Here is a 57,671-nt window from a genome sequence, read left to right as displayed (position 1 = left end):
TGTTGTGGATGGGAAGAAGGTTCTTAACATGTGTTCCAACAACTACCTTGGCCTTGCCGCACATCCAAAAATCAAAGAAGCCGCAATAAGAGCAATTCTCGACTATGGTATAGGTGCGGGAGCTGTTAGAACTATAGCTGGTACAATGGAACTCCACGTAGAGCTCGAGGAGAAACTGGCAAAATTCAAAAAGAGAGAGGCTGCGATTCTCTTCCAGAGTGGTTATAATGCAAACCTTGGAGCCATTAGTGCCCTCATAAAGAAAGGCGAAGATGGAGTTTTTGTAAGCGAAGAACTCAACCACGCGAGCATCATAGACGGTATGAGATTAAGCGGTGCTCCCAAAGTTATCTACAAGCACCTTGATATGGAAGACCTCAAAAAGAAGCTTGAAGAGGTTAAAAGCAAGAAGAAAAAACTCATAGTCACGGATGGAGTTTTCTCAATGGATGGTGACTTAGCTCCGCTACCAGAAATAGTAGAGTTAGCAGAGCAATATGATGCCATGGTTTATGTGGATGATGCCCATGGTGAGGGTGTTTTAGGAGAACACGGAAGAGGTATAGTGGATCACTTCAATCTCCATGATAGAGTCGACTTCGAGATGGGGACTCTAAGCAAAGCTTTTGGTGTCATCGGGGGTTACGTTGCCGGCCCAGAGGAAGCAATAGATTACCTAAGACAAAGAGGAAGACCCTTCCTATTCTCCAGTGCAGTAAATCCACCAGATGTCGCTGCAGCTATTGCTGCTGTTGAGATTCTTCAACACAGTGATGAGCTCGTCAAAAAGCTTTGGGACAACACATACTTCCTTCAAAAGGGTCTCCGTGATATTGGGTACAATCTTGGAAATACCAAACACCCAATTACCCCAGTGATGCTTTATGATGAAAAACTTGCTCAAGAATTCAGTAGAAGATTATACGAGGAATACAATATTTTTGCACAGGCTATCGTATATCCAACTGTTCCATTAGGAACCGCGAGAATAAGACTTGAACCCTCAGCAGCCCACAGCAAAGAAGACCTACAATATGTAATTGATGCATTTGAGGATCTTGGAAAGAAAACTGAGTTCCTCAAGTGATTTCCACTTTTCTTATTTTCAAAACTTTACTCTTTCAACTTGATAATAAACAACATCATTATCCTCATCAACAACTGCAAGAACCATCTTTTTCCTCACTCCATGGGCCACCCTAACCCTTGCAATCAAGTCATTTGGATGCATTTTTTGACTCTCACTTACAACCCAGATAAGCCAGTCGGCATGCTCTTCCATACCCTTCCTATATACTCTAAAATGAGAGCCATATTTAAGAGCAGTCTTGACAGTGTATCCCCTGTCTCTAAGATCCTTGTATACCAAGAATTTTAAGTCAAACTGTTCATCTTTCTTTCTACCTTTTTCAAAAAGTTCTTCAAGACCTAGTTCCTTTTCACCCTCAAAAACCCTAATCCACTCTTTTTCAAGGAGATAGGCAGCTTCAATAAATGAGAGAAATAACTTTCCACTGATAACCTCTCCGTAATGTCTCTTGTTATAAAGTTTATTTATCGCACTTTCCATGGTACTGAAAACCCTCTCTCCACTGATATAAAATTTGAACTCGCTCAACTCTTGCCCCCCCAACTCTCTGGAGTTAACATCATATAGTAGGCATCTTCTCCATCAGAGTAATACCTCCGGATAATTTTCATCTTCTTAAACCCTAGTCGTTCATAGAGTTTTATCGCTCCCTGATTGCTAACCCTAACTTCCAACCCTATATACCGAGCACCCCGCTTTATTAACCTATCTATAACCGCTTCCATTAATGCTCTGCCTATCCCATTCCCCCTGTAAAGGGGATCAACTGCGATGCTCATTATATGTCCTTCCATATCCGGCTTCAAATAACCCATGACATAACCAATGACTTGACCATTATACTCAGCAACTAGGAAAGTTTCTCGATTTGCTTCAAGGAACATTAGAAATAATCCTCTAGGGTATTGTTCTCTAAACGATTGTCTTTCAATACGCATGATCTCGTTTAAGTCAAAAAGGGTGGCCGGTCGAATTGTAATGAGACTTAGAGGTATCCTTCGGGGAAGGAAATCTCGGGAAGAGACACTCATGTTTTAATATTTGCTTTGTAAGTTTTTAATCTTATTGATTGAGAGCTTTAGAATTTGTTATTTAAAGATAGGAAGGACATATTAGCAGAAATAAGCAAGTTCTTAATTAAAAAAATGAGTTAGATTGAGAATCATTCCAATGGCTCTCTACCATATCTCAAAAATGCTAGATATCTTCGATCTTCTCCTATTAAAGCATTAAGTATGGCATCTACATAAGTATCAAACTCTTGCTTCTTTATAACAACAGTGTGATGAGCATACTCTAGAGGTATAATGTACTCATCTTCAGAAACAGAGAGTATTGCAGATAATAGCTCATCATCAAGCTCAATTGCTTCTAGGAGATATATGACACCATTCTCAATAAACCTCACATAAGCCGGTTGAATACTCTGAACTGGGTTTCCCTCCTCGGGGAACAAGAGCATGACCCTTTGAAGATACTTATCTCCTGCAGCTTTTTTGATAACCTCTGGAAGAGACCATTTTCTAGTTTCCCTATATCTAAACCGCATATAACCTCTCTTTTTCGAGATTGAGTCTATTATTGGAACATCAGGCATCAAGGCATGCTTGCTCTCCTTCTTACCTTCTGTAACTTGTTTTATTATGTCATCAGTGTAGAAAGTTTTTGCCACAAATGCCACTTTACCCTGGAGGAGCTTATCTATTGAGTGAAGGTACTCCAAGTATTCAAGAAATATTATGAAGTCCTCCCTGTAATTTGGATCACTTTCTATTTTTTCAACAAGTTCTTCCTCAACAACATACGGCTTTAACAATTCAAAAACTTCTTCTCTTCTGGCCATCACTGTAGAGTAGTTAATAACACCTTCCTTGTCAAGAGCCCTCTTCCATTTATCCCACTCCGAGTCAAGAAGTTCTAAAAAACCTTTAACCAGATTTATAGTACCAATTTTATCTTCCTCATAGAAATGCCTTGTGGCACTTTCTAAATAAGCAGGGGGACGTGCTATAGAACCACTTAGCGTACCATCCATTAAAATAAGATCTGCATTTTTCAACTCAAATGTTAAAGCGCCCATCCTGTTCTCAAGCATTTCCATATGGAGCCTTATTCTTTCATCAACGTGTTTATATGGAGATACCAAACCGATTTCATGCCATTGAAGAATGTCCTCTCCCACAGCAACAGATGAAACTGCATAGATTATAGCCCCGCTCAATCTCTTCACCATTCTGCTCCCATCAATGGCAAAAACGTTTGCTTTTCTCTCAGGAGGAAAATCTTCCCACTTATATCCTGCTTCTACAACCAACCTCTTTAATCCCTCAATCCTCTCCAGCTGAGAGTCTAAATATCTCTTCACATCATTAAGATGACTTTGACTAATACGCGCCAAGACTTTCCACCTCTACATTACTCCTTCCACCAACAAGAGTAACTCTGATAACATAATCCGCTGCGTCCTTTAATTCTTCATCATGTGAAACTATTATCACTTGTGGGATCTTTCTTAGATGCTGAGTTATTATCTCTACCAGCTTTTTCCTTCTTTCTTCATCCAAAAATGGAGTAGGTTCATCTAAAATTAAGAGCTCCATGTTTTTCACTTTGTAAAGCGATAATGCCAGCCTAAAGGATAATCCAAGAGCTATTTTTTCGCCTCCACTTAAAAAGTCAATTTCTTTCTCTTGTCCTTGATAAAGGACAACTATCCTAATTCTCTCTTTACCAAACTTTTTCTCCCTGATTATTTTTATTCCCTGATACTTTCTTTCCGTCATTTCAGAGAAAAGTTCACTTGCAACTCTTTCCACTTCACTTAAACCTTTCCTTTCTGCTTCTGCTTTTAGTTTAAGCAACTTTTCTCTCAAGGTTTTCATGTCTGCTATCATCCTACCAACAAGCTCAAGTTCTTTCTCGGCCTTTTTAACCTCCTCAAGTCTTATTTTGAGCTCTTCTAGATTTTTGAGGACCTCTTCTTTAAGAACCTCACTACCCTCAATCTCTTTGAGCAAAGCAGCATGAGTATTCGATAGATTTAAATGCTCTTTACGGATAGCCTCAAATTCTTCCTCGCTGAATTGTCTATTTAGCTCCTCTAACTCCCTATAAATAACTTTAAGATTCTCTTTAAGGATATTAAATTCTCGTTCTTTCTTCTCTAATGCGTTTTTTAAGAGATTTTGCTTCTTTTTCCGAGTTTCAATCTCCTTTGGAACTGCCCTAAGCTCTATGTACTCCTTGTATATGGGATCCAATTTTCTTATCCTCTTTTCCACTTCTTCAAAAGAAGTAAATCCTCTCTCTCTTATTTCTTGAAGAATCGCTCTTTTTCTTCCTTTAAGATTCTCTAAATCTTTTGATATAGTCTCCAGTTCCTTTTTTACTTTAACAAGCCTCTCTGTCTCCCTCTTCAATCGGATAATTTCTTTTTTTATCTCAATAGCCTTCTCCCTCACTTTCTCGAATTCTTCAGAACTTGTTTTCAATCTTTCAATATCATACCTTTTGAGCTTCTTTTCAACAGTTTCTAGGAACTCCAATGTCTTATAGAGCTTGATTAAAGTCTTTTCTCTATTTTTAATCCTTTCAAGTTTCTCTTTTTCTTCTTTGAGTTCTTTAAGCTGTTTACTAATTTCTTTCTTCTTTTCTTCTATCTTGGCGAATTCCAGCTTATATTCTCTCTCGATTTCCCCTTTATCATGCTCTTGTATAGGCCTCTTACAAAGAGGACATTCCTTTGCACCCTCTAGTTTCGATAAGTTATCCCTTAGTTTCCACTCAATTCTGTTCAATCCGTTAAGCTCACCTTTTAGGCTCACGAGCCTATCTTCAAGTTCCTTTAACTTCTCTTTTGCCTTTTCAACTTCTTCTAGCTCCTTAGTAAGCTTTTCTTTGGTATAACCTGCTTTTTCAAGCTCCTTCAAATATTTCTCCCTTTCAGCAAGTAACTGTCTAACTTTCTCATACTCTTCCGCAAATCCTTTCAATGTTCTATATCTCTCTAAAACTTCCTTTTCGAGTTTTTTAGCTTCCTGAAATTCCTTTTCTTTTGAGCTAAGCTCACTTATCTCTCTTTGTATTCCCCTAATTCGTTCTTCTAACCGACTTTCTTCAATTTCAATTTTTTGGATCTCAGCTCTCTTTGAGAGAATAGCATTAAGCATTCTATATTCTTCTTCCACCCATTGAATCTCTATTAGACGTTTTTCCTTATCTCCCAGTTCATTAAGTTCTTTCTCTAACTCCGAAATTCTCTCTTTAATATTCTTTATCTCCGTTTCAAGTTGTTTCAATGAGCCTTCGGTTGATAGTTTTTCCTTTTCTTTTTGACCCAATAATTCACTGAGTTTTTTGAGATACTCATATCTCCTTGAAACTCCAGACAACTTTTCTGAAATTTCAATCTCCTGCTTTCTAAGCTCATTTATTCTAACAAGTATCTCCTTAAGCTTTTTCTCTTGCTCTTCTATTCTTCCTTGAAGATCTCCAGAAGTTTGAATTAACTTTTCTAGATAGTCTTTTTTCCTTCTCAGCTCCCTAACAACCTCTTGGGCATTGTTAGCACTATTTTCAAAATCTTCAATCCCCAAGACTTTTCTAAGAACCTTTTCCCTGACATTCTCATCAATTAGAATGTTCTCTATCTCACCCTGCTTTATATAAAGAGCATTTCTAAAAACGTGGAGAGGATAGAGATGCTTCTCAGACCATTTAGCAATGTCACTATCCCTGTCATACAGGATTGCTCCATGTTCTTTAAGATAGCTTTCAGCATTAGACTTTCTTACAATTTCATACCGTTTATCGTTATGTTCAAACTTTAGAACTAGTTCAAACCCGGATTTTCCTATTCTCGTATTTACCCTTTTATATCCTCTAGGAAAACTCCCATGGCCAAGATAAAGGGCAGCGAAGATTGCTTCAAGAATTGAGCTCTTACCAGAACCGTTCTGACCAATTATTAAGTTAATCCCATCATTAAATTCAATGTAAGAACTCTCATGAGCTCTAAAATTCTTTATTTTAAGGGATCTTATCCTCATTTCTCTCACCTCATACCAAGCCAAGCATCAATAGTCTTAGCTTTGGGACCCTTTACCTTGGGTTTATCTTCCTTTTGTCTCTCTTTATTTTCCTCCTCAATAATTCGCGCCTCCCTTGAGGACTTAGGATGTTTATATACCCCCATCAACCAATCAATAAAGTTATCAAGTTCTTCTGAGAACTTTCTTGGATCATTCGCAAGTTGTAAGAATAAATCTCTTTCAAAATCAGACAATATCTCATTTAAAAGCTCGTCTACAGTTTTCGTTGGATCTATCCCCACTACCTCTGAAGACACTCTATTATTAAAATTGTAATATGAGAGATCCCAATCTTTTAACAGATCATAGAACTCGCTTACATGCACTCCTCCTTTAACAACCCCTTCAAGAGTTATGAGTACTATACTATCTTTTTCTACATGTTCCCTAATATCAGAAATCTTATTTCTGAGTTCTATTTTTGAATTTCCTTTTATTAGGACATTATAAAATGGTCGAGTTTCTATTTCTACGAAACGTGGCTCAAAGTCCTCAACAACATAGAAGCCCTTAATGTTCTCCTCAAGTTTTTTAACACTTATTCTCCTATCGTAAGTTATCTTGTGACTCGCTTCTCTAATTTCAGTTCGTTCTAATGATCCCGGATATATAATATCCCCCGAAAGACCACTTTCTTCTTTTCTAAGTTCCTTTTTCATGTGGATATGTCCCAATGCATAGTACCTAAATCCTTCTGGAATCTCACTGAGTTTCAAGTCAAAGGCATCTTTGTAGGGTGTGCCCTCAGCAAGATAATCAATTGCTTGGTGAAGCATTAGAACTGAATTAGAACCTCCTCTAAAAATACTCTTTAGGATACTTCGTCCATTCTTAATAAGTTGCCATCTGTTGTTATGTCTTAGACCATAAATTTCAATATCCCCAAAAACCCCATAGACAAGATAGAGATTTCCCTTCTTGACACTTTTCTGAAACTCGCTCTCTCTTGGAGTTTTCTTTATTCCAACAGTGTATATTAATCCCAAATGCTCAAGCAGATCGTATATTGAAGTTTCTCTTATTGTTTTATCGTGGTTTCCCTCTATTGCAAAAACGGGTATATTCTTTTTCTTCACTAAGCTCAAAATTTCTACTGCGTCTCTAATAGCTTTTGGAGATGGCTTGCTTACGTGAAAAAGATCACCTGCAAGTAGTATAAAGTCTACTCTCTCATCTATTGACTTTTCTATAGCCTGTCTAAAAGCGTTTAGATAATCTCTGTACCTAAAAGGTTGTTGGAACTGCTCCCTTCCCAGATGAGCATCTGCTATGTGAGCAAATTTCATTTCATTCACCTGCAAGATCTTCCAGTGTTATCTCACTCTCCTCCTCAATCTCACTCCATTCTTTTACGATATCAATATCCCCTCCACCGTAATATCCATTAAACTCTTCTTTAAAGTTGTATATTTTTACCATAGCAGGTAACGGTATCGCAAAGCCTACTACTACAGCTTCACCAATTCCAAGAGCGGCTATGTCTATAAGCAAATCCTCGCTTATTTGTTCGCTTGCCTGTTGTACGTATCTTTGGTCATGAGGCTCGACTAACCGAAGGATTATTTTCGTGTTTGTTTGACTCAGTATATCATCATCAAGTTTCTTAGGCCTTTGAGATACTATACCAAGCCCTATACCAAATTTTCTTCCTTCCCTAGCGATCTTACCCAGCCAGTAAGCGGCTTGAGTTTTGTGTTCCCGAGGAGCAAATATATGGGCTTCCTCAACTATCACGAGAATGGGCTTTGTTAATGCCGGGAACTTTTCTCTGGTTTCTCTTATTTTTGAAGAATCATTCATTCTAACTGCCTTCATGTACTGAACCCTGTGTTTTAATATTCCTCTTAAAAGATAAGATGCAAGGGCAATCATTTGATCCTCTTCCATACCACTTAAATCTATAACATTAACCATTCCAGGGACTATTTCCGATAATATGTTTCCTAGCTTTATGAACTCGCCAAAATTGGTTTTAAGTTCTTGAAGATAGTCCTTTAATCTTATTAGTGAGTCTAGATCTCGCGACTGTATTTTCCTTTCTAGTTGCTTTCCTTGAGAATCGTAATATTTAATAATAACATCTTCACCTTTCTCTTTACTTTCATACGCTCGAATCCATTCTTCAACTTTATTTTCTAGGGCATTTACAAAGGCCATGCCCCCCAAAATCTTTGAGTTCTTCTTTGCTTCCCATTCCACAGTATAATAGGCCAGACTCAAGAATCTCCTTTGAAGTGCTGCATTTTCTGCGACTCCTAAGAGTGTCGCAAGCTCACTTACTTTTATTTTCGCTGGATCAATAGTAGCCTTTATTGGATTTACCTTTGAACTTCTCCACGAAAGGGTTGAATATTCGCCATGAGGATCGAGAATAACTATGGTTCCATTTGTCTTATCAATAATTTCTTTTGAGAGAACTGCTATAGTATTAGATTTCCCTGCTCCCGTAACAGCTAAAACTGCAAAATGCCTTGAAACAAGCTTATTTACATCCAATCCAACTTCAACATTTTCTCTCGCCAAAAGACGGCCAATTTTTATGTGGCCATTAGAAAAAATCTTCTTCAGGTCTTCATCGTTTGCTAGCTTAACCACTTCCCCTGGTTTAATAGGCACTCTATTTGGTATTTGTCTGAATTCAAAATTTCCCCTTTCTATGTCCTCTTTAGTCTTAAGAACACCTAGAACCTTAGCACTAGCTATTATCGACTCACTTTTATCGATGACACCTTTAGAAAAAACATTGACTGTTTTTTCAATATAGTCATAACTTCCTTTCCCAGCTCCCATGAGCCAGTTTATATTTCTCACGCCTTTAACAACTGCAAGAACCTCATCTCCGTTTCTATTCTTAACTACCACAAATTCACCAAAATTGGGCATGTTTCTTGGATCAACAATAAAAGTAAAGTAATCAGTGCTTGATTCCCCATAAACAATACCGACTTTACTCATATCTTCACCTCTTCTTAATTACCTGCAGCAAAAATAAAAAGATTGCGTTGCTGGAGCAAAACGAAAAATTCACCGTTCAATTCCTCTCCTTACCTTTACAGCCAATCCCTGCTGGAAAATCTTTAGTTCTCTACCATTCAATAAGCTTTGCCCAGTTGCCAAAAGTTCATCATTCTTATTCACTACAAGCACTTCATCATAAGGCCTTATACTCTCATCGGCATCAATTACAAACTTTGCAAAGACATTTTTTCCTCTTTTTGCAAAAGGTTCTGCATCCTCATTGACAACAACCCTCATCCTCGGATACGGAAGAAATGAGTGAAGTCTCTTAGCTCCTTCAATTCCAAGAGTTAAAAGGCCATCCTCAGCCCTAAAAGTTGCTATATGCTTGCCTTTAACTTTTATTTGTCTTGGCATTCCTGTTTTCCTAGATAATTCGACAAAAACATCCTTAAACGCTTCACTTGCCCCTTCTCCGAACTGGTATTCAGCGACTGCTTGGACGTAAAACTTAACTTCATCTTTACTGGGCTTTTCTATAACAAAGTCCTCTTCACCTTCACTTTGAGCAAAAGGAAAACTCAAGCCAAGATATTTTGGGATCTCTCCAAAAATTGGATGTCTCATTGTTTTCGAGAATTTCTCTTTAACCTTCTTAGCCCTTGTTTTAGCCCTTAAAACTACTGGTGTTTTCATCATTTCTTCACTCACTTTGAAAAAGGCTGAAGCCTTTGTTATTGGTTCATTTTCCTCTAGATACTTTTTATACTCAAGGAGTCTTTTATAAGCGGCAAACATCTTGGGATGAGACCTCGAGCGTTCATCCACCAATTCCCAGAGAGTACCTTCTTTTATTGCTTGTTTTACTCTGTTAAGTTCCTCCCTAATGACCCAGAGGTTGTGAAGGGCCAATAATCTTGTTCTCTCCTCTTTCGGCATTTCTCTTAACTCTTGGGGAGTGTAACGAGAGCAGACTGGACAGGAACACGGGAAATATTCAAGCTCTTCGAGCCGTTTGGTTCCTTCAGGAGTCATATAACGATCATCCTTCGCATAAAGGGCGTAAGATGCAGAGTCAAAGAGATCAATCCCCATGGCCACGGCAAGAGCGAATATCATTGGGTGTCCAGCCCCAAATAAATGAACTGGTCTATCTGGCCTCAAACCGACCTTTGAAGCTATAACAATGTCAACTAAGTCCTTATATCGATAACTTTCCATAAGAGGAACAACTGCCCCTATAGGATGAATCTCAAAGTTCATTTCACTAAGTCTTTTGGCCGCATAAGTTCTCAAATCAAGATGTGTTGAGCCTTGAACTGTCGCATTCATTGCTATGTTTTTAAGTTCTTCAGCTTCTCTAGCCCTCTCAAGAGTTATTTTCAGGTCATCTTCAGCTTTTTCTTTGGGGGCATCGGGTATTGTGGGAATGTCAAGAAAAGTTCCTATGTCTACCCCGATTTTATGTTGAAACTCAACTATCTCCCTATTACTTATGTCAACTCCTCCATATCGCATAAGCTGAAAACTGCCAGAATCCACTTCTATTATTCCGTCATAATCCAGGAGATCATGGATACCCTTTTCAAGAGCCTCTTCTTTAAGCTTTTCGTCTTTGTAAATGATATAAGAGTTTGTGATAATGATGCCAAATCCTATCTTTTTCAGTTCTTTTGGAGTCACTATAAGCTGCTTTGGATTTACAACCGGCATTATTGCCGGAGTCTCCAGTTTCTTTCCATTGACTTCAATTCGCCCTATTCTACCCGCTGCGTCTCTCGCCTTTATCTCAAATCTGAACTCACTCATTTTCTCTCACCACAACAGTTTCAAAATTTTGGGTTTAAAAACCTACGGAAGCAAGTGCAAAAACAAGAATGTCAAACTTCCAGAAATCAGTGGAGTAAAAAGCCAACTTAATACTATACCACGAGCTAGCTCCCAATTAATAGGGTTACCTACGTAATGACCTAACCCTGTCACTCCTCCAATCACAGCCTGGCCAGAACTAACAGGAAGACCCAAAACGTTTGCAGTAGTCACGGCTATCGCAGAGCCAAATTGAGATGAAAAGGCCAATCGAGGATCAAGGGGAGTTAGCTTTTTACCAATACTCATAATTACCTCATAACTGAATGTTAATGCCCCAAAAGCCAGTGCTAGAGAAAGAATACCTTTAAAGAAACCATTAACACCTATAACCCCCATTAGCCCTACAACATTAGAGAGCTCATTTGCTCCTAAATTAAAAGCAGAAAATGCTGCACTCGTGAAAATAAGCCACTTATACATTACCTCAATAAGCTGGATTTGTTTTATTCCTTTGAACAGCCTTGTATAAATTTCATAAACAACAACTGCCACAAAAGCAGCTGCTAGGGGAGACAAGACCCAAGCAAAAACCACCCTGAGGAGAATTCCCCACTTCACTCTCAAATCAAATGCCAAAATTGCCCCTACTAACCCGCCAATAATTGATTGAGTAGTTGAGATGGGCAAACCTCTCATGCTCGAGACAGTAACAGCTGTGGCAGCACTAAAGAGAACTACTCCTATTGAATTAGTACTTAACTCCATACCCAACTCTCCAACAGTTGCAGAAACTCCTCTCCCCCCAAAAAACACGCCAAGAGTAGTGAATATTACAATAATTAGAATGGCTTTTTTAAATCCTAATAATCCAGAACCTACAGCAGTGCCAACTGCTTTTGCACTATCATTTACACCTATAGCCCATGCCATAAAAAGAGCTGGAAATATGACCCATTCCATTTTTCTCTCCCCTTGTTACATAACTATATAGAGTATATAGTCTATATAGAAACTTTCAATTATTTAAATTTTGTGGCAAAGCTCGGAAAAGTACCCATAAACGTGAAGTGACAAATAGAAAATGGCCCAATACCACAAAAAGAATGGAAAAATCACAGCATTTACTACTGCGCCTCCCTCCACCACCGTAGGAATAAGAGAAGTTAAAATTTCAAAGCCCATGAATAGAGTGAATAAGCTCCAGTTTTTAGTTAAAATAAGTACAACAGGAATCACTATATCCAAAAAAGCTATAAAATCTCCCAAAAGTAGGAAGCCCAGCTCTTTTTCAAACCCTCCCCCTAAGTGCTTCAAATCCCCAATAAACCATCTCTTTCGCTGTTTCCAGAGAACTTTAAGTGTTTTTGGCATTTTTGTATAGGCTTTTGCCTTTGGGGCATACACAACTTTTCCTAACTTTTTGATTTCCTTTGTAGTTGCATAATCTTCAACTTCACTATCAACAAAACCTCCAATTTTTTCTAAGGCATCCTTTCTAAAAGCCGATATTGGACCTGGAGCAACACTTAGATCCTCAAGTTCTTTGGCCCTTCTAAACATGGCTATCCTGAGATGTTCAACATCTTGAGCTCTATCAAGGAAAGAGCTTCCCAAAACTCGAACTTGACCACCAACTCCTACAATCTCCTTTGAATAGATACGTTCAATCAATCCTCTCAATGCATTTGGTGCCAATACAGTGTCTGCATCAGTGGTAACTATTATCTCTCCTCTGGCTTTTGAGAGACCAAAGTTCAGAGCTCTTGCTTTCCCCTCATGTTCCTTTTTGAAAACTCTAAGATTCGGATGAGAGACTAAGTTCGCCTTTTCAAAAGTACCATCTTCACTCCCATCATCAATGACAATTACCTCAAAATTCGGATAATCTTGAGAGAGAACTGACTTTATTGTCTCAACGATAGTCCTTTCCTCATTGTATGCTGGTATTAAAACACTAATAATGGGAAGATGCCCTCTAGTTTTATATGGGTTAAAAAGGCTGAGTAAATACTTTAAGAAGAAATAACCATCCCAAAGGAGTATTATTCCTAGGAGTATTTCAAGCAGCATGATTTAATTTCGAACTTTAATTTTTAACTTTTTCAATACTCATCACCGAAGAGTATCTAAAATACAAACCTTCAAAAGAAGTGAACTGCCCCGCCCTTATGGACGGGGCTTTGTGAGAGTTCATTCGGCGTCCCGTTGCCGGTAGCCTCACTCTCACGGGCCGGTTCACGCGGCCACTACCGACTATCCCTCCAACGAGGGAATCGCCGGCTACTTTCCGCAAAATGTTCAAAGCACCATTCACATCAGCATTAATTAAAACTCCAGTTGAAGACTGAAAGAGGCCTCTCTTCACCCTCTTCCCCCAATACTTTTCCTTCTTTTCCAAAGGCTCTAAAGCCAAGGCATCAACCTTACTCGTGTAAGCTTCATCAACTTCAATGAAGTTAATCCCGTAACGCTCGCACTTTGCCTTTAATTTTCGCTTGAAGAGGCCGTAAGGAATGAATTGGAAGTTCTGATTATTCACTTTCCCCAAGGAAATCCTCTGCTTCGCCTCTTCCAACTTTCCAATTACAATGCTTCCAATCTTATTCTCCAAGCAGTACTTGATGATGTAATTCACGGCTTGATTCATGAAATTATTCATCACGTTCTTTCTCTTCCTCAAAAGCCGAGCCATCCTTCTGCCGAATTTTACTCCTTGTTTGTCATATTGGCTTTGCAACTTGGCTTTTTTCTTATTCCACCACTGGTTAAAACTCTTCAACCACCGGCCTTCAACAACGAAGGCCGTCCCAGTGGTGGAGACACAAGTTGCAAAATTATCAACACCCAAATCAATAGCCAAGTACTTTGAGTAATCCAAACCCTTCTTTTCAGGCTCAACCTCGTAAACGTACTCAACCTCAAACCACAAGGCGTTATACTTTGGCAAAATGCGGATTTCCTTTATTCTATGCCCCTTGACATTCTTTGGGAGGGGGATTTCAAGGTGCATTACGCCAAACTTTTTGGCAAAGTTTCGCCCGAGGGTTAGGATGACTTTATCCTCTTTAACCTTGAAGGACTGGTAAGGGAAGATTAGGAGGAAATGCCCGTCTTTCGGTAAAAACTTTGGCGGGCGAATTGGCCTATTGTAGTTACCTTTCTTTCGCTCTTTTAATAGTCTGAAGAATGAGCGGTAGTTTCTCTCCACGATTTTCATGGTTTGCTGGGCCGCTTGACTTGGCAATAATTTGTACGGGATGCTGTTTTTGAGCAAGTGGTAGGCCCTAGCATAGGGTAGAAAAATTCCATTAAGTTCGTAGTGTTGTCTCGTCACGTACAAAGTGAGGTTGTACAAGTCTTTGGATAAGTGAGTTAGTATACGAAGAAGTTTGTAAGTCTTCTTGTCCACTCGGAGGTGATTCTTTTGCGTCAAGTACATTGGACTCACTCATTACTATGCAGCAGAGTAAAAAGTATTTAAGTCTTTCGGTGCCCACCTTTAGAGTGTCTACACTCTTCCCTCTCGGAAGGAGTCTTCCCAAAAAGATAAAAGCATGGCATCAAAAGTGAAGATGGTGGTGGTAGTGATAATCTCAAAACCATGTACAACAATGAAAGGAGTAATAGTACAACCCTACTCTTGGGAGAGAGAGGTTACAGTTGATCTGAAGAAAACTGCTGAATGTTTAAGAAATAATGGTTATGAGGTAAGGAGCGTTATTCCAAAAATGCTTGCCATAGCCGTCATTGATGGATATGAGACAAGCATATATCCAAGCGGTAAAATCATAGTAAAAGAGTTAACTGACATTGAAATGGGAAAAGAAATTGCAAAAAAGATAATTGAATGTGCTGGGCTTTCTGAACTTTTGGATGGATAAGATTAGGCATGAAGGGGTAGGGCCCCTTTAATTCTGCTTATGAGTTCTTCTTTCTTCTTTGAGTCCGCGAGAGCTATTTGAAGCACTTGGTCTATAGTCTCAACAGGAATTATTTCGATTCTTTCCGCTTTATCTGGACTTAGGAATACATCCTGCTCATTTGCCTTGGGTATTATAACCTGTTTTATGCCTGCTTCAATGGCCGCTTCTATTTTTGGAGTTACTCCTCCGACTGGGAGTACTTCACCTCTAACACTCAACGAACCCGTCATAGCAACATTTTGTTTTACTGGAATCTCTTCAAGGGTCGAGATGACAGCAGTTGCAACGCTTATACTCGCACTATCACCCTCAACTCCTTCATAAGTCTGCAGGAACTGGACGTGGATATCATACTTGCTTATATCTTCTCCCTTATAGCGCTTTATTATAGCCGAAACGTTTTGCACAGCTTCCTTTGCTATCTCACCCAGTTTCCCAGTAACAATTATCTTTCCTTCTTCTTTACTTGCTGCTGGTGCAACAGCAGCCTCAATCGGCAATACAATACCACTTTGCTCCCCTATAACTGCTAAACCGTTAACTCTACCTATTTCGCCACCTTCACTCTTAATTACCTGATATTCTTTCTTTCTCTCAATGTACCAATCAGCTAACTGTTTTTCGAGGGGTTTTGCAAGTTGAAGAGCCTTGAAAATGTGCTCTCTCGTTACGTATTTTGCACCTTCTCTAATAGCAATATCACCTGCAGCTCTTATAATTCCTCCGAGATCCCTAAGGCGAAGTGTAAGGTGCCCCTTTCTACCAGCTCTCTTTTGGGCCTCTCTAACTATCTCCTCAACAGCATCCTTTGTGAAGTGAGGGATCTTACCATCTTTTACGACTTCTTGAGCAACGAAGCGAACAAGCTTTCTTCTGTTCTCTATAGTGTCAGGCATTGTTGTTCTCATGTAAACTTCATAACCGTAACCTCTTATTCTTGAACGCAGGGCAGGATGCATCTTATCAACAGTGTCTAGGTTTCCAGCTGCTACAAGGATAAAATCGCATGGGACTGGTTCTGTCCTTACCATGGCCCCACTTGATAGCTCGCTTTGTCCTGTTATTGGCATCTTTTTTTCTTGCATCGCAGTGAGCAAGCTTTGTTGCATTTTTATACTTAAAGTTGCCACTTCATCTATAAAGAGAACTCCCTTGTTAGCCCTATGGATCATGCCTGGTTCAACACGTTCGTGGGCAGGGGTTCCAAGTCCACCTGATTGGAACGGGTCGTGTCTAACGTCTCCAAGCAAGGCACCCGCATGTGCTCCAGTCGCATCGACAAAGGGAGCCTTTCTTTTTCCACAGTTATCTATGAGGAGCTTAGGTACTAAAGCTTGATTTCTAAGCCTCATATTAGAAAGAGCCATTAATGAAACTATGAGTACAAATACTCCAAAGAGCAGAGTCTGGGCTGACCGATCCATAAGAACGGCTAGCATAACAACAAATAACACAAAAAGCAGGAGATACGACTTTATATTATCTTGTTCTTTTGCCTTCTGCCTATAACGTTCAACTATTTGTCTTCCTTGGCATGCAGGAACAGTCTTTATCTTTGGCATGTTCTCATCTTCAGGATTTGGAAAAACTAATACATCTTCTAAATTCTCTGTTGGCAAAAGTTCGGCCATTGCCTGACCAAGCATTGACTTTCCTGTTCCTGGCTCACCTATTAATAGAACATGTCTCTTTTGCTTTGCAGCAGTCTTAATAACCTCAACCGCATGCTCCTGACCAATTACCTGATCTATCAACTTTTCAGGGACAGTAATTTCTTCAGTAGTCTGGAATTCAAGGCCCAAATCCAGTTCCTCACCATATGAGCGTTCGTTTTTGATTTTATTAATTTCCTCGCTCAAAATACCTCACCTCTCTCAAATTACGGTTGCTTAAGTGAACTTATAAACTTTTTTTAAAGAAAACTACAAAGCGCAGAAAAGCTAAAATAATAGAAACCCAAAAAGCTACGGGGTGATGGAAATGAAAATAGAAGATCATATAGCTTTTACCGCGAACCATAAAAATTGGAAAGTTGGAGACAAATTACTAGCAATGGAAAGTCATGAGATAGCCCACTTTCTTGCAAGCATATCCAACACTGTAAACCTAAAAATTCCAGAGTATCTAACAGAGGTTATGAACGTTGCTGGAATAATGAGTCTGGCTGAGGAAATAGCAGAGAAAGAACTTTGGGAAATTCTAAAAACATTAAAATCTCCCGGAACCTCAAGAAAACTTAACCCTATGATATTTGAGGAAAATAAAAAACTTAAAAAACACCTACTTACCGTGGCAAAAGCTCTATTGACCAGGGAGACTCTTTTAAAGAAGCTTACCATCAATTATCCAGAGGATCCTATAACTGAGTTACGAACTACCCTTATCTACCATGATGAGCATGTGAACTTTACTGCCAAACATGGAAGCTGGATCGTTGTGAAAAGATTGATAATTGACAACAAAACACCTATGGCGGATATTGCGAGATTACTAAGCAGTATAAATGAAACCACTATCTCAAAGATCCCCATTTATGCAGAGATAAATATAAAGGGAATTAACGAGTGGTTTGCAGACATTAAAAAAGCCAAAAGCGAAACTGAGATAAAAACACTTGTTGATAAGTTCTTACACATACCTATAGAGAACTACGCTCCAAAAGAATTCCGAGAACATGCAAAAATCTATGCATTGAGAGTTGCCCTAGAAAAAGTTGGACTCACAATTGATATCCCACCGAAACCACTTGAAAAATACTTAGAAAAAAGTTAAAACGCATGATGAGGCCGAGGACACCCGAGCAATGCGATGAGGAGTCTTCGCTTCGCTGATTCCTTTCTTTTCTTCCCATTTCCAAAAAGCTTTTAATAATCCTCCGCTACAACCTCCGAGTGGTGATTAGAAATGATAAAGAGAGAAATAATATATACTGAGAAAGCTCCACAGCCAATCGGCCCATACAGCCAAGGAATTCTAGTGGAAAATCCAAGCAAGATACTCTTCGTATCAGGGCAAATTCCAATAAACCCCGAAACTGGAGAACTTATAAAAGGAGACATAAAGGAACAAGCAAAACAGGCAATAAAAAATCTCATAGCTGTTTTAGAGGCAGCAGGAGCTAAGGTAGAAGATGTTGCCAAGGTAAACGTTTATTTGGATGACATAAATGACTTTGGAGAGTTCAATAAAGTCTATGAAGAATACTTTGGGAAATCAAAACCAGCAAGAGCAGTAGTACAGGTAGCAAAGTTGCCTAAAAATGTTAAGATTGAGATAGAGGCAATAGCAATATTTGAATAAATTAGTTAGCTTTTTATCTTTTTACTACCTATTTTTTCTGATGTTCCATGTATAAGGGACTTGCAATCATATTCGGCTTTCTTTTCATCGGGGAAGGAATAACTGAAGTGCTTCATCTCCCTATACCAGGAAACGTTATTGGAATGATCCTACTAACATTTGCGCTCTTATTCAAGCTTGTTAAAATAGAAGACGTGGAAAAAGAAGCAGAGTTATTCATAAGAAACATGAGTGTGATGTTTATCCCGCCGGGAGTTGGGATAATCGCATATTGGGGCCTTATAAAAAGCCAAATACTTCCAATAACTACGACGCTTGTAATTAGCTTTCTTCTAACATTGATTTTAACAGCCAAGCTGGTAGAATACCTAAGTGGTGGTGAAAGATGAATACATTGGGTATCTTCATCACAATTGGGTCTTTCTACGCCTTTTCAAAAATATACGAAAGAAAAAAAGCATTCTATCTAAACCCCGTTTTACTCTCAATAATTACTATAGCACTCTTTTTACAATTTACCAGAATAAGCTATGAAAGTTATATGGAGAGTGCTCGCTTTTTAAGTTTCCTACTTGGACCAGCAGTTGTAAGCCTCGCAATTCCCCTCTATAAGCAGCGGAGTATAATTAAGACCTATTCAAGGCAAATATTTATTGGGGTTATTTTTGGTGGAACTCTAGCCATCCTCAGTGCTGTTTACCTTATAAAACTCCTTGGAGGGAGTGAAAACCTCCTCTTGAGTATAGCCCCCAAAAGTATCACAACTGCAATCGCAATAGGAGTTAGTGAGAAAATAGGAGGAATACCCCCATTAACAGCTGTTTTAGTAATATTAACTGGTATTCTTGGAAATGCAATAGGTGTTGAACTCCTGAACCTCTCTAAAGTGAGAGATAGAGTTGCACGAGGTCTCGCAATGGGAGTTTCATCTCATGGTCTCGGAACTGCCAGGATAATACTCGATGATGAACTTTCTGGGGCCGTTAGTGGGCTTGCTATGGCATTAAATGGAATTTTTACATCTCTAGTCCTTCCCTATCTCATCAAATTCATCAAGTAAGTACCCACTTATTCTGAGCTTATCATGATTATCCAAAAAGAGAACAAAATCTTCCTTTGCTATTCTATCCACAATTGGAGCATTTTCTACTAAAAATGCTATAATTTCAGCTGTTGTATAGGGTACTTTTATCCCAAGCTTATCTGCTTTTTTAAAAACTTCATCGGGAATTCTAAAAATGTCTTCTCCTTTTTTAACTTCAACCGTAACTTTAGAGTTTATCTGTTCCCATAGAAGCAGGGTATTTCTAGCCTTTTCAATTTTTTCCAAAGCACGTTTTTCGAGAATACTGATATTTGCCCTGCTTGTTCCTAAAACTTCAGCAATTTCGCTCTGTTTTAGTCCCTTAGCCCTCAAGCGTAATATCTTGATTTGCTGATCCGTGAGAAAGGTTCTCATTTTAAACACCATAGTTTAACACGACTTTGAAGGTTAAAAGATTTTTGATAATTTTTATACAAGATGACTAGACAAGAAAGAGTATTTCAAAACAAAACAATAATCGTATTGGTGGAAAATATCGATAGAAGATTTTGGTGGTCCCGCGGCCCGGATTTGAACCGGGGACCTGCGGATCTACAGTCCGCCGCCACTCCCAGGCTAGGCTACCGCGGGACCCTACAGCCCAGCCCTCAATCACTACTCATCTTGATGTAGTTTATAAATCTTTCTATGAATGCTCAGACAACCGAGTGATAATCATCCATCATCCAGTGCCGGTCTCATCATTGCATGATCTACCTCATCCTAAAAGGCGGGGAGGAGGTCAGCATACAGCATAGTAAAAACCATTTAAATTTTTTGGTACTCACTTTTAAAGCACTCGTATCCATACCTTAAATAAAGAGGTCTTCAAAGAAGGTATAACTTTATAAACAAACCATTGTGAAAACCTTTCGAGGCCTATGATAGCTGAAGTTCTAAGTTCAGCATTACTTATGATAATCATGATAGACCCCAGTGATAAGATACTCTTAGTTAGTTTACTTAGGGAAGATTTTCACATAGAGGACATAAAGCAACTCATATTAAGGGCAAACCTCATAGGATTTCTCCTCCTCATACTTTTCGCACTAGCTGGAAAAATAATACTGCAGGATGTGTTTCACATTGACCTAAACGCCCTTAGAGTGGCTGGAGGATTCGTGCTTTTCAAAATAGGTCTTGAGGCTTTAGAAGGTGGTGGAATGGTAACATTAAAGAAAGAGAAAAACATACTTGCCCTAGCAGCTGTTCCTGTAGCCACCCCATTAATAGCTGGTCCAGCTGCAATAACAACCGCAATAACACTAACGGCTGAATATGGAATAGGAGTTTCAGCGTTGGCCATTATGGTAGCAATCCTAAGCACTGTACTTTTAATGCTTGTGGCCCTGTACGCTATGGAAAATATCAGCAAAACAACCCTTGGGGTATTTATTAGAATAATAGGTCTTTTCACAATGGCAATTGGTGCCCAAATGATGGTTGAGGGTGTTGGAGGAATATTCCTCAAACTTATGAAATCAACAACTTTTTAACTTCCTTTTTGCTTCAATGGGTAGGTGGGACAAATGGTTGAAAGAATCCAGCGAGTTAAAGGAACGAGAGATTTACTCCCAGAAGATATGGTAAAACGTAGGTATGTATTCGAGAGAATAAGGGAAGTATTTGAGGCTTATGGATTTAAAGAAATACTTACGCCAACTTTTGAATACACAAAGCTCTTTGAGCTGAGAAGTGGAGAAGAAGTCGTCGAACAGCTTTATGCTTTTGAGGACAAAGGTGGAAGAAATCTTTCCCTTAGACCTGATTTAACATCCAGCGTTGCCAGATTATTTGTTAACTCCTTCCAAACTGCACCAAAGCCCATAAAGTGGTACTACATAGGAAACATGTTTCGATATGAAGAGCCTCAAAGTGGTCGCCTCAGAGAGTTCTGGCAAGCGGGAGTTGAACTTATAGGGTCACCAAACATAGAAGCAGATGCTGAAGTAATAGCGCTCCTTATAGAAAGCTACCTAAGTACCGGTTTGAAGGAATTTACTGTTAACATAGGAGACAGAATTCTCCTAGACGAGTTCGCTAAAATGCTTGGAGTAAAAGATGATATTGGGCTTATGCGACTGATTGACAAAAAAGATAAAATGGAAAAGGAAGAGTTTATAAAAGCACTCCAAGACTTTGGATTGAGTGAAGGTGGCATTAAAAAGGTTTTTGATTTAATAGAATTAAAGGGCAAACCTAATGATGTTCTACCAAAAGCATATGAACTTTTTACAAGTGAAATTGCGAAAGAAGAACTAAAAAAGATTGAGGAGCTTTTTGAGCTTTTAAAAGCCTATGGTGTCGAAAACTACGCCCTCATTGATTTTGGGATAGCTAGGGGATTCGACTACTACACCAGTATAGTTTTTGAAGCCATAGCCCCCAACGAGCTTGGAATAGGTTCAATTGGTGGGGGCGGAAGATACGACAATTTAATCGAGGTCTTTGGAGGCAAGCCAACACCAGCCACGGGTTTTGCCATAGGAATAGAACGCTTAATCCCAATACTCGAGAATAAAGGAATACTGCCCAAGTTTAAAGTTGGAAGTGATGTTTTCATTGCCTACGTGGGAAAAGACGTTGAAATAAAGAAAAAGGCCATAGAGATAACCCAGATGCTCAGAAGAGAAGGCATTAAAGCAGAGTATGACCTGCAAGGAAGAAAGCTTAGAAAGGCTCTTGATTACGCGAACAGTATAGGAGCAAAAGTTGCAATAATTCTAGGAAAAAGAGATTTAGCAGATGGGAAAGCTACAATAAGGAACATGGAAAGTGGAGAACAGAAACAAGTCCTCATAGAGAGAATTGTAGAAGAAGCAAAAGAGATTCTTGGATGATGAACAAACCCGTCGCTGAAATGTGATGAACGGATCGACTAACTGACTTTATTTCTTTTTTATTTCAAATTTATTCTTCTTTCTCTCAAAGCGCCATCTCTCTATTGCCTTTATGAACGGACAGCGTCTTCTCCATTCCTTTAAGAACCCTCTTACCATTTATACCACCGCAATAAAATTCAAAAAATAACTTAAAAAGAATTCTATGAAGAAGGATTCAAAGATGTGCTGTTTCAAGCAGTCTCTTAACAAGTTCAATTTCTTTTTTCAACTCTTGAAAAACATCTTCTCCTAAAGGGGTTATTTCATAATATTTTCTTGTCCTTCCCCCCACTTCCATCCATTCTCCTTTTATCAGATTATACTTCTCAAGAGTTTTCAGAATACCATAAAGAGTGCTCTCAGTGGGTACAAAGTTGCCATCGCTTAGTTCTTCCAGTGCTTTCCTTATTGCATAACCATGCATTTTGTCTTTTTTCAAAAGAGAGAGAATAAAATATGCATATATCCCAGTTCTTATTTCTTTCCTCAGCTTTGTGAGGGCCTTCTCTTTGGCATTACCAAACAATCCTGTCTTCCTCCCTTTCCTCTCTAACTTTTGGAAGCGCATAGTGAAGCAATAGGAGTGACACTAGTAGAAAGAGTACATAGGTTATCAAAAGAGTTATCCGAGATTGGGTGAGCTGATAATATGCAGCAAATGTATCCCCGATTCCATGAGCAATGCTCAGAACTAAAAGTGCCTTTCGCCCAAAGCCATTCTTATATGAATATGCTAGAACAATCGTTGTTCCCGCATGGAAAAGAGTAGCCAAGTAACGCTCTCCCAGTGAAAGCAAAGAAGTTGTGAGTTGAGGTGGTATTCCTCCAACAGTCATTAGCTGAACAACTTGTATAAGTGGGAGCAATATTGCCTCACCTAATCCAAACCCCACACCTATGAAAAGGGCATCACGTAAATATCTGTTCCTGCAGAAAATGTATTTCAATCCTTCTTGGAAGAACCCTGCAACAAATCCGAGCCATATAGCTACAATGATCACAAATGAGGTTCCCCTAGCCACAATGTCAGAATTTGATCTTATACTTGTCCCCAAGAAAGGAGCATTTTGAATCAAAGGTTGCACAAAGAGAGTTATTGCCACCAGTACAAAACCTAGCAATATCTCTGCCCCACCTATCTTTTTGAATCCAAGAAGGTAGAAGGTTAACAAGGCCAAGAATCCCCCAGCTATTGGAAAGAAAATTGCTATTCCCAAGGGGAGGCCGGACTTCTTAGCGTTTACAGCATCAATCCAAAGACCTGAAAGCTTGTATTCCCCATTAATTTCTCTAAACACTAACCTTAAAGTTACATTAGCCTTCTCAAATTCAAAGGCATAGTAACCCAGAATAAACCCCTTAACTTTTCCTTCCTTGACAAAGCTATATCGTTGAAGATTTCCATATTTTGAAATCAGGTCTTCTCTAAAGGCTTTGAAGTCATTTTCCTTAAAGGCACTTTTCATGGCATCATCAAGGTGAGGTTCTAAGAGTGAGTAATCTCCCGTTTTGAGGGCATTAAAAGTAGCTTCCGCAACATTATCGTACGGCCTTTCTGCTAAAGCAAGTGTGGCCAGGAGAATGATAAAAAACAATGTAAGTTTTTTCATGGGCACCACCATACCTCGAAGTTCGAGGTATTGTTAGAACTAAATATTTAAAAGAATTTCGTTTCGAAAAGAAGTGGTGAGCACATGCACGAAATTTACGAGAGAGAAGTTCTAGAAAAGTTAAGGGAAATTAAAGCTAAAAAAGTTCTTATCCAAACTCCAGAAGGTCTCAAAAGAGAGGCACAGATACTCGCGAGGTTTTTAGAAGAGAATGGAATAGAGACAATAATAAGTGGTGACATAAATTATGGATCATGTGACCCAGCCGATAGAGAAGCAAAACAATTAGGGTGTAACGCTCTAATCCACTTGGGTCACTCATATATGCAGCTGAATTTAGAGGTTCCAACTATTTTTATCCCAGCCTTTGCAAGAGTCGATATGGAAAAGGTTCTAAAAAAGAATCTCAGCGAGATTAAAAAGCTTGGGAGAAAAATAACTCTTGTAACAACAGTACAGCATATAAAAGATCTAAATTATGTCAAAGCCTTCCTAGAAAGAGAAGGTTTTAATGTCTTCTTGGGAAAAGGTGATGGGAGAGTGTCCTTTCTAGGACAGGTCATAGGATGTAATTTTTCTTCTGCTAAGGTAGATGAAGAGGTAGAAGGAATTCTATTTATAGGTGCTGGATATTTCCACCCAATAGGAGTAGCCTTAACGACTAAAAAACCCACCTTAGCCATAAATCCCTACAGCGGAGATGCAATATGGGTAAATGAAGAAGCAGAGAGAGTGATAAGGAAGAGATGGGCACAAATAACAAAAGCCTATGATGCCAAGAGATTCGGAGTGATTATAAGCACGAAAAAAGGCCAACTGAGAATTGGAGAAGCAAGAAGAATACTGGAACTCCTCAAAAAACATGGAAAAGAAGGGCAGCTTATAGCAATGAATCACATAAGTTATCCTGCCCTAGAAGGATTCGACTTCGATGCGTATGTTGTTGTAGCATGCCCAAGGGTTCCAATAGATGATGTAGAAAACTGGAGGAAACCAGTACTAACCCCAAAGGAACTAGAAATTTTGCTAGGGTTAAGAGAAGATTACGAATTTGATGAAATTTTGGGAGGAGAAAGAAGGAAAGATGAACCCTTGGGAATAAGCTTGAAGCTCCCAAAAGCTTTGTGACCTACCCCGCCACAAAGACAGGACTTCGTGAGAGTTCACTGCACCCTTACTCTCCCCGGCCGGACCATACAACCACTACCAGCTGTTTCCCTAACGGCAGAAATCGCTGACTGCCTCTTAAATGTATTGAATCACTCATTACTATTGGCAAGAGTGTTTAAATCTTTTGATGCTCACTTTGGAGTGATTACATCTCACTTTGAACGCCAAGGTTTTCGGAAAGAATATATAAATCAAAGCTCAAATTCTCTTCCATGAGTATCGTTGACACTGTGATTTATGCACTCCTTGTCATTGTTTATTATATGTTCTTAAAAACGGCCTTAGAAGTATTTACGTATAAAAAATTAAGGAATTATTCAATTTTGACTATCTCGATTCTCGGGGTTGTGGTTTCTCTCAAAATAGACTTGTTTTTGGGGATACTAGTGCTATTTATAATCCTCCTACGACCAATAAAATTAAACCTAAAAGAAGCCCTTGTTGTCGCGCTCACAGCAGAATTTGGATTTCTTCTTGGAGTGATTGTGATAATGTTTATATTAACAACCGCTGGCACTGTATTTGGGATAGAGGGGTTAGAGCTTAATATGACATGGGAAGAACTCTTCCACTACATAACAACTCATCCATAGGTGGTAGAATGAAAAAGAAACACCTTGCAATGATTCTCTCAAATCTTAAGGGTTTTAAGGACCCCAAGCCAGAACTGGAGCAATATAAAACCCCAGGGAATGTTGCAAGTGAACTTCTTTGGTTAGCTTCCACACTAGGGGAGGTTAAAGACAAAGTTATAGCTGATTTAGGAGCCGGAACAGGAGTTTTGAGTATAGGAGCAAGTTTAATGGGCGCAAAAAAGGTCTATGCAATAGATAAAGATGGAAATGCTTTAAAAATAGCTATAGAAAATGCTAAAACTCTTGGGATTACAAATATAAACTTCATTGAAAGTGATGTTAGTGACTTCAATGTTAAGGTGGATACCGTGATAATGAACCCCCCTTTTGGAAGCCAAAACCCAAAAGCAGACAGACCATTTCTTTTAAAGGCTTTTGAGATTAGTAATGTTGTGTATTCTATCCACTTAGCAAAATCTGAGGTAAGAAGATTTATAGAAGCCTTCATAAGAGACAACGAATTCAAAATAACTCATCGCATGACCTTGCCTTTTGAGATTCCGGCTCAATTTTTCTTCCATAAAAAGAAGCTTGAGAGAATTCTAGTTGACATATATCGTTTTGAGAGGGATGAAGATGGGAAAACTTAAACTGAGCGACAGGCAGCTATATGCACTCATTGAAGCAATTAAGCTTGGTGAAGAGGTAAAGCCAAGCCAACAAGCAAAGAGAAAGGCCTTTGCAAAGTATAAGATTAATGGGTGGGAAAACTCAAAGTTAACCGGAGTATTTTACTTTTTTCTCCTGAAAGCCTCGCCCTTTGGAGCGGGGATGCGGGAATTCTAAAGCAAGCCTTTGAGCAGGAAAGCGTTACTTTTTTAAAGCCTAAAAATTATACTATAATTTGATATGAAGAGGACAGTAACACTAAAACTCCAACCTTCAAAAGAGCAAGAAAAGATTTTGTTCGAGCTAGCTGACCTTGGAGCTAAAGTTTGGAATGAGGTGAACTACTTGAGAAGACAACAATTCTTTAACCACGAGCTAGTGGACTTTAACAAGACTGAGAAAATCGTTTACGAGAAGTACAAGCGTGAAATCGGCTCTGCAACAGTTCAACAAATAGCAAGAAAGAATGCTGAAGCTTGGCGGGACTTCTTCTCGCAAATTAGAATGAAGAAGAATAAAGAACTCCCCAAGTGGTTAAAACCAAAACCTCCAGGCTATAAAAGGGAGGGGAAGCCACTCATAATCCTCAGAAAAGACCAGTATAAAATTGAAGGGAACAAATTAATCCTCCAAGGCCTTGGAAAATTCAAAAGGCTTGAAGTTCAATTCAAGGGGAGAATTCACTTGAAGGGCAAGCAAGGGCGTTTAGAAATAATTTACAATGAGGTAAAGGGGAAATGGTACGCTCATGTTTCAATTTCAAAGGTTGAGGAAAAGTTAACTGAAAACGGTTGGGTCAAACTTCCAAGAAAACCGTTAAGCAATTTAACTGCTGGCATTGACTTGGGAGTGAACAACTTAATGGCCGTTTACCTTGAGAACGGTGAATCATTCTTAGTTAATGGGAGGCCGCTCAAGAGTATTGCTTTCTACTGGCAAAAGCGGATTGCTGAGTATCAATCTAAAATCAACAAGAGCGGAGCCAAAAGAAGCAGAAAACTTAGAAGAATGTATGAAAAAGCAAAACTTCAAGCAAAACACTACATCAACACTATAGTAAGGCAAACTGTTGAGAAACTCTATCAATTAGGCATTAGTAGAATAATCGTGGGTTATCCAAAGGGAATTGCAAGGAATTCTGAGAAGGGTAAAAAGCAGAATTTCATCCTTTCCCACGTTTGGCGGTTCAATAGCGTTATCAAACGCTTGAAGGAAGTCTCGGAAGAGTTTGGTATTCAAGTCTTGCTTGTTGATGAGGCTTTCACTTCAAAGCTTTGCCCCTTCTGCGGGAAGCCCCATGAAGGGGCCAGATTTATTCGTGGCTTGTTTAAGTGTCCCGTGGAAGGGCTTGTCCTAAACGCTGATTTGGTTGGGGCTTTTAATATTTTGAGGAGGGTTGTTGAAAAGATAACCCCGAGCCTGCCGGGTTTAACGGCGGGTAGGGGTAATTGGGGGAAGGCCCTCCCAGAGGGGTCGAAGACCCGCTTTATGTTGGGTTTGAATGAAACCCCTCAAACCTCCCCACCTTAAAAAACGGGGAGGAGGTCAGTCTATCCAGCGTAGACTTGGAGTTATAGATGAAATTATCGAAGAACTTGTAGGGACTTCTCCTCTTATCTTAGACCCATGGCTGAGGGCAACACTTAGAGTTGCTATAGAAGTCGCTATTTTTAGGGATCCTAATGAAAAAACACGAGGCCATTTAAAGGGCCTAGCACAGTTTCTTTCTAAGAGAACACATCCATATGTGGGTTATTATTACTATGATCTCCTTCCAAAAATTTTAAACTACATCCCCAAGCTCGATAGCAAAGAAAAAAAGCTCAAATGGGAATATCTATTCCCCGAATGGTTCATAAGGAGAATGAGAAGCCTTATTGGAGAGGAGACTGAAGACCTTCTTAAAGCACTCAATGACAGCCTCCCAATGAGCATAAGGATCAACCTTCTCAAAACAAACCTGAAAGAGGTAGAAGAATATCTTAAAAGCAAAAATATTCGTTTTGAGAGAAGCAAACTAGTTAAGACTGTGTTGAGACTCTCAGATGCTTTTAATCCAGAATGGCTCTTTAACAAAGGATTTGCCCTACCTCAAGAGGAGGCCTCTGCAATGGCTTCCCTAATTCTAGCCCCAAAACCCGGAGATGTTGTTGTAGATCTAGCAGCAGCCCCCGGTGGTAAAACTGCCCACATGGCAGAGATCATGATGAACAAGGGCATGATCTATGCCTTTGATATTGAAAAACAAAGAATAAAACGTATGAAGGAGGTATTAAAGAGAGCAGGTGTTGAAATTACAAAAATTATTAAAGCTGATGGAAGAAAAGCCCCCGAAATTCTAGGAAAAGAGATAGCTGATAAAGTCCTTCTCGATGCTCCCTGCACAAGTGACGGAACTATAGCAAAAAACCCTGAACTTAGATGGCGTTTAAGAGAGAAGAATATCCCAAAGGTAGTATCCACCCAAAAAGAACTCCTTGAAAGTGCATGGGAACTTTTAAAACCTGGAGGTAGACTTTTGTACTCAACATGTTCAATGCTGAGGGAGGAGAATGAGGAAGTCATAGCATGGTTCCTCAAACGCCATAGTGAGGCAAAGCTGGTTCCTTTAAACGGGCCCTACGATGAAGGTTTTCTTCCTAGCACTATGAGAGCATGGCCTCACAAACACAAAACCATCGGCTTTTTCTATGCTCTAATAGAAAAAGAATGAAATTAGATCTCCTTTCCCTCAATCCTTACCCTAAGCTCCTCAGCAAACCAATTCACCCTTTGTGGGAATGGTATCTCTATTCCCTCTCTTTCGAGAGTATCCTTTATCTTCTGGAGTATTTGAGTTCTTACATCAAACCACTTCTCACTAGGTGCCCATGCCCTAACAGCTATGTGGACACCATTATCCCCAAGATTATCTACAAAAACTGCCGGCTCGGGTTCTGCTAAGACGTATGGCATTTCATCAAGCATTCTTTTTATGAGATCAATGGTTTTCTGAATGTCTTCTTTATACGCTATAGTTACAATAATATCAACTCTCCTCGCAGGGTATTTCTGGAGATTTTTTATATCACTGTTAAAGAGCTTTTCATTTGGAATCCTTACTAAAAGGCCATCCCACGTTCTTATTCTAGTGGAGAGTATCCTTATATCGTGGACAATGCCCGAGTAACCACCAACTTCAACAGGATCCCCAATTTTGAGAGGCTTATCAAAATACATGAAAATTCCCGAAACGAAGTTTGCAACAACAGTCTGAGAAGCAAATCCCAAAACAATACCCGTTATACCTGCTGCCGCTAATAAGGTAGTTAATTTTCCTGTGAAGCCTGCTATATTAAGAGCTATAAAAAACGCTAAGATAACCAAGATATAATAAAAGAGCTTTGCTTTAAGTTGAACTTCTGGAAGCCTTTGTTGAGGAGTACGCATTATCCAATAGTCCTTTGACTTCTTAGCAAGGAGGTAAGAGAAGTAAAAGACTAAGAATGCTGTTAGCAGATTGCTTAAACTTGTCCCTAAAACTTCATAGGAAAGAATTCCAAGAGCATCAAATGAATACACAACTGCGATTATGATGATTAAGTTATGGAGGGTTGACGCTGTATCTTCGTTCACTATCCATACATACTTGGTGCTTCTTGAAAGGTTGATAAGGTATCTCTTGACGATCTTAGCAAACACAAGACCGATCAAAAGAATTAACACCGCTTTAATCACTGCACCTATAGTTAAAGTTAGAAAAAGATTCTCACCAAACACTCCCTGTTCAAAAATAGTGGATACATTAGTAACATTCATCTCTCACCACCTCATGAGAAAGTTTGGAAGAGCTAGTTCAATTCCCACAGAGTTTAATCCCTCCTTCGGAGGTCTCCCAGTATTGTTAACTTCTGGAATGTGATCTTTAATCGTGATAACAATCAATGGATAATAAGCTTTTTTATCCTTATAATACATTGGAGTCCCTTTTATTGGAATTACCACTCTATCAAGCGATTTCCACTCAGTGGAGGGATTCGAGACGATCAATTTTGCTACTCCCAAACTATCTGGTTCCTCCAGATAAAAGGGACTTATGTGATATCTACTTATAATTCCCGATTCCAGTGTCCCGTACAAAGCATATTTCTCTCTGCCCAAGATGAAATGGTCTATAGTTAGGTTTCCAACCTTTACATCGATCTCTATAGGAGCCTCAACAAACCCAATTAAAGAATCCTGTGGGGGAAGCACGACTGGTTCCTTAAATTTTATCATTAGAAGTTTTACTCCATAACCAGTTGCAGGAGAAGGCAATATTCTGAGCTTTTCTCCACTATTTTTAATGAGTCTCTCCACATTGTCCCGCCTATACCTAATCACTCCACCTTTATCCTCAAGGAGGTGGATTTTTCTCCCGGCAATTCGTATAAACTTAGTTTTTAGTTCATGTTCCTCAAACATGTTAAGAAATATGAAAGAAAAGATATAAGTTTTGCTCAAATCTTTTCAAACTCTATGTCCTCTATTTTTATGTGTGTAAAGATGTTCACGCCTTCACTGATAAAAACACCCTTGCTCTCTATGGGAACCGGAAGTGGTGCTGTTAATGTGGCTTCACCCTGTCCTTGGGCATTTCCAAAGGTATATGTCCATCTAACATTTGACACTCTAAATGATTTTCCTCCTAGGGTAATACTTCCGTCAGGGTTTATCTCATAGTTAAACATGTATCCCATGACTCCCCACGAATCTTTCTTAGCTTTGTAAAGATCCTCTCCTGCAATTGCCTCCCATATTCCGAAGGTATAAAAACCATACCAGCTTGTGTAGATATTGCCTACATCAGGAATATTAGAAATTATCCCAATATCTCCTTCCTGATATGGCATTGAACTCATATCTCCGACTGCTGCAGGATTATAGAAAAGGAATTTTTGATCTCCATAGGTTATGGAGATTCCAATAACATCTCCTCCTCCCATGTATACTGCTCCATATAATGTCATGAAGTCAAGAGAAGGTAGAAGGAAGAATGTATCACTATCTTCAGTCCTCTCCTTTACCCAAACTTTGAATTCTAGTGGATTTTCCATCTCCTCCCCTTTAATAGGGGTTATTTTTCCGTAATATTCATAGACTTCAAATTCACCTAGATCTACTTTCTGCTGTTCTCCTGTCTCCATATTAATCTGATTTCCATATACATGTATTTTCACTTTTCCACGTTTCTTTTCCACTTCATATTCGTAAATCTCCCCTCCTTCTTCCGTCCTGACCCGAAGATAGTATTTAATGTAAACTATCAGATACTGTTCCCCGTCTATTGTTACTGGATGATAAGCATCCCAAGGAGTTTCCCAAATTGCAGGAGCCTGAGTTTCAGTAGAGGTTTCTGGTGGAGACTCCGTTGTAGTATACTCCTCAGTTTCTGTGACAGACTCACTTTGACTTTCAGTATAGCTTTCTATGACGCTGCTTGCTTCTTCCTTAATGCTCTCAGTGATCTTTTCTCCGCCTATACAGCCGCTAATTATCACAAGCCCTACTAAAAGCAGGGCCAGAGTGTAGCCAATTTTCCTCATCATTCCCACCCCTAAGAGTCCGCAAAAAACAAAGCGGACAAGAACATAGTATAAAAATTATTAAGGCGCGTAAGTATAAATAGTTTTCTAAATCTTCAAATAAATTCCCAAGATCAAAAAAGAATCTAATGGTTAAGATTTTAGTAGATACGGATCCTCCAGAATTTCAAGAAAGTATATCCACCTCAACCCTCTATCTTCTGCTATCATCTTTGGTATGTCAACAGCTAAGGGCACTTTTTGGATCACTGCAATATCCGAACTTGCAACTACTTCAAACCTCTTCAAATCATGGTCTGGAGATTTAGATAGGCTAACTTTTCCAGGAACCTTAAATCTCACCATAATTTCCTCAGTCAACTTAGCTATTTCTCCGCTCCTGCTCACAGGAGAATCGTATAAAAACCATGCTTCTTTAACCCCCATATTACTCAAGAACCCTACTAGTAGCTCAAGAATTTTTGATGTATCCTCATGTAGCCTGTAACCTCCTTGATGTTTTAAATCTCTTAAAAAGCCATCTTCACATAGAATTGCCTCTCCCCCCAGTAGAGATTCAAGAGTTATCAGGACGTTAAATCCATCGATGCCAATAACTTTCCCCCTGAGCTCATCTTTTTTTAGCAGTTTCCTTTTCCTTTCTTCGATTTCCTTATCTGAGAAAACACATCTCATTAAAAAGTACCTCTCTTTGGAAGTGAGAAGATAGTGGTTAGCCACGAATTCAAGGGCATACTTTTTCCTATACCCTCGGTTCAGCAGATATTTTAAATCTTCGTAAGCCAAAAATAACATTATACCACCTTTTCCAAGATTTCGTCACCAGCGTGTATCCTAATCCTAACCCTCCCACTCAAAAGAGAGCTTTTAACTTTCTTTGTAAGGATCTCATCCACCTGGAATATTCCAGCTAAATGCTTCATCCAAGCTTCCACGAGGATAGGAGCCTCAGGGTCTCCTTCTTTTATCTCCACTTTATCTATAGCTAGTGCTGAAACTGCATGTATATCCACCTTATCCCTCTTGTAGGCCAATCTACTTCTCCCCTCCTCCATATCACACCCATCTGCTATGGTAACACAGCTCCCCTCAATTGTCGTACATGGAACGGCTTCGTCATGGGTGTAGATGGCATTTAAAGTAAGTGCCTTTAGAAGAAGCCAATCTTCCTTCTCGAATTTTTTAGCGAGGCCATCCACCATGGGTTCAGCTAAAAGAACACTAAACTCATAGTGATTATCCCTGTGGATCATATTCCCGATATCATGAAACAGGGCCCCAAAAGCCACTATAAACTTGCTCCATTCAAAAGACTTACCGAGTTGCTCAGCTGTAGTCTTGATTCCGAACCTTTTGAGAATATTCAAGACCTCAAGAGCTCTTCTCGTGGTTAAAAGCACATGTATAGCACCATGGTCATTAAACCGATAAATATTAAGGACTATGTAGTTTGTTGTATCAAAATAGTGCTTATATTCTCTGTAAGTCATCTCATAAAGAGAGTAAAGCTCATCATTCCCTAAAAGCCTCTTTATCTCACCCAAAAGCTGTTCTTCGGTGTACATTTTCTCACCTCCTTATCTAGAAGGAATTCATTGGATTTAAAAGTTTTTGAAGAGAAGAAATAAGAATCTGGAGCCCAGCGATTTGGTAGCCCCGCGGGGATTCGAACCCCGGTCGCGGGATCCAGAGTCCCGCATGCTTGGCCACTACACCACGGGGCTGCGCCCGATGTTAAGTTAAGGGGGAGATTTATAAACCTTACCAGTGTGACCTACCTTACCTTGAGGGGCGAGGCTTCGTAGAGCTCATGCACTCTTACTCTCACTGGTCGGGTCACGCGGCCACTACCGGCTATTTCCCTAACGGGAGAATCGCTGGCTGCCTATTAAATGTACAACCAGGCTAAAGCCTGTCCAAGACCTCACAGTCTTGTAGTGGCTCGAATATTGTCTAACGGTTGATATTTAACTTTTTCGATGCCTACCTTTGGGTGTTTACATCCCTGCCTTAAAGGAGGAGGCTTTCACTAGATAAGAAAATGAACCTCTTAACATTTTTTTGTTAATTTTTATCAGAAACATTTTTATTTTTGCTATTTAAGTGTTTATTGGTGATAGTGTGAAAACAGTCATATGCCCATATTGCGGTTTTGGTTGCAAACTTCTTGTTGATCCTCAAACACTAATTGTTAAACCTCACAAAGGCAAACCAAACAGAGGAAAGTTATGTCCGAAAGGACTTTACGCAATAGAGTTCGCTCTCTCAAAGGACAGAATCAAAAAACCATTAAAACGAGATAAAAAATTTTTAAGACCAATAACATGGGGAGAGGCTATTGAAGAAATTTCCCATAGACTTCTCGAAATAAAGGAGTTCTATGGACCAGATGCCGTGGCCTTCATAGCCTCCTCAAAGATTACCAATGAAGAAAATTACCTCCTCCAGAAAATTGCAAGACTCTTTGGAACTAATAACATTGACAACTGTGCAAGACTCTGCCACGAAGCAAGTGTTCATGCACTTAAAACAACTGTAGGGACTGGTACTCAAACAAATCCCTATGAAGATCTAGAGAACTTTGGAGCCATACTTATATGGGGCTATAATCCAGCTGAAACCCATCCTGTAATCATACGCTATATAAAGAGTGCTAAGAAGAAAGGGGCCAAAGTAATCGTTGTTGATGTTCGTGAGACTATTACAATGAATTTCGCTGATTATAAGTTTATCATAAAGCCTGGCACCGATATAGTACTTGCCAATGCCATGATACATACTATCATCAAAGAAGAACTCTACAACGACGACTTCATTAAAAGCAGGACTACTGGTTTTTCAGAGATTAGAATGGCCACCATGAAATATACTCCTCAATATGCAGAAAAAGTTACTGGAGTCCCTGCATCACTTATCCAAAAGGCTGCAAAAGACTTTGCTTTAGCTGGAAGCGGAGCCATTATGTGGGGCATGGGGTTAACCCAGCATGTTTCTGGAGTTGAAAACGTCCTTGCTATTATAGACCTTGCTCTTCTTCTGGGGTATATTGGAAATAAGGGTGGCCTTTATCCAATGCGAGGACAAAACAATGTCCAGGGAGCAGCTTATATGGGTGCCCTCAGTGAATTTTTACCTGGATACATACCTCTAGAAAATGAAAAGTTTAGGAAGAGAGTTGCCTCACTCTGGGGTGTTGAGGATCTTCCAACAGAAAGAGGGCTCTACTTAACCGAACTTTGGGACGCAATAGAAAGAGGAGACATAAAAGCGCTTTATATCGTGGGAGAGAATCCCGCTGTTAGTGAAGCCAACTTCACCAGGGTTAGAAAAGCCCTCAGAAAGCTAGATCTTCTAGTGGTACAAGATTTGTTTATTACACGTACAGCTAAGTATGCCCATTATATTCTTCCTGCTTCAGCTTTTTGTGAAAAAGAGGGCTCCTATATGAACAGTGAACGCAGGCTCCAATGGAGTGAGAAAGTTTACGAGCCTCTAGCAGACTCTAAACCTGATTGGGAAATACTAACACTAGTGGGAAAGGCCCTTGGATTGCCCGGCTTTGAGTACTCTAGTGTGGAGGAAATAACAGAAGAATACTTCCACCTATTTCCTGAACTAGAAGAAAAGAGCGTAAAAGATCTTAAAGAAGGAAAGGAAATGTTTCTACCCAAGAAAAGACTTCACACGTGGGAATTTGCAACTCCAGATGGGAAAGCACGACTTATAGCTGTGGAACAAATCCCTCCATGGGAGAGCACCAACGAAGAATATCCATTCGCCCTAACAACAGTAAGACTCATAAGTCACTATAATACGGGTGAAATGACATTGAGGAGCCCCTCTTTAACTAAACTCATGGGAGAACCAAAAATCCTGATAAATGTAGAGGACGCAAAAGATCTTCACATAGAAGATAACGATCTCGTGGAAATTGAAACAAGACGAGGAAAAATACGTATGAGGGTGAAAATCGGAAAAGTAGCCCGTGGGGTAGTAGCAGTTCCATTCCATTTTAAAGCTAACAAGATTACCAATAATGCCCTTAACAAGGCAGGAACACCAGAATTCAAGTTTTCAGCAGCGAAAATAAGAAAACTTAAAAGTGGAAAGCCCATTCCGGATAATTACCTGTAAGACAGGCCAGACATAGCTCTCCTTTTCCTACAGCTTTTTTTAGTCCATCTACACTAAGATATGCCAGGCTATCCGCGTTTATAGCTTTTTTGACTCTTTCAATGCCCCCAAATGCTGCTATTAACTCATGCCTAGTTGGAATGTCTATCCCCATATAACAAGGATGTCTTATCGGTGGAGATGCTATTCTTACATGAACCTCCTTCGCCCCAGCTTTCCTTAACATTGCCACAATTCTTCTCATTGTGGTCCCTCTAACTATAGAATCATCAATAAGAACTACACGTTTTCCACTGACAATCTCCCTGACAGGAGAAAGCTTGAGTTTTACTTTAAGTTCTCTATAAAACTGACCAGGCATTATGAAAGTTCTACCTATGTAACGGTTCTTTATTAATCCCTCCGCGTAGGGTATTCCACTTACCTGAGAAAACCCTAGTGCAGCAGCCCTCCCTGAATCAGGTACTGGTATAACGACATCCGCATTTGCTGGACTTTCTCGTGCAAGTTCACGGCCCATTTTAACACGAGCTGAATACACACTTACACCATCAAGAACACTATCTGGCCGAGCAAAATATATGTACTCAAAAACACAGTGATGGTGTTTCTCCTTAGCTAGGACCTTATTCTCAACCTCATCAGAGATTAAAAACACCTCTCCAGGTGTAACGTCCCTGATATCTTCAACAAAAAGTCTCAAAGCAGAGTCTTCCGAGGCAAAATAATGACCATCTCCCATACCATAGCTAAGGGGCCTGAACCCAACCGGATCTCGGGCAACCAAGATTTTACCATCAAAAAGAAAAGCAACAGAGTAAGCTCCTTTAACCTCATTAAAGACTTCTCTCATAGCTTCAAACTCATCACCGGTTTCTCTCAAATGCCAGAGAAAAGAAATCCCTAAAAGCTCTGAATCAACCGAGTGCTTAAATTTAACACCTTTTTTCTCATATTTTCTCCTCAAGGGGAGAAAATTAGTAAGTGTCCCATTGTGAGCTACTGCTATTTTCTTCCCATGGCAAGAAGTTTCGAGAGGTTGGGTTTCATTAAGAGAGCCTGAGGTAGAGTAACGGACATGGGCAATAACCATGTTTGATTTGAGTCTTGACAGTTCGTTGCCTCGAAAAACTTCAGAGACTAGGCCCCTACCAGCCAAAGTTCGTATTTTGTGTCTCCATACACTTATTCCTGCACTCTCTTGGCCACGATGTTGAAGAGCAATAAGGGCATAGTATCCCTTTTTAGGAGCATTTTCGGTTCTGGCTGCAAAGATTCCACATTTTTCCCTCATAACTTCCCCTCGCAAAATATTAACTTATAAATGTCAATCAAATCCTAGTACTGAGAGCATTTTAACATCATTAACTTAAAAAGTTTGCCCCACTGTTTAACATTAATCTGTCAAAATAAAGCTTAAATATAGTATGATTTTACACAAACATGGTGATAGTTATGGAAATTTATGAGGGCAAAGCTAAGAAGGTAATCCCCTTGGATGACGGGAAGGTCATAATGGAGTTTAAAGATGATGCAACAGCTTTTAACGGGAAGAAAAAAGCACAATTTAAAGGCAAAGGATGGCTTAACGCTCAAATAAGTGCCATTCTCTTCAAAGTACTTGAAGAAAAGGGTATCAAAACCCACTTCATAGGAGTCGCTGGTGACAACAAGCTCATTGTAGAGAAGCTCAAAATGTATCCAGTTGAAGTCGTCGTTAGAAACGTAATCGCTGGGAGCTTGAAAAAAAGACTACCTTTAGAAGAGGGTACGGAACTTCCAGAACCAATAATAGAGCTCTATTATAAAAATGACGATCTTGGAGATCCTATGATAAACCATTACCATGCAAAAGTCCTTGGAGTGAGTGAGAGAGAACTTAAAGAAATCGAAAACATAGCCCTAAAGGTAAATGACATCTTAAAAGAGTATTTTGCTCAAAGAGGAATAATCCTAGTTGACTTTAAACTCGAGTTCGGTAAAAATGAGAGAGGCGAGATAATCCTTGGAGACGAAATAAGTCCAGATACTTGCCGTTTCTGGGATGCTGAAACAAAAGAGAGTCTCGATAAAGACGTTTTCCGTTTTGACAAAGGAGAACTTATAAATGCTTACGAGGAGCTCTATAAGCGTCTCACCGCATAAAACAACCTTTTCTTGATCTGTTTTTTATATTTTAATTCCCAAGTGACCTATCTTGCTCTAAAAGGCGAGGTTTTTGAAAAGAACATATAAAGTTATAGAAGAGAACTAAAACTTTATGTCATAATTATCCACTATTATCCCCTTATCTCTTGTAACCTTTCCAATCTCAAAGCTCGGATAGTACTTATTAAGAATTTTAAGTGCATTTTCTTTATCTTTTTCATCCACAATAACAATAAAGCCAACTCCCATATTGAACACTTTAAACATCTCATCTAAAGGCACGCCGTTCTCATGAATTAGCTTGAAAATTCCACGTATTTGGGGCATTTCAAGAGAGAAACCATAGTTAGTAATGCGCTTTAAATTAAGCAAGCCCCCACCGGTAATGTGTGCCAAACCATGAACCTCAACGCTCTCAAGGAGTTCTAAAACTGGTTTGACATAAATCCTTGTGGGTTCAAGCAGATGCCTCCACAGAGGTTTTCCATCGTACTCATACTCAAGACCATACTTTGGAATAAGAAGCTTACGGGCCAAAGTCAATCCGTTTGAATGTATTCCCGAGCTTTCTATTCCTATCACGACATCCCCAGGCTTTACTTTTTCACCACTAATAACTTTGTTCTTTTCAACAACTCCTATAGCGGTCCCAGCTAAATCCAGTCCTTCAATTAAATCAGGCATTACAGCTGTTTCTCCACCCACAATTGCAATACCTGCCTGCTTTGCCCCTTCATAAAGCCCCTTGGCTATTTCTTCAAAAATTTGATCATTTGGCTCTTTAACTGCTAGGTAATCAACCAAAGCTACTGGTTCAGCTCCCACACATACCAAATCATTTACATTCATTGCTATCATGTCTATTCCAATAGTATCGAACTTCCCTATTGCTTCTGCCACAAGGATTTTTGTTCCAACCCCATCCGTCGTCATTGCAAGATAAAAACTTCCAAAATCCATAAGTGCAGCATAATGGCCAATATCTTCTTTTGGTTCGCCAATTTTTCCTCTTCTAAACTCAAAAGTGGCCTTTGCAAGGGAAATAATACTTTTCAAAGCTTTTTGAGTTTTTTCATCATCAACACCAGCTTGAGCATATGTCAGCATGAACATCACCGAACTCAAATTAGTGTTGGGGTTTAAAAGTTTTATCATTTTTATGTTCAAAAATCCTTAAATATCTCTACAGTTTTAACATACAAACGTCAATAAATTTAGGTGATATCCATGATAAGTATTAGAGACGAAATTGGAACCCCCTTAACTGATTCTGCTGTCAAAATTCTCCTTCTTGGAAGTGGTGAATTAGGAAAGGAGATAACCATAGAAGCCCAAAGATTAGGAGTTGAAGTTATCGCAGTTGATCGATATCCAAACGCCCCAGCCATGCAGGTTGCTCATAAAAACTACGTGGGCAATATGAAGGATAAAGACTTCCTCTGGAGCATTGTGGAAAGAGAAAAACCTGATGCAATAGTACCGGAAATAGAGGCCATAAACCTCGACGCTCTATTTGAGTTTGAAAGGGAAGGTTATTTTGTAGTACCAAATGCCAAAGCAACTTGGATTGCAATGCACCGTGAAAGGACGAGAGAAACACTTGCAAAGGAAGCAAAGGTTCCAACTTCTCGTTACGCATACGCAACAACCTTAGATGAGCTTTATGATGCATGTGAGAAGATAGGGTATCCATGCCACACCAAGGCCATAATGAGCTCCAGTGGGAAGGGATCTTACTTTGTAAAAGGGCCTGAGGATATTCCAAAGGCATGGGAAGTCGCAAAAAAGAAGGCGCGTGGCAGTGCTGATAAAATAATAGTTGAAGAACACATAGATTTTGATATTGAAATAACTGAACTGGCAGTGAGACACTTTGACGAGAATGGGAAGATAGTTACTACTTTCCCAAAGCCAGTTGGCCATTATCAAATTGAAGGAGACTACCACTCAAGCTGGCAACCTGCAGAGATAAGTGAAAAGGCCGAGCGTGAGGTATATAAAATAGCCAAAAAGATTACCGATGTTCTTGGAGGTCTTGGAATCTTTGGTGTGGAGATGTTTGTTAAAGGCGATAAAGTATGGGCCAACGAAGTTTCTCCAAGGCCCCACGACACAGGAATGGTGACTATGGCATCCCATCCCACTGGCTTCTCCGAATTTGGACTCCACGTTAGGGCAATTTTAGGACTTCCAATCCCAGCGCTAGAAGAAGGTGGCATTAGAAAGTTCCCAGTTCTAACCTCTGCAGCCACCCACGTAATTCTTGCAAACCAAGAGGGCTTTAGTCCAAGATTCAAGAACGTTTTTAGGGCATTAAATGTTCCAAACACAACTATTAGGTTCTTTGGAAAGCCTGAAGCTTATAAAGGAAGGCGTCTTGGTGTTGCCCTTGCGTGGGATAGTGATGTCCAGGTTGCGAAGAAAAAAGCAGAAAAAGTCGCCCACATGGTAGAACTCAAAACAAGAAGTGGAGAATGGCAAAGCCAAGAGTTCATTAAAAAGAAGCACTTACTTTAGTCTTTATTATATTTTTCAAAACCCCTCTTCAAGGTGAGGTGGGTCACTTTCATTAGATACTCTGTTAAGACAAAAGAACCTTGAAATCACAAAAAGAAATTTAGAGAGACAGACTAAACCTCATACTCAACCTTTCATTTTCTCCCTGTAGTCTTCAAGCTTTTGCCTAAGTTCTTCATCTTTTAGGGCTAAAATCTCAATAGCAAGCAACGCTGCATTTTTTCCATTATCTATCCCAACTGTAGCAACCGGGACTCCTGGAGGCATTTGAGCAATACTTAGGAGAGAATCCAAACCATCAAGCTTTGCTGAGACTGGTACTCCTATCACAGGCTTTATTGTATGAGCCGCTATCACCCCCGGTAAAGCAGCACTTAAACCTGCTATTGCAATAAAGACATCATAGTCTTTTTTTGCTAGTTTCTCAACTTTTTCCGGGTTTCTATGAGCAGATGCTACCTCTACATCGTAGCCAACTCCGAATTCATCAAGCACTTTTGTAACTTTCTCCGCAATATGAGAATCACTCTTACTTCCCATGACCACAAGCACTTTCATTATATCACCACATCCCTCTAGAGGTTTACCCTTATAAATTTTATCATTTATATGTTAAAACAAAGCTTAAAAACAATGTATTTTAACAAATTCATGGTGAAGATCATGCGCGTTTTGCTCGTAGGTGCAGGTGGAAGGGAGAGTGCAATTGCTGAGGCTCTTTCAAAAGATTCAGAGCTTTATGTAGTTGCAAAACACCTAAATCCCGGGATTAAAAGAATTGCAAAGGAATATGGGCTTGTTAAAGAGACTGATGTTCAAAAAGTCCTTGACTTCGCTTTAAAATGGAGAGTAGATTTAGCATTTATTGGGCCCGAAGCTCCTCTTGAAAAGGGTATTGTCAATGTTCTCGAGGAAAATGGAATTCCAACAGTTGGACCTTCAAAAGAAGCAGCCCGACTTGAAACAAACAAAGCCTTTGCAAGAGCATTAATGGAAAAGTACAAAATTCCAGGAAGAAAGCTATTCAAAGTTTTCAATAACGTTGCTGAGATGAAAGCATGGATAGATGAATTTGGAAAGCCTGTTGTTGTTAAACCTCTTGGACTCACTGGAGGCAAAGGAGTTAAAGTAGTCGGCTACCAGCTCAAAGACAATGAAGAGGCAAAGGAATATGCAAATGCCTTGATAGAGAAGGATGGGAAAGTTCTCGTTGAGGAAAGAACTGATGGCGTGGAGTTCACGTTCCAAGTTTTCACAGATGGAAAGAAAGTTATTCCAATGCCTCTCGCCCAGGACTACCCTCACGCATATGAGGGTGATGTGGGCCCAATAACAGGAGGTATGGGTTCTTATTCCTGCGAAGACCATTTGCTACCATTTGTGCCAAGAGAAGATTATCACAAAGCTCTTGAGACTCTGAAAAAAACTGTTGAAGCTATGTATAAAGAGGGAACTCCTTACAAAGGTATTCTATATGGCCAGTTTATGCTTGCAAACGATGAACCAAAGATTATAGAGTTCAATGCCCGTTTTGGGGATCCAGAGGCCATGAACGTTCTACCAATTTTAAGAACTTCTCTTGTAGAGATTGGAGAAGGAATTGTTGATGGTAATCTAAAGAAAGCAGAGTTTGAGAAAAAAGCCACCGTTGTAAAGTATATAGCACCCAAAGGTTATCCCACTGATCCAATCAAGGGAGTTAAGGTTCAAATCAGTGAGGATAAAATCAGAGAAGAAGGGGCTAAGGTCTACTATGCCTCGGTAGATGAAAACTTCACAATGCTTGGCTCAAGAGCACTAGCAATTGTTGGAATTGCTGATTCTCTCGAAGAAGCGGAAAAAATAGCTTCTGCAGGGATAAAGCATGTTAAGGGTGAAATTTTCTACCGCGCCGATGTAGGAACTAAAGAGAGCATCGCAAAAAGGATGGAACTCATGAAAGCAATTAGAGGTGAGTGAAATGATTGAAAGAGAGCAGATTCTAGAGGTTTTAAAAAATTACGATAAAGAGAACATAATTATAGGGGCGATTGGGAGCCACTCTGCTCTTGACATAGCAGATGGGGCCAAGGCTGAGGGCTTCAAAATCCTAATTGTTTCCCAAAAGGGAAGACACAAAACTTATGCAAGATATTTCAAAGAAAAGACAACAAAGGATGGTCTGACAAAGGGCTTTATCGATGAAGTAATTGTTTTGGAGAAGTTTGGCAAGATCATCGATATCCAGGAAGAACTGAGGAGGAAGAACGTTATCTTCGTCCCTAACCGCTCATTTGTGGTTTACACTGGGATAGACAGAGTGGAGAATGAGTTCCTAGTACCTCTCTTTGGAAGTAGAAACCTATTAAGGAGCGAAGAAAGGAGTGAGGAGAAGAGCTACTACTGGCTCTTAGAGAAAGCTGGCTTACCCTACCCTGAACCAGTTAAACCAGAGGAAATTGACGATGTCGGTCTCGTTATAGTCAAACTCCCTCACGCAAAGAAGAGACTTGAGCGTGGTTTCTTCACCGCTGCAAGCTATAAAGAGTTTAGAGAAAAAGCTGAGAAGCTTATAAAGCTCGGTGTAATCACTGAGGAAGATTTGACCAAAGCAAGGATTGAACGCTATATTATCGGCCCCGTATTCAACTTCGACTTCTTCTACTCACCAATAGATGAAGATATTGAGCTCCTTGGAATAGACTGGCGCTTTGAGACAAGTTTGGATGGGCATGTTAGATTGCCAGCTCCTCAGCAATTAACTTTGCCCGAGCACCAGTTTGAACCTGAGTACACCGTTTGTGGTCATGCATCATCAACACTTAGAGAATCTTTGCTTGAGAAGGTCTTTGATATGGCCGAACGCTATGTAGAGGCTGCGAAGAAGTACTACTCACCCGGCGTTATTGGGCCCTTTACACTCCAAACGGCCGTTGACAAGGACTTAAACTTCTACATATATGATGTCGCTCCAAGAACCGGTGGTGGAACAAACATTCACATGGCTATGGGACATCCCTATGGAAACGCTCTCTGGAGGAAAGAGATGAGTACTGGAAGGAGGATTGCGCTTGAGATAAAGCGTGCTATTGAGCTGGATGAGCTTGAGAAGGTTGTTACATGAGGTGATGATCATGAAATGGAAAGCTAGAGTTGTAGTTCGCTTAAAAGAAGGGTTAAACGACCCAGAAGGAAGAGTAATTGGAAAGGCTCTCAAGAATTTGGGCTATAAAATTGATGAGTTGAAGGTTCCAAAGTACTTTGAACTCACTTTTGAAAGCGAAAATCCTGAAGAAGACGTAGAAGAGATGTGCCGTCGTTTGCTCGCGAACCCTGTCATACACACATACGAGTACCAGATAGAACCTTTAGGTGAGTGAGATGCCTCGCTTTGCTGTAATAGTGTTCCCTGGAACAAACTGCGACTTTGAAACTGTTGAAGCGATTAAAAAGGCTGGTGGAGAAGTCGAGAGAGTTTGGTATAAATCCTCACTCAAAAACTTTGATGGCGTTGTTTTGCCTGGAGGCTTCAGCTATGCCGATTATTTGAGAGCTGGAGCAATAAGTGCTAGAGCAGAGATAATGCAAGAGGTTAAAGCTCTAGCTAGTGAAGGCAAGCCAATTTTAGGAATTTGCAACGGCTTTCAAGTTTTAACCGAAAGCGGGCTTTTACCTGGAGCATTGAGACCAAACAAGATCCCAAGATTTCTCTGCAAATGGGTTCATCTCAAAGTTAGCGATACCCAAACCGCGTTTACCCAATTCTACGAAGAGGGAGAAGTCATTAGAATGCCAATAGCCCATGCTGAAGGCAATTACTACGCTGATGATTTGAGTAGGGTAAAGATAACTTTTCAATACAGCGATGAAAAGGGCAACATAGTGGATGAGACGAATCCAAACGGTTCGCTCTTGAACATAGCGGGAATAAGCAATGAGAAGGGCAACGTCTTGGGAATGATGCCCCACCCAGAGAGGGCGAGCGATAAATGGCTTGGAAGCGAGGATGGGCTAAAGGTGTTCAAATCAATGGTGGAGTATGCTAAGAGGTGATTTTTCAGAGCTAAATAGTTAGAAACCTCTTATCAATTATTTATCTTTTAGAAAACTCACCTCACCTCCAAATCCTTAGGTGTGAGCATCTTAACTCCCTCTTTCTCGCACAATTCCTTAGCTTTTTCAGTGAATCCAAATTTTGAGAAGAAAAACATCACTGCAGACCCAAACTCATTCTTAACTTTCCTGATGAACTCTTCTACATCCCTATAGGTCGCAGGCTTGTTCCTCCACTTAATCTCAAGCACATAAATCCTATCATCAAAGGCAACGCCATCAAACTCAACCTCACCTCTCCGATAAGGCTTGAAATCAAGGTCAAAAGCCTCTCTCATTCTCTCCCTAATCACAGCCTCCTTTGCGATTCCAAGCTCTTTTTTCGCCCTGAGATACTTTTCCTCCAGCTCCTTGATCAATTCTTCCAAAAATCTCTCCCCCCTAAGGTCCAGCTCAGTGATGCCAAGGTAAGTCTTTGCAAGCCAAAAGCGCATAAGCTTATCGGCAAAGTAGTATCTATCCTCTTGCCTTAAGATTAAATCCGTCCTCAAAAGGAACTTCAAGTAATTCGACACCTCACCGCTGGGCTTATTCAAACGCTTAGCAATATCTGAGAGTCTTAATCCTTCTTCTTGAGCCAATACGAGCAAAATTTGTTTGTGTATTGGGCCTTTATAAGCTCTCGAGAGCGATTCGTTGAAGAGATACTCGAAATGCATGTAAATGTCCCCCTTTTCGCTCAAAAGTTCGGTGAGAAAAGCATAGTGAACGTCTTTACGCCTGATTTTTTCAAAACTCTCTTCAATTAGACGCCTACATAGGGCTAAAACATAAAATGGGTGGCCTTGAGTGAGATTGTAAATCAACTCAAGCGCTGAGTGAGTAGTATCAACCCCAGCCCTTTCCAAAGTTGTTTTTGCAAGTGCTATTGTGTCTTCTTTTGGTAGGCCCCTGAGATAAATCCGCCTGAATTGACCAAAGAAGGGGTTCTTTGGAGCCAAAATTTCCTCCATCATTCTTACAGCAGAACCTGAAACAAAGTACGCGATATTCCTTTGCTTTTCCGTAACAGCACGCATCGTCTCTAAGAAGCCTTTAAAGTTAAGAACCTCTTGAAATTCATCCAAAATGAAAACGGCTTTTTGTTCTGTTTTCTCTAAGATTAACTCCTGCATTTCAAAAAGAGTCCCAAGAGTTCCCTCTTTAATGGCTTTAACCTCTCTATCAAGGTTGAGTTTTGCTGACAAGATAAGCAGATCATCCCATGTTAGGAGCTCACTTCTTTCAGGTCTCATCCCTAATGCATTGGCAATTTCATAGAGGAGTTCTCTTGCGTATGCAAAGATGAAAGATTCCAAGCTTCCAATCCGCTGTAAGTTTAAATACGCTACTACACCATGAGCTTCCTTCTTAAATTTAAGAAGGAGCTCTGTTTTTCCGATTCTTCTCGGCCCAATAACAGCCACATTAACCTTCTCGTCTCTCCTTAATGAGTCATAAGCAGAATGCAATACTTTTAATTCAACCCTTCTGTCTACGAACATATTATCACCTTATAGTTTTATGCATAAAACTATAATGCATTAGAGTTTAATAGCTTTGTGGTTATCTGTTAAAGCGTCAGATAAGTATCAATCCACGGAGTTATTGTTGTGCCCGGTTATGGAATTAATTCAAACTAAAAGAAAAGCCCGTGATGATTATTCTTTACTCAAGCGAATGTATGGTGAATGAGAACAAAGGGAAAGAAGTGAATGTGATTAAAATAGTGGAGTAATCAGAGCTTTAATGTTTCACATGCCTCCATTTTCATTATTTTTACATTTTTCTGTCAAAATAAACCTTAAAAACTTTAAATTTTCACAGATTTATGACAATAAGAGAGGTGATTCTTATGTTTCCTCACGAGGAAAAGCTGATCAAGGAAAGGCTTGGCAGAGAGCCAAACGAAGTTGAAAAGGCCATGCTTGAGGTAATGTGGAGTGAGCATGCATCATACAAGTCAAGCAGAAAGTGGTTGAAGCTTTTACCTACTGAAAACGAGCATGTGATTTTGGGTCCGGGAGAAGATGCAGGGGTTGTAAAGTTTGATGAAAACACTGCCATAGTCGTTGGAATAGAGAGCCACAACCACCCTTCAGCTGTTGAGCCCTACGGCGGAGCGGCCACAGGTGTTGGCGGAATTGTGAGAGATATACTCTGTATGGGTGCAAGGCCAATAGCCCTTTTAGACCCAATTCGCTTTGGGCCCTTAGAGAAGGAGCGCAATAAGTATCTCTTTGAGTACGTTGTTAAGGGGATAGCTGACTACGGAAATAGAATCGGTGTCCCAACGGTTGGTGGAGAAACGGAATTTGATGAAAGCCTTGACAATTACACCCTTGTGAATGTGGCATGCATTGGTTTAATGAAACCTGAAGAGCTTGTACACAGTTATGTGGAAGAAAGTGGGCTTTTGCTTGTTTTAGTTGGCAATAAAACAGGAAGAGATGGAATCCACGGCGTAACTTTTGCGAGTGAAGAATTGAGCGAGAATGCAGAGGAGGAAGACCGTTCGGCTGTTCAAATTCCAGACCCATTTACGGAGAAACTTTTGATTGAGGCAACTCTTGAGGCGTTAAAGACCGGCAAAGTCAAGGCCCTCAAAGACCTTGGTGGTGGGGGCTTAACATGTGCTTCCTCAGAGATGGCCGGAAAGAAAGGTTTTGGAGCCATAATCTATGCAGACAGAGTCCCCCAAAGAGAGCCAAACATGAATCCAATGGAAATCATGATCTCCGAGAGCCAGGAGAGAATGCTCTTTGCCGTTAGAAAGGAAGATGTCAATGAGATAGGTAAGATCTTTGAAAAATACGAACTCGAATGGACTATTGTAGGTGAAACCATAGAAGAGCCTCGATACATTGTTTATTGGAATGACGAAAAAATAGCAGACCTTCCTATAGATCTATTAGCAGACGTTCCCATAATAGAGTGGGAAGCTAAACCATATGATATCGAAAAAGATGTACAAACGCCAGAAATCAGCGTTGAGGAGGCCCTCCTTGAAGTTCTGTCAAGCCCCAATATAGTTAGTAAAGCATGGATATGGCAACAATATGATCATGAAGTTCAGGGAAGGACTGTCTTAAAGCCTGGCCTTGATGCAGCAGTGCTTAAGATAAACAATGAATATGGTTTAGCCTTTGTGAGCGATGGAAATCCTTCTTATTCGTATTTAAATCCCTATCATGGAGCAATGAGTGCCGTTGCCGAAGTTGTAAGAAACCTCGCTAGCGTTGGGGCAAAACCCCTAGCACTCGTAGACAACCTTAACTTTGCCTCACCTGAAAGGCCCGAAGTTTACTGGAGCTTCATAGAGACAATTAAAGGATTAGCTGATGCAGCAAAGGCTTTTGGTCTGGCTTATGTCAGTGGGAATGTCAGTTTTTACAACGAGGTAGGAAACAAGCCCATAAAACCAACACCAGTTGTTGCTGGTCTCGGAAAAGTGAAACTTGAAAACATTACAACAATGGGGCTCAAAGATGAAGGAGATTTAATAGCAGTTGTGGGAATCACTAAAAAAGAGCTTGGAGGAAGTGAGCTCTATAAGAGTTTTGGCATTGAAGGGGGAATCACCCCAAGAGTCGATCTTGAAAGGGAGAAACAAAACGTTGAGAGCATTTTGAAGGCAATCGAGCTCAAGCTTGTCAAAGCTGTTCATGATGTTAGCAAAGGCGGACTGGCCATCGCACTTATAGAAATGGCAATTGCAGGAAATAAGGGATTTGAGATAGACATAGCAAAAATCCCGACAGATGGGGAGCTTTCACTAGTAGAAGTGCTCTTTTCAGAAACTCAAGGACGATTTATAGTGAGCTTCGAAGAAAAGAATCTCGAGAAAGCTAAAGACCTCTTCAATGAGTTCGCTATTATCGGGAAAGTAACAGGAAAAACACTACTATTCAAACATGAAAACAAAGAAACTGTAAGTTTAAACTTGGAAAGTGCCAAAGCACTTTATAACTCACTTCCCGCGCTTTTAGGGGAGTGAAACTTTCTTAATTTTGCAATACTATTTTTGTATTTCTTAGACTCTCTTTATCAGAAAACTTTAAAACAAAGTCCCGAACATTTGTTCGGGGAGAATTGTGAGAATAGGAATAGTAGGAAACGGGATAGCAGGGTTAACAGCTGCAATAGCTCTTGCAAAAAAAGGAACCGAGGTCTATGTTGTTGGAGAGACCATAAAAAAGACGAATTCTTATTTGGCTCAAGCGGGTATAGCATTTCCAATCTTAAGCGGGGACTCTATAAAGAATCATGTTCTCGATACAATAAAAGCAGGTAGGCATCTAAACAATGAAGAAGTCGTTTGGAGCGTTATTTCGAGATCAAGTGAAGCCTATGATTTTTTACTCTCACTTGGACTGGAATTTGAAGAAAATGAAGTTGAAGGGGGACATAGTTTTCCCAGGGTTTTCACAATCAAAAATGAAACCGGAAAGCATGTAACAAAGATCCTTTACACATGGGCAAAAGAGTTGAATGTCCACTTCATCAAAGGACTTGCAGAATCATTAGCTATTGAAAACGGCAAATGTTATGGTGTATTTCTCGATGGTGAACTCTTAAGATTTGATGCCACAGTTTTAGCAATTGGAGGTTATACTGCTTTATTCAAATACACAGCTGGGTCCCCACTCAATCTTGGCATACTGATTGGAGATGCTGTTATGAGAGGGGCTTTAGCAAGAGATTTAGAATTTGTTCAATTTCATCCCACTGGATTCATTGGGAAGAGCGGAGTAAAGCTCATAAGCGAAGCAGTAAGGGGAGCTGGAGCTAAGCTGATCAATTCAAACGGGGAGAGGTTTGTCAATGAACTTGAACCAAGAGACATTGTTGCAAGGGCTATTTATATGCAGATACAGGAGGGGAAAGAGGTTTATTTGGATGCCACTCACGTAAAAGACTTCAAATTAAGGTTTCCCCAAATATATGCATTTCTCAAACAGGAAGGTATAGATCCTGAGAAAACTCTGATACCAGTCTCTCCAATAGCTCATTACTCAATTGGCGGTTTAAACGTTGACGCTTATTATAGAACCAACATAAAGAGCTTGTATGCCATTGGAGAAGCTGCCAATAATGGATTTCATGGGGCAAATAGATTAGCAAGTAATTCACTCCTAGAATGTATCGTAAGCGGACTTGAAGTTTCAAGGACTATTTTTAGAGAGAGACCAAAACTTAGAGAAAATACAGAGCCAGCGAATACTAGCCAAGAAGCCGGGGATGTAGAGCAGATTAGGAAAGTGCTTTGGGAACATGCAGGGATTGTGAGACGTGGAGAAAAGCTCAAGGAAGGTATTAAAAAGCTTAAAAACATTGAAGCAGATGAGAGAATTAAATGCCTCGCAGAAGGTATTCTAAAGAGTGCCTTATGGAGAGAGGAAAGTAGAGGGGTGCACTATAGAGCAGACTTTCCATTCACAAGAGAGGAGTTTAAGAAACCCAGCTTTTGGAGGTGCTAATATGGACTTAATTGAGGAAATTATGCGACTTAAAGAAGAAAAGAATGCTGTAATATTAGCCCACAACTACCAGCTACCTGAGATACAAGATATAGCTGATTTTTTAGGGGATAGCCTCGAATTAGCAAGAAAAGCTGTAAATGTTGATGCTGACATCATAGTTTTTGCTGGCGTTGATTTTATGGCCGAAACTGCTAAAATTTTGAATCCCGACAAAAAAGTCCTCCTCCCAACAAAAAGAGCAACCTGTGCCATGGCCAACATGCTAAAGGTGGAACATATTCTTGAAGCTAAGGAAAAATATCCTGGTGCCCCGGTCGTTCTTTATGTTAATACCACCGCTGAAACTAAAGCCTACGCTGATGTAACAGTAACCTCGGCCAATGCTGCTAAGATAGTAGAGAAACTTAACGCAGATACGATAATTTTTGGGCCTGATAACAATTTAGCATACTACGTCGCTAAAAAGACTGGCAAAAGAATTATCCCGATCCCAGAAGGGGGCCATTGCTATGTTCACAAGAAGTTCACCCTCGAAGATGTTAGGAGGGCAAGAAAAGAATACCCAAATGCAAAGCTAATGGTTCACCCCGAGTGCAATCCCGAAGTGCAGAAAGGAGCAGATTTAATAGTATCAACAGGAGGAATGGTTAGAAACGCCTGCCAGCACGACGAGTGGGTTGTCTTTACTGAGAAGGAAATGATCTATCGGCTACAAAAGCTCTATCCAGGCAAAAAGTTCTATCCCGCAAATGAGGATGCCTTCTGCATTGGAATGAAATCAATTACACTTAAGCACATCTACGAGGCCCTTAGAGACGAGAAATACGAAATTGAAGTACCTGAAGAAATTGCTGTAAAAGCCAAGAAGGCCATCGAGAGAATGCTAGAGATGAGTAAGTAGTCAAGTAGAGAGGTAAACTTTTCTACTTTCTTTACCACTTAACTGAACAAGGTGATAAAAAATGATTCCCCTTACATACCTTCTCCGCTTTTTGGAGGAAGATGTTCCATTCGGTGATGTCACAAGTGAAGCTGTTATTCCCGAGGATTTGGATGCAGAGGCTGTAATTATAGCAAAGCAAGAAGGAGTTATAGCGGGCCTAGAAGAGGCAAAAGCTCTTTTTGAACACTTTGGTGTTAAAGTTGAGCTTAAAACTAAGGACGGCGATGAAGTGAAGAAGGGAGCCGTAGTTATAAAGCTCAAGGGCAACGCACGAAAAATTTTGCTAGTGGAGAGGACGGCATTAAACATTATAGGGAGAATGAGCGGCATAGCAACCCAAACTAGAAAGCTTGTTGAAAAAGTTAGGGCAGTTGGTTCCAAAGTCAAAGTAGCGGGTACAAGAAAAACCCTCTTAAAACCCCTAGACAAGAAGGCGATACTCATAGGAAATGGTGAGCCGCACAGGTTCAGCTTGAGTGATGCCATACTAATAAAAGATAACCATTTGGCGTTAGTGCCGCTTGAAGAAGCCATTAAGCGAGCAAAAGCCTTTTCTGTTTATAAAGTCGTTGAGGTCGAAGTGGAAAACCTAGAAGATGCTCTAAAAGCTGCTAAAGCTGGGGCTGATGTAATAATGCTCGATAACATGACCCCAGAGCAAATCAAGGAAGTCCTTGAAGCTTTAAAGCACGAAGGACTCAGGGATAGAGTCAAGATTGAAGTGAGTGGAGGCATAACTGAAGAAAATATCCAAGATTATGCAAAGCTCGATATCGACGTTATAAGCCTTGGAGCATTAACACACAGTGTGAAGAACTTTGACGTAAGTCTGGAAATTCTTCATTAGTCTTTTTTCTTTTCTAGCAAAATCAAAAGCACCGAGAATGGTGCGAAAATCAGGAGGGACAGTCTAATTGGGATTTCTCCAATCTTCACATCCCCGAGGATTCCATAGGCAAAGCCAAAGAGGAGCTGGCCGAAGGTAGTTCCCAAGTTTGAGACAGCATTTAGCCCGCCAATAGATGCAGAGACTCTTGAGGCCTTCATGGCTAAGAGCTTTCTCACGAGAGGCCTAAACGTGTGTATAGCAAATAGGGTCATGACCAGAGCTGGGAACACTGTGTAGGGAGTTTTAATTGCGGCTAAAATTGGGGAGAGCGCTGCCAAAATCACTGCAAATCTAAGCACTCTCTCCTCTTTTCCAATATCGGCGAGCCAGGAAGGAGCATATGCTAAGAGAGCACCAATTAACGAGGATAATCCAATGAGTGTGGCGGCACTTCCCTTTTCTATGCCCAAAGCCTCAGCAACGTAGACGTATGTTATGTCGCCGGAGGAGAAGGCTATCGTGAAGAAGAAAAGTCCGCTCAAAGCTAAGATTTTCTTTGCATCAAATGAGCCAGAGGTCTTTTGAGTTCTTTTAGGCACAATCCACTCATAAAGGGCATAATATGCTGTGAGCATCAGCAGGGAGGTTACAACGAAGGACAGCGATGCCAAGAGCATTTGAGCTTTTATGCCTAAGCCTATGGTGAGGGCGTAGGTGTAGTTTCCGAGGAACGCGGCAAAGTTCCCAAAGAGGAAGTATAAAGCAGTCACCCTTCCTTTGAGCTCTTTAGGTGAAGATACGACTATTACAAACTGAGCTATGGGCCAAGAGAGGCCGTTAAAAACACCGTTCAAAAGCTTAATTCCAACGACTTGCACCCAAGAATTCGTTAGGGCGTAGAGGGGCATTACGAACGCGTTCCCAAGCATAGCTAAAGCTCCTAAGAAGACCAGCGTTTTTCTTTTCTCGATGAGTGAGCCACCAATTACGGAGGAAAAGGCCCGAGAGAGCACAAAAGCTATGGAAATTAGGGAGATTGACATCATCGAAGCGTTCAACACATCGCGTGTATAAAAAGCCACAGCCGGGATAGCTAATCTAAAGCCGATTGTACCTGTGAATGCCGATGCTATGAGTAGAGCTATGCCTAAAGTTTGTCTCCTCATTTTTACCAAGCATGTTTGAAATTGTACGGTTTAAAAAGATATTTATCCTGATTAGGCCCAAGAAAAGGTTGTTATGGAAAATCTAAAATTCTAAAGAATGAAAAGAGGTCACTCTTTAAGCATGTCGCTTATAAGACGTATCGCACATAGATCTCCACACATTGAACAGGCCTCAGTGGAGGTGGGTCTACTTTCCCTGATTTCCTCAAAGCGCTCTTTGTCCATTGCGAGCTCAAATTGTTTCTCCCAATCTAGGGAGCCTCTTGCTAGGCTCATCAAGTAGTCTTTGTAATACTCCTCTCTAAAGCGCGTTAGGTTTACGGCATGGGCTGCCAGCTTTGTAGCTATCACTCCGAGGCGAACGTGCTCTTTAGTCGGCAAACCTAAGTGCTCAGCTGGTGTAACATAACAAAGAAAGTCCGCTCCATTCAAAGCGGCTATTGCTCCCCCAATAGCTCCAGCTATGTGATCGTAGCCTGGGAAAATGTCCGTCACTAAGGGGCCAAGGACGTAGAAGGGAGCATTATCGGTTGCTACCTTCGCTATTTTTATCTGCATTGGGATTTGGTCTATTGGGACATGTCCAGGCCCTTCAACCATCGTTTGAACTCCAAACTCCCTTGCTCTCCTAACCAGGCGCCCCAATGTATAGAGCTCACTCATTTGGAGTTCGTCTCCAGCGTCTGGCAGACCGCCGGGTCTAAGACCATCGCCTAAGCTCAAAACAACATCATATTCCTTGGCAAGCTCCAAAAGGTAGTCGTAGTCTTTGTAGAACGGGTTCTCTTTTTCCCAATGGAGTATCCAAGCTGCCAAGAAGGTGCCTCCTCTTGAAACCATGCCAACGATTCTCGTGGTGCGCTTCATCTTTTCGATAACTTCTTTTATAACTCCTACGTGAATAGTTGCATAATCAATACCGTCCTTAAAGTGTTTCTCAACAGCGTTCCACATGTCATCCTCGCTCATCTCGATGATGGCCCTTCCTTTGACGAGCATTTCCTCAGCAGCTTGATAAATTGGAACACTTCCAATGGGCACATCAACAGCTCTCAAGATTTTCTTCCTTATCTTGTCCAAATCACCACCTGTTGACAAGTCCATTATCGTGTCAGCTCCGTACTTAACAGCTATTTTTGCCTTCTCGATTTCTTCCTCAACGTTCACTATGTCTCTTGAGGTTCCGATGTTTGCATTTATCTTCACTCTTACCCCTCTACCTACAGCAACTGGCTTTACCCACTCATGAACGAGGTTTCTAAAAATGACAGTATAACCTTTAGCAACATTTTTTCTAAGTTCTTCGGCTTTTATACCTTCATTTTCAGCAATGAACTTCATTTCTTCCGTTATTATTCCTTTTTTAGCGTCTTCCATCTGAGTCATTTTTATCACCGAGTTATCAATATACAAAACCCTATTTTAACCTAGTGGTTGAGCGAACAATAGGGTGAAACCTCAAGGAGGGCTTGTATTTAACATTTTCATGTAAAAATAAACCTTAAAAGTAATTGATTTTTACATTTTCTTGGTGATAGAATGAAGTTTAGCATTGCCACTTATGCATCTCACTCCGCACTTCAAATACTTCATGGAGCAAAGCAAGAAGGATTTAAGACACTTGCCTTTGGAAAGGAAAGGGTTAGGCCACTCTACACAAAGTATTTTCCCGTTGCAGATGAGTTCATTCCCCATGAATACCCCGAAGAGGAGTTACTTAAAAAGAAAGCAATAATAATCCCTACAGGCTCCTTTGTGGCCTATCTAGGCATTGAAAAAGTCGAAAATATGAAAGCTCTGTATTATGGAAACAAAAAAGTCCTCAGGTGGGAAAGTGACAGAAAACTTGAGAGAAAGTGGCTTTTAGAAGCAAAGATAAGGGTTCCAGAAGTTATTGAAGATCCGGATGAGATAGATAGGCCTGTGATAGTAAAACCTCACGGGGCTAAAGGAGGCCGAGGATATTTTATAGCAAAAACACCCGAAGAATTCTGGGAAAAGGCTTCAAATCTAGGGGTTAAGAATAAAGAAGACTTAAAAGAAGTCCAAATACAAGAGTACGTCATAGGAGTTCCCGTTTATCCCCACTTTTTCTACTCGAAACTCAATAAGGAGCTGGAGCTCATGAGCGTTGATAAAAGATATGAAAGCAATGCAGACGCAATAGGCAGAATAAATGCAGAACAACAACTAAAAATTGGAATAGAACCAAGTTACACAGTGATAGGGAACATTCCAATAGTACTTAGGGAGAGTCTTCTTATGGGCATTATTGAGGCTGGAGAGAACGTAATAAGGGCTTCAGAGAGACTTATGGGTGGCTTATGGGGCCCGTTCTGTCTTGAGGGTGTGATCACCGAAGATATGGAGTTCGTGGTTTTTGAGATCTCAGCAAGAATCGTAGCTGGAACCAATCCTTTCATAAACGGCTCCCCATATACATGGATTAAATACAACGAACCAATGAGCACTGGAAGAAGAATTGCGCGGGAAATTAAGCAGGCCATCGAAGAAGAAAGGCTTGAGGAAATTTTAACCTAATCTCCTTTTCTTTTCCTGACATCTTCCTCCCTGAAAGGCGAACCTTTCAAAAGAAAAGTAAACTTTAAAAGCCCTGTACATTCTTATGTTAAAAACGGTGAGGGAGGAGAAAAAGAATGGGTAAATTTACACAAAAGCTTGTCAATGCCATAAAAGGATATACCTTTGATGACGTGCTTTTAATCCCGCAGGGAACTGAAGTGGAACCAAAAGATGTGGACGTTTCTACACAAATTACTCCAAAGATAAGACTTAACATTCCAATTCTCAGTGCAGCTATGGATACAGTGACAGAATGGGAAATGGCCATTGCTATGGCTAGACTAGGAGGGTTAGGCGTTATCCACAGAAACATGAGTATAGAAGAGCAAACTGAGATGGTCAGAAAAGTGAAGAGAGAAGAGACTGTGGAAGAAGTTATTACAATTTCTCCTGAAGAAACTATAGATTATGCGCTTTTCTTAATGGAGAGAGAGGGAATAGACGGCCTTCCTGTTATTGACAACGGAGAACTTGTAGGCATAGTTACAAAGACTGATATAACCACCCGGGAAGGAGAGAGGGTAAAAGAAGTCATGACAAAGGACGTGATAACAGCGAAAGAAAGTGCTAGTGTGGAAGAAATTATGGCCCTAATGATAGAGAACAGTATAGACAGAGTTCCGATAGTGAATGATGATGGAAAATTAGTGGGAATCATCACTATAGGAGACCTCTTAGCTAGGAAAAAGCATAGAAATGCAGTAAGAGATGAAGAAGGGCGGTTGATAGTTGCTGCCGCGGTTTCTCCTTTCGATATTAAAAGAGCGGTGGCCCTAGATGAAGCTGGAGTTGATGTCATAGTCATAGACACAGCTCACGCACATAATTTGAAGGCAATAAAAGCTATGAAAGAAATAAAGAGCAAAGTAGAGGCAGAACTCATTGTGGGGAATATAGCAAATCCCAAAGCCGTTGATGATCTAACCTTTGCAGATGCTGTTAAAGTTGGTATTGGTCCAGGAAGCATATGTACAACAAGGATAGTCGCTGGAGTTGGTGTACCACAAATAACGGCAATATCAATGGTAGCAGACAGCGCCATAGAGTACGGGATTAGAGTGATAGCTGATGGAGGAATCCGATATTCTGGAGATATCGTGAAAGCTATAGCAGCCGGTGCCGATGCCGTGATGCTTGGAAATCTCCTGGCAGGTACAAAGGAGGCTCCAGGAAGAGAAGTAACAATAAACGGAAGGAAATACAAACAGTACAGAGGCATGGGTAGCCTAGGAGCTATGATGAAAGGTGGGGCAGAGAGATACTATCAAAAAGGCCACATGAAAACAAGAAAATTCGTCCCAGAGGGCATTGAAGGGGTTGTTCCATATAAGGGCAAGGTTGGCGAAGTGCTCTATCAACTTGTAGGTGGATTAAAGGCCGGAATGGGATACGTGGGAGCAAGAAGCATCGCAGAACTTAAAAAGAAAGGAGAATTTGTGATAATTACCCCAGCAGGAGTCAAAGAAAGTCATCCTCATGATATAGCCATAACAAACGAAGCCCCTAACTATCCACTCGAAAGGTGATTTTTACATTTTTTTTGTTTAAATAATAAATTTTTTAAAGTAAATTTTACAATTTTATGTTGAAGGTGACGCTCATGTGGGAAAAATTCATTGAAGAGAAGGTTAAAGAGATTAAAGAGACGATAGGAGAGAAAAAAGCCATAATAGCCCTAAGTGGGGGTGTGGATAGCTCTACAGCAGCCATCCTAGCATACAACGCTATTGGCGATAAACTTTACGCAGTCTTCGTGAACACTGGCTTTCTCAGAAAAGGAGAACCAGAATTTGTTATAAAAACATTTAAAGAGGAATTTGGCTTAAATTTAATTTACATAGATGCACAAGAGAGATTTTTCACCGCACTTAAAGGCGTAACAGACCCAGAAGAGAAGAGAAAAATAATAGGCAAGACCTTCATAGATGTGTTTGAAGAGGTTGCCAATGAGATAGATGCAGATTTTCTTATCCAAGGCACAATAGCTCCAGACTGGATTGAAAGCCAAGGAAAAATAAAAAGCCACCACAATGTAGGAGGACTTCCTGAGAGGTTAAACCTCAAGCTCAT

The 57,671-nt window shown here is 40.2% G+C and carries 52 protein-coding genes, 2 tRNA genes and 1 pseudogene (2 of these 55 running past the window's edge); 28 read left to right on the top strand and 27 right to left on the bottom strand.

The window, feature by feature from the left end:
• Nucleotides 1-1,087 carry the 3' portion of a glycine C-acetyltransferase gene (locus K1720_RS03590; protein WP_251949993.1) on the top strand. 101 nt of this gene lie to the left of the window's left edge, so the window shows 1,087 of its 1,188 coding nt (coding positions 102-1,188); the start codon falls outside the window, past its left edge; it ends in the stop codon at nt 1,085-1,087.
• Between the two features lie 18 nt (nt 1,088-1,105).
• Here the strand turns inward: K1720_RS03590 and endA are convergent, their stop codons facing one another.
• The 10 genes from endA to K1720_RS03540 all read right to left on the bottom strand — a co-directional run bounded on the left by endA (nt 1,106) and on the right by K1720_RS03540 (nt 14,389).
• Complete coding sequence (gene endA / locus K1720_RS03585) at nt 1,106-1,618, bottom strand: tRNA-intron lyase (RefSeq protein WP_256468526.1); 513 nt, start codon at nt 1,616-1,618, stop codon at nt 1,106-1,108.
• The gene (gene rimI, locus K1720_RS03580; RefSeq protein ID WP_055280851.1) at nt 1,615-2,121 is read right to left on the bottom strand and encodes a ribosomal protein S18-alanine N-acetyltransferase; all 507 of its coding nucleotides are present in this window, start codon (nt 2,119-2,121) and stop codon (nt 1,615-1,617) included. The genes endA and rimI overlap by 4 nt, the downstream gene beginning before the upstream one ends.
• A 131-nt stretch (nt 2,122-2,252) precedes the next feature.
• Nucleotides 2,253-3,488: a DNA double-strand break repair nuclease NurA gene (locus K1720_RS03575; protein ID WP_251949992.1), complete on the bottom strand. Its 1,236-nt coding sequence runs from the start codon at nt 3,486-3,488 to the stop codon at nt 2,253-2,255.
• Nucleotides 3,475-6,138 carry a DNA double-strand break repair ATPase Rad50 gene (gene rad50, locus K1720_RS03570; protein WP_251949990.1) on the bottom strand — a complete coding sequence of 888 codons (2,664 nt, stop codon included), beginning with the start codon at nt 6,136-6,138 and terminating at the stop codon, nt 3,475-3,477. The genes K1720_RS03575 and rad50 overlap by 14 nt, the downstream gene beginning before the upstream one ends.
• Before the next feature lie 5 nt (nt 6,139-6,143).
• Nucleotides 6,144-7,466, bottom strand: coding sequence for a metallophosphoesterase family protein (locus K1720_RS03565; protein ID WP_251949988.1), 1,323 nt, complete (start codon nt 7,464-7,466; stop codon nt 6,144-6,146).
• 1 nt (nt 7,467) lies between these two features.
• The gene (locus K1720_RS03560) at nt 7,468-9,135 is read right to left on the bottom strand and encodes an ATP-binding protein (protein ID WP_251949986.1); all 1,668 of its coding nucleotides are present in this window, start codon (nt 9,133-9,135) and stop codon (nt 7,468-7,470) included.
• Between the two features lie 69 nt (nt 9,136-9,204).
• Nucleotides 9,205-10,947 carry a tRNA guanosine(15) transglycosylase TgtA gene (tgtA, locus tag K1720_RS03555; RefSeq protein WP_251949984.1) on the bottom strand — a complete coding sequence of 581 codons (1,743 nt, stop codon included), beginning with the start codon at nt 10,945-10,947 and terminating at the stop codon, nt 9,205-9,207.
• A 42-nt stretch (nt 10,948-10,989) separates the two neighbouring features.
• Entirely contained in the window at nt 10,990-11,910 is a 921-nt protein-coding gene (locus tag K1720_RS03550; RefSeq protein WP_251949982.1) for an inorganic phosphate transporter, read from the bottom strand.
• 63 nt (nt 11,911-11,973) lie between these two features.
• Entirely contained in the window at nt 11,974-13,020 is a 1,047-nt protein-coding gene (locus K1720_RS03545) for a glycosyltransferase family 2 protein (protein WP_251949980.1), read from the bottom strand.
• Nucleotides 13,021-13,036: 16 nt separating this feature from the next.
• A complete protein-coding gene (locus K1720_RS03540; protein WP_251950481.1) occupies nt 13,037-14,389 on the bottom strand; it encodes an RNA-guided endonuclease InsQ/TnpB family protein in 1,353 nt (450 codons plus the stop codon).
• A gap of 136 nt (nt 14,390-14,525) precedes the next feature.
• Between K1720_RS03540 and K1720_RS03535 the strand changes: the two genes are divergently transcribed.
• Nucleotides 14,526-14,831, top strand: a complete 306-nt coding sequence (locus K1720_RS03535; RefSeq protein WP_341480974.1) for a hypothetical protein — start codon at nt 14,526-14,528, stop codon at nt 14,829-14,831.
• Between the two features lie 2 nt (nt 14,832-14,833).
• On the opposite strand, the gene lonB is transcribed toward K1720_RS03535, so the two are convergent.
• Nucleotides 14,834-16,732: an ATP-dependent protease LonB gene (lonB, locus tag K1720_RS03530; RefSeq protein ID WP_251949978.1), complete on the bottom strand. Its 1,899-nt coding sequence runs from the start codon at nt 16,730-16,732 to the stop codon at nt 14,834-14,836.
• Between the two features lie 121 nt (nt 16,733-16,853).
• Between lonB and K1720_RS03525 the strand changes: the two genes are divergently transcribed.
• The 4 genes from K1720_RS03525 to K1720_RS03510 all read left to right on the top strand — a co-directional run bounded on the left by K1720_RS03525 (nt 16,854) and on the right by K1720_RS03510 (nt 19,233).
• Nucleotides 16,854-17,645: a DUF2666 family protein gene (locus K1720_RS03525; RefSeq protein ID WP_251949976.1), complete on the top strand. Its 792-nt coding sequence runs from the start codon at nt 16,854-16,856 to the stop codon at nt 17,643-17,645.
• 132 nt (nt 17,646-17,777) lie between these two features.
• On the top strand, nt 17,778-18,173 hold the full coding sequence (locus K1720_RS03520) for a RidA family protein (protein WP_251949974.1): 396 nt from the start codon (nt 17,778-17,780) through the stop codon (nt 18,171-18,173).
• A gap of 47 nt (nt 18,174-18,220) precedes the next feature.
• Complete coding sequence (locus K1720_RS03515) at nt 18,221-18,562, top strand: CidA/LrgA family protein (RefSeq protein ID WP_055280863.1); 342 nt, start codon at nt 18,221-18,223, stop codon at nt 18,560-18,562.
• Nucleotides 18,559-19,233, top strand: coding sequence for a CidB/LrgB family autolysis modulator (locus K1720_RS03510; protein WP_251949972.1), 675 nt, complete (start codon nt 18,559-18,561; stop codon nt 19,231-19,233). Before K1720_RS03515 ends, K1720_RS03510 begins: the two co-directional genes overlap by 4 nt.
• On the opposite strand, the gene enfR is transcribed toward K1720_RS03510, so the two are convergent.
• Nucleotides 19,198-19,632: a transcriptional factor EnfR gene (enfR, locus tag K1720_RS03505; protein ID WP_055280865.1), complete on the bottom strand. Its 435-nt coding sequence runs from the start codon at nt 19,630-19,632 to the stop codon at nt 19,198-19,200. The genes K1720_RS03510 and enfR overlap by 36 nt on opposite strands.
• Before the next feature lie 138 nt (nt 19,633-19,770).
• Nucleotides 19,771-19,848, bottom strand: a tRNA-Tyr gene (locus K1720_RS03500).
• Between the two features lie 290 nt (nt 19,849-20,138).
• Between K1720_RS03500 and K1720_RS03495 the strand changes: the two genes are divergently transcribed.
• Nucleotides 20,139-20,753, top strand: coding sequence for a MarC family protein (locus K1720_RS03495; protein WP_251949970.1), 615 nt, complete (start codon nt 20,139-20,141; stop codon nt 20,751-20,753).
• Between the two features lie 33 nt (nt 20,754-20,786).
• Nucleotides 20,787-22,097, top strand: coding sequence for a histidine--tRNA ligase (hisS, locus tag K1720_RS03490; protein ID WP_251949968.1), 1,311 nt, complete (start codon nt 20,787-20,789; stop codon nt 22,095-22,097).
• Nucleotides 22,098-22,314: 217 nt separating this feature from the next.
• Here the strand turns inward: hisS and K1720_RS03485 are convergent, their stop codons facing one another.
• Nucleotides 22,315-22,665, bottom strand: a complete 351-nt coding sequence (locus K1720_RS03485) for a PadR family transcriptional regulator (RefSeq protein ID WP_251949966.1) — start codon at nt 22,663-22,665, stop codon at nt 22,315-22,317.
• Nucleotides 22,655-23,749 carry a potassium transporter KefA gene (locus K1720_RS03480; RefSeq protein ID WP_251949964.1) on the bottom strand — a complete coding sequence of 365 codons (1,095 nt, stop codon included), beginning with the start codon at nt 23,747-23,749 and terminating at the stop codon, nt 22,655-22,657. Before K1720_RS03480 ends, K1720_RS03485 begins: the two co-directional genes overlap by 11 nt.
• 84 nt (nt 23,750-23,833) lie before the next feature.
• On the opposite strand from K1720_RS03480, the gene dph2 reads away from it, so the two are divergent.
• The 6 genes and pseudogenes from dph2 to K1720_RS03450 all read left to right on the top strand — a co-directional run bounded on the left by dph2 (nt 23,834) and on the right by K1720_RS03450 (nt 28,876).
• Nucleotides 23,834-24,877, top strand: coding sequence for a diphthamide biosynthesis enzyme Dph2 (gene dph2, locus K1720_RS03475; protein WP_251949962.1), 1,044 nt, complete (start codon nt 23,834-23,836; stop codon nt 24,875-24,877).
• Nucleotides 24,878-25,131: 254 nt separating this feature from the next.
• Entirely contained in the window at nt 25,132-25,512 is a 381-nt protein-coding gene (locus tag K1720_RS03470; protein ID WP_251949960.1) for a hypothetical protein, read from the top strand.
• An 8-nt stretch (nt 25,513-25,520) separates the two neighbouring features.
• On the top strand, nt 25,521-26,144 hold the full coding sequence (locus tag K1720_RS03465; protein ID WP_251949958.1) for an METTL5 family protein: 624 nt from the start codon (nt 25,521-25,523) through the stop codon (nt 26,142-26,144).
• Nucleotides 26,131-26,289, top strand: a pseudogene (locus K1720_RS03460) (RsmB/NOP family class I SAM-dependent RNA methyltransferase); the annotation flags it as partial. The gene K1720_RS03465 and the pseudogene K1720_RS03460, both read left to right, overlap by 14 nt.
• A 114-nt stretch (nt 26,290-26,403) precedes the next feature.
• Entirely contained in the window at nt 26,404-27,693 is a 1,290-nt protein-coding gene (locus K1720_RS03455) for an RNA-guided endonuclease InsQ/TnpB family protein (protein ID WP_251949954.1), read from the top strand.
• Entirely contained in the window at nt 27,665-28,876 is a 1,212-nt protein-coding gene (locus K1720_RS03450) for an RsmB/NOP family class I SAM-dependent RNA methyltransferase (RefSeq protein WP_251949952.1), read from the top strand. The genes K1720_RS03455 and K1720_RS03450 overlap by 29 nt, the downstream gene beginning before the upstream one ends.
• A gap of 2 nt (nt 28,877-28,878) precedes the next feature.
• Here K1720_RS03450 and K1720_RS03445 read toward each other — a convergent pair whose 3' ends face one another.
• The 6 genes from K1720_RS03445 to K1720_RS03420 form a co-directional block, all read right to left on the bottom strand.
• Nucleotides 28,879-29,961 (bottom strand): mechanosensitive ion channel family protein, encoded by a 1,083-nt coding sequence (locus K1720_RS03445; protein ID WP_251949950.1) that lies wholly within the window; start codon nt 29,959-29,961, stop codon nt 28,879-28,881.
• A 3-nt stretch (nt 29,962-29,964) separates the two neighbouring features.
• The gene (locus K1720_RS03440; protein WP_251949948.1) at nt 29,965-30,606 is read right to left on the bottom strand and encodes a DUF432 domain-containing protein; all 642 of its coding nucleotides are present in this window, start codon (nt 30,604-30,606) and stop codon (nt 29,965-29,967) included.
• A 35-nt stretch (nt 30,607-30,641) separates the two neighbouring features.
• A complete protein-coding gene (locus K1720_RS03435; protein ID WP_251949946.1) occupies nt 30,642-31,727 on the bottom strand; it encodes a hypothetical protein in 1,086 nt (361 codons plus the stop codon).
• A 132-nt stretch (nt 31,728-31,859) separates the two neighbouring features.
• Nucleotides 31,860-32,522, bottom strand: a complete 663-nt coding sequence (locus tag K1720_RS03430) for a DUF434 domain-containing protein (RefSeq protein WP_251949943.1) — start codon at nt 32,520-32,522, stop codon at nt 31,860-31,862.
• Nucleotides 32,522-33,292, bottom strand: a complete 771-nt coding sequence (locus K1720_RS03425; protein ID WP_251949941.1) for an HD domain-containing protein — start codon at nt 33,290-33,292, stop codon at nt 32,522-32,524. The genes K1720_RS03430 and K1720_RS03425 overlap by 1 nt, the downstream gene beginning before the upstream one ends.
• Before the next feature lie 83 nt (nt 33,293-33,375).
• Nucleotides 33,376-33,451, bottom strand: a tRNA-Gln gene (locus K1720_RS03420).
• A gap of 397 nt (nt 33,452-33,848) precedes the next feature.
• On the opposite strand from K1720_RS03420, the gene fdhF reads away from it, so the two are divergent.
• The gene (fdhF, locus tag K1720_RS03415; protein WP_251949939.1) at nt 33,849-35,861 is read left to right on the top strand and encodes a formate dehydrogenase subunit alpha; all 2,013 of its coding nucleotides are present in this window, start codon (nt 33,849-33,851) and stop codon (nt 35,859-35,861) included.
• Here the strand turns inward: fdhF and purF are convergent.
• Nucleotides 35,824-37,155 (bottom strand): amidophosphoribosyltransferase, encoded by a 1,332-nt coding sequence (purF, locus tag K1720_RS03410; RefSeq protein ID WP_251949937.1) that lies wholly within the window; start codon nt 37,153-37,155, stop codon nt 35,824-35,826. The genes fdhF and purF overlap by 38 nt on opposite strands.
• A gap of 161 nt (nt 37,156-37,316) precedes the next feature.
• Here purF and purC point away from each other — a divergent pair, with 161 nt between their 5' ends.
• The gene (gene purC / locus K1720_RS03405) at nt 37,317-38,006 is read left to right on the top strand and encodes a phosphoribosylaminoimidazolesuccinocarboxamide synthase (protein ID WP_279347072.1); all 690 of its coding nucleotides are present in this window, start codon (nt 37,317-37,319) and stop codon (nt 38,004-38,006) included.
• A gap of 105 nt (nt 38,007-38,111) precedes the next feature.
• Here purC and purM read toward each other — a convergent pair whose 3' ends face one another.
• Complete coding sequence (purM, locus tag K1720_RS03400) at nt 38,112-39,116, bottom strand: phosphoribosylformylglycinamidine cyclo-ligase (RefSeq protein WP_251950477.1); 1,005 nt, start codon at nt 39,114-39,116, stop codon at nt 38,112-38,114.
• 120 nt (nt 39,117-39,236) lie between these two features.
• Between purM and purT the strand changes: the two genes are divergently transcribed.
• Nucleotides 39,237-40,526 carry a phosphoribosylglycinamide formyltransferase 2 gene (gene purT / locus K1720_RS03395; RefSeq protein WP_251949933.1) on the top strand — a complete coding sequence of 430 codons (1,290 nt, stop codon included), beginning with the start codon at nt 39,237-39,239 and terminating at the stop codon, nt 40,524-40,526.
• A 126-nt stretch (nt 40,527-40,652) separates the two neighbouring features.
• Here purT and purE read toward each other — a convergent pair whose 3' ends face one another.
• Entirely contained in the window at nt 40,653-41,084 is a 432-nt protein-coding gene (purE, locus tag K1720_RS03390) for a 5-(carboxyamino)imidazole ribonucleotide mutase (RefSeq protein ID WP_251949931.1), read from the bottom strand.
• 105 nt (nt 41,085-41,189) lie between these two features.
• On the opposite strand from purE, the gene purD reads away from it, so the two are divergent.
• From purD to purQ, 4 genes are read left to right on the top strand one after another with little or no spacing between them, the layout of a single operon-like run.
• The gene (gene purD / locus K1720_RS03385; protein ID WP_251950475.1) at nt 41,190-42,485 is read left to right on the top strand and encodes a phosphoribosylamine--glycine ligase; all 1,296 of its coding nucleotides are present in this window, start codon (nt 41,190-41,192) and stop codon (nt 42,483-42,485) included.
• A 1-nt stretch (nt 42,486) separates the two neighbouring features.
• Nucleotides 42,487-43,629 carry a formate--phosphoribosylaminoimidazolecarboxamide ligase family protein gene (locus K1720_RS03380; RefSeq protein ID WP_251949929.1) on the top strand — a complete coding sequence of 381 codons (1,143 nt, stop codon included), beginning with the start codon at nt 42,487-42,489 and terminating at the stop codon, nt 43,627-43,629.
• 10 nt (nt 43,630-43,639) lie between these two features.
• Nucleotides 43,640-43,885, top strand: coding sequence for a phosphoribosylformylglycinamidine synthase subunit PurS (gene purS / locus K1720_RS03375; protein WP_251949927.1), 246 nt, complete (start codon nt 43,640-43,642; stop codon nt 43,883-43,885).
• A gap of 1 nt (nt 43,886) precedes the next feature.
• On the top strand, nt 43,887-44,558 hold the full coding sequence (gene purQ / locus K1720_RS03370) for a phosphoribosylformylglycinamidine synthase I (RefSeq protein ID WP_251949925.1): 672 nt from the start codon (nt 43,887-43,889) through the stop codon (nt 44,556-44,558).
• A gap of 56 nt (nt 44,559-44,614) precedes the next feature.
• On the opposite strand, the gene K1720_RS03365 is transcribed toward purQ, so the two are convergent.
• Nucleotides 44,615-46,102, bottom strand: a complete 1,488-nt coding sequence (locus tag K1720_RS03365; protein WP_251949924.1) for an AAA family ATPase — start codon at nt 46,100-46,102, stop codon at nt 44,615-44,617.
• A 350-nt stretch (nt 46,103-46,452) separates the two neighbouring features.
• Here K1720_RS03365 and purL point away from each other — a divergent pair, with 350 nt between their 5' ends.
• The 4 genes from purL (at nt 46,453) to nadC (ending at nt 51,870) form a co-directional block, all read left to right on the top strand.
• Nucleotides 46,453-48,594, top strand: a complete 2,142-nt coding sequence (gene purL, locus K1720_RS03360) for a phosphoribosylformylglycinamidine synthase subunit PurL (protein WP_251950473.1) — start codon at nt 46,453-46,455, stop codon at nt 48,592-48,594.
• Between the two features lie 94 nt (nt 48,595-48,688).
• Nucleotides 48,689-50,077: an L-aspartate oxidase gene (locus K1720_RS03355; protein ID WP_251950471.1), complete on the top strand. Its 1,389-nt coding sequence runs from the start codon at nt 48,689-48,691 to the stop codon at nt 50,075-50,077.
• A gap of 1 nt (nt 50,078) precedes the next feature.
• Nucleotides 50,079-50,981, top strand: coding sequence for a quinolinate synthase NadA (nadA, locus tag K1720_RS03350; RefSeq protein ID WP_251949922.1), 903 nt, complete (start codon nt 50,079-50,081; stop codon nt 50,979-50,981).
• Between the two features lie 61 nt (nt 50,982-51,042).
• Complete coding sequence (gene nadC, locus K1720_RS03345; protein ID WP_251949920.1) at nt 51,043-51,870, top strand: carboxylating nicotinate-nucleotide diphosphorylase; 828 nt, start codon at nt 51,043-51,045, stop codon at nt 51,868-51,870.
• Here nadC and K1720_RS03340 read toward each other — a convergent pair.
• Nucleotides 51,867-53,018: an MFS transporter gene (locus K1720_RS03340; protein ID WP_251950469.1), complete on the bottom strand. Its 1,152-nt coding sequence runs from the start codon at nt 53,016-53,018 to the stop codon at nt 51,867-51,869. The genes nadC and K1720_RS03340 overlap by 4 nt on opposite strands.
• 108 nt (nt 53,019-53,126) lie before the next feature.
• On the bottom strand, nt 53,127-54,404 hold the full coding sequence (gene thiC / locus K1720_RS03335) for a phosphomethylpyrimidine synthase ThiC (RefSeq protein WP_251949919.1): 1,278 nt from the start codon (nt 54,402-54,404) through the stop codon (nt 53,127-53,129).
• A 153-nt stretch (nt 54,405-54,557) separates the two neighbouring features.
• Here thiC and K1720_RS03330 point away from each other — a divergent pair, with 153 nt between their 5' ends.
• The 3 genes from K1720_RS03330 to guaA all read left to right on the top strand — a co-directional run.
• On the top strand, nt 54,558-55,559 hold the full coding sequence (locus K1720_RS03330; protein ID WP_251949917.1) for a formate--phosphoribosylaminoimidazolecarboxamide ligase: 1,002 nt from the start codon (nt 54,558-54,560) through the stop codon (nt 55,557-55,559).
• A 116-nt stretch (nt 55,560-55,675) separates the two neighbouring features.
• On the top strand, nt 55,676-57,127 hold the full coding sequence (gene guaB / locus K1720_RS03325; protein ID WP_251949915.1) for an IMP dehydrogenase: 1,452 nt from the start codon (nt 55,676-55,678) through the stop codon (nt 57,125-57,127).
• A gap of 74 nt (nt 57,128-57,201) precedes the next feature.
• Nucleotides 57,202-57,671, top strand: partial view of a glutamine-hydrolyzing GMP synthase gene (gene guaA / locus K1720_RS03320; protein WP_251950467.1) — the 5' portion only. The gene runs 454 nt beyond the window's last position; 470 of the gene's 924 nt are visible here — the first part of the coding sequence; its start codon is at nt 57,202-57,204; the stop codon falls past the right edge of the window.

It is taken from the genome of Thermococcus argininiproducens, from assembly GCF_023746595.1.
Lineage (GTDB): Archaea > Methanobacteriota_B > Thermococci > Thermococcales > Thermococcaceae > Thermococcus_A > Thermococcus_A argininiproducens.
Note: the sequence above shows the minus strand (reverse complement) of the source record. Positions and strands in the feature narration are given on the sequence as shown.

Bases quoted from the DNA above. Each gene is read 5' to 3' on its own strand.
- rimI (WP_055280851.1), bottom strand. From the start codon at position 2,121: ATGAGTGTCTCTTCCCGAGATTTCCTTCCCCGAAGGATACCTCTAAGT.
- rad50 (WP_251949990.1), bottom strand. From the start codon at position 6,138: ATGAGGATAAGATCCCTTAAAATAAAGAATTTTAGAGCTCATGAGAGT.
- K1720_RS03565 (WP_251949988.1), bottom strand. From the start codon at position 7,466: ATGAAATTTGCTCACATAGCAGATGCTCATCTGGGAAGGGAGCAGTTC.
- K1720_RS03560 (WP_251949986.1), bottom strand. From the start codon at position 9,135: ATGAGTAAAGTCGGTATTGTTTATGGGGAATCAAGCACTGATTACTTT.
- tgtA (WP_251949984.1), bottom strand. From the start codon at position 10,947: ATGAGTGAGTTCAGATTTGAGATAAAGGCGAGAGACGCAGCGGGTAGA.
- K1720_RS03550 (WP_251949982.1), bottom strand. From the start codon at position 11,910: ATGGAATGGGTCATATTTCCAGCTCTTTTTATGGCATGGGCTATAGGT.
- K1720_RS03545 (WP_251949980.1), bottom strand. From the start codon at position 13,020: ATGCTGCTTGAAATACTCCTAGGAATAATACTCCTTTGGGATGGTTAT.
- K1720_RS03540 (WP_251950481.1), bottom strand. From the start codon at position 14,389: ATGTACTTGACGCAAAAGAATCACCTCCGAGTGGACAAGAAGACTTAC.
- K1720_RS03525 (WP_251949976.1), top strand. From the start codon at position 16,854: ATGAAAATAGAAGATCATATAGCTTTTACCGCGAACCATAAAAATTGG.
- K1720_RS03520 (WP_251949974.1), top strand. From the start codon at position 17,778: ATGATAAAGAGAGAAATAATATATACTGAGAAAGCTCCACAGCCAATC.
- K1720_RS03515 (WP_055280863.1), top strand. From the start codon at position 18,221: ATGTATAAGGGACTTGCAATCATATTCGGCTTTCTTTTCATCGGGGAA.
- K1720_RS03510 (WP_251949972.1), top strand. From the start codon at position 18,559: ATGAATACATTGGGTATCTTCATCACAATTGGGTCTTTCTACGCCTTT.
- enfR (WP_055280865.1), bottom strand. From the start codon at position 19,632: ATGAGAACCTTTCTCACGGATCAGCAAATCAAGATATTACGCTTGAGG.
- K1720_RS03495 (WP_251949970.1), top strand. From the start codon at position 20,139: ATGATAGCTGAAGTTCTAAGTTCAGCATTACTTATGATAATCATGATA.
- hisS (WP_251949968.1), top strand. From the start codon at position 20,787: ATGGTTGAAAGAATCCAGCGAGTTAAAGGAACGAGAGATTTACTCCCA.
- K1720_RS03480 (WP_251949964.1), bottom strand. From the start codon at position 23,749: ATGAAAAAACTTACATTGTTTTTTATCATTCTCCTGGCCACACTTGCT.
- dph2 (WP_251949962.1), top strand. From the start codon at position 23,834: ATGCACGAAATTTACGAGAGAGAAGTTCTAGAAAAGTTAAGGGAAATT.
- K1720_RS03470 (WP_251949960.1), top strand. From the start codon at position 25,132: ATGAGTATCGTTGACACTGTGATTTATGCACTCCTTGTCATTGTTTAT.
- K1720_RS03465 (WP_251949958.1), top strand. From the start codon at position 25,521: ATGAAAAAGAAACACCTTGCAATGATTCTCTCAAATCTTAAGGGTTTT.
- K1720_RS03455 (WP_251949954.1), top strand. From the start codon at position 26,404: ATGAAGAGGACAGTAACACTAAAACTCCAACCTTCAAAAGAGCAAGAA.
- K1720_RS03450 (WP_251949952.1), top strand. From the start codon at position 27,665: ATGAAACCCCTCAAACCTCCCCACCTTAAAAAACGGGGAGGAGGTCAG.
- K1720_RS03445 (WP_251949950.1), bottom strand. From the start codon at position 29,961: ATGAATGTTACTAATGTATCCACTATTTTTGAACAGGGAGTGTTTGGT.
- K1720_RS03440 (WP_251949948.1), bottom strand. From the start codon at position 30,606: ATGTTTGAGGAACATGAACTAAAAACTAAGTTTATACGAATTGCCGGG.
- K1720_RS03435 (WP_251949946.1), bottom strand. From the start codon at position 31,727: ATGAGGAAAATTGGCTACACTCTGGCCCTGCTTTTAGTAGGGCTTGTG.
- K1720_RS03430 (WP_251949943.1), bottom strand. From the start codon at position 32,522: ATGTTATTTTTGGCTTACGAAGATTTAAAATATCTGCTGAACCGAGGG.
- K1720_RS03425 (WP_251949941.1), bottom strand. From the start codon at position 33,292: ATGTACACCGAAGAACAGCTTTTGGGTGAGATAAAGAGGCTTTTAGGG.
- purF (WP_251949937.1), bottom strand. From the start codon at position 37,155: ATGAGGGAAAAATGTGGAATCTTTGCAGCCAGAACCGAAAATGCTCCT.
- purC (WP_279347072.1), top strand. From the start codon at position 37,317: ATGGAAATTTATGAGGGCAAAGCTAAGAAGGTAATCCCCTTGGATGAC.
- purM (WP_251950477.1), bottom strand. From the start codon at position 39,116: ATGCTGACATATGCTCAAGCTGGTGTTGATGATGAAAAAACTCAAAAA.
- purT (WP_251949933.1), top strand. From the start codon at position 39,237: ATGATAAGTATTAGAGACGAAATTGGAACCCCCTTAACTGATTCTGCT.
- purE (WP_251949931.1), bottom strand. From the start codon at position 41,084: ATGAAAGTGCTTGTGGTCATGGGAAGTAAGAGTGATTCTCATATTGCG.
- purD (WP_251950475.1), top strand. From the start codon at position 41,190: ATGCGCGTTTTGCTCGTAGGTGCAGGTGGAAGGGAGAGTGCAATTGCT.
- K1720_RS03380 (WP_251949929.1), top strand. From the start codon at position 42,487: ATGATTGAAAGAGAGCAGATTCTAGAGGTTTTAAAAAATTACGATAAA.
- purS (WP_251949927.1), top strand. From the start codon at position 43,640: ATGAAATGGAAAGCTAGAGTTGTAGTTCGCTTAAAAGAAGGGTTAAAC.
- purQ (WP_251949925.1), top strand. From the start codon at position 43,887: ATGCCTCGCTTTGCTGTAATAGTGTTCCCTGGAACAAACTGCGACTTT.
- K1720_RS03365 (WP_251949924.1), bottom strand. From the start codon at position 46,102: ATGTTCGTAGACAGAAGGGTTGAATTAAAAGTATTGCATTCTGCTTAT.
- purL (WP_251950473.1), top strand. From the start codon at position 46,453: ATGTTTCCTCACGAGGAAAAGCTGATCAAGGAAAGGCTTGGCAGAGAG.
- nadA (WP_251949922.1), top strand. From the start codon at position 50,079: ATGGACTTAATTGAGGAAATTATGCGACTTAAAGAAGAAAAGAATGCT.
- nadC (WP_251949920.1), top strand. From the start codon at position 51,043: ATGATTCCCCTTACATACCTTCTCCGCTTTTTGGAGGAAGATGTTCCA.
- K1720_RS03340 (WP_251950469.1), bottom strand. From the start codon at position 53,018: ATGAGGAGACAAACTTTAGGCATAGCTCTACTCATAGCATCGGCATTC.
- thiC (WP_251949919.1), bottom strand. From the start codon at position 54,404: ATGACTCAGATGGAAGACGCTAAAAAAGGAATAATAACGGAAGAAATG.
- K1720_RS03330 (WP_251949917.1), top strand. From the start codon at position 54,558: ATGAAGTTTAGCATTGCCACTTATGCATCTCACTCCGCACTTCAAATA.
- guaB (WP_251949915.1), top strand. From the start codon at position 55,676: ATGGGTAAATTTACACAAAAGCTTGTCAATGCCATAAAAGGATATACC.